General features: G+C 62.3%; 46 protein-coding genes and 8 pseudogenes (1 of these 54 running past the window's edge). 12 read left to right on the top strand and 42 right to left on the bottom strand.

Annotated features, from left to right (window positions below; all coding sequences use genetic code 11):
• The 11 genes from ACGLHR_RS19445 to ACGLHR_RS19395 all read right to left on the bottom strand — a co-directional run.
• A protein-coding gene (locus ACGLHR_RS19445) for a 3-hydroxyacyl-CoA dehydrogenase (protein WP_400095917.1) crosses the window boundary here: on the bottom strand, positions 1–1,134 show its 5' portion. 405 nt of this gene lie to the left of the window's left edge; only the first 1,134 of its 1,539 coding nucleotides appear in the window; its start codon is at positions 1,132–1,134; its stop codon lies beyond the left edge, outside the window.
• A gap of 110 nt (positions 1,135–1,244) precedes the next feature.
• Complete coding sequence (locus ACGLHR_RS19440) at positions 1,245–2,234, bottom strand: NADPH:quinone oxidoreductase family protein (protein WP_400095916.1); 990 nt, start codon at positions 2,232–2,234, stop codon at positions 1,245–1,247.
• A gap of 12 nt (positions 2,235–2,246) precedes the next feature.
• The gene (locus ACGLHR_RS19435; protein WP_400095915.1) at positions 2,247–3,359 is read right to left on the bottom strand and encodes a CaiB/BaiF CoA transferase family protein; all 1,113 of its coding nucleotides are present in this window, start codon (positions 3,357–3,359) and stop codon (positions 2,247–2,249) included.
• On the bottom strand, positions 3,356–4,021 hold the full coding sequence (locus ACGLHR_RS19430; protein ID WP_400095914.1) for a 3-hydroxyacyl-CoA dehydrogenase family protein: 666 nt from the start codon (positions 4,019–4,021) through the stop codon (positions 3,356–3,358). The genes ACGLHR_RS19435 and ACGLHR_RS19430 overlap by 4 nt, the downstream gene beginning before the upstream one ends.
• 1 nt (position 4,022) lies before the next feature.
• Positions 4,023–4,898, bottom strand: a complete 876-nt coding sequence (locus ACGLHR_RS19425) for a 3-hydroxyacyl-CoA dehydrogenase family protein (RefSeq protein WP_400095913.1) — start codon at positions 4,896–4,898, stop codon at positions 4,023–4,025.
• Positions 4,899–4,907: 9 nt separating this feature from the next.
• Positions 4,908–6,074, bottom strand: coding sequence for an acyl-CoA dehydrogenase family protein (locus ACGLHR_RS19420; protein ID WP_400095912.1), 1,167 nt, complete (start codon positions 6,072–6,074; stop codon positions 4,908–4,910).
• A gap of 42 nt (positions 6,075–6,116) precedes the next feature.
• Positions 6,117–6,872, bottom strand: a complete 756-nt coding sequence (locus ACGLHR_RS19415; protein WP_400095911.1) for an SDR family NAD(P)-dependent oxidoreductase — start codon at positions 6,870–6,872, stop codon at positions 6,117–6,119.
• Positions 6,865–7,635 (bottom strand): enoyl-CoA hydratase/isomerase family protein, encoded by a 771-nt coding sequence (locus ACGLHR_RS19410; protein WP_400095910.1) that lies wholly within the window; start codon positions 7,633–7,635, stop codon positions 6,865–6,867. The genes ACGLHR_RS19415 and ACGLHR_RS19410 overlap by 8 nt, the downstream gene beginning before the upstream one ends.
• A gap of 2 nt (positions 7,636–7,637) precedes the next feature.
• The gene (locus ACGLHR_RS19405; protein ID WP_400095909.1) at positions 7,638–9,320 is read right to left on the bottom strand and encodes a class I adenylate-forming enzyme family protein; all 1,683 of its coding nucleotides are present in this window, start codon (positions 9,318–9,320) and stop codon (positions 7,638–7,640) included.
• A 16-nt stretch (positions 9,321–9,336) separates the two neighbouring features.
• Positions 9,337–10,116 carry an enoyl-CoA hydratase-related protein gene (locus ACGLHR_RS19400; RefSeq protein WP_400095908.1) on the bottom strand — a complete coding sequence of 260 codons (780 nt, stop codon included), beginning with the start codon at positions 10,114–10,116 and terminating at the stop codon, positions 9,337–9,339.
• A 12-nt stretch (positions 10,117–10,128) separates the two neighbouring features.
• On the bottom strand, positions 10,129–11,358 hold the full coding sequence (locus ACGLHR_RS19395) for a CaiB/BaiF CoA transferase family protein (RefSeq protein ID WP_400095907.1): 1,230 nt from the start codon (positions 11,356–11,358) through the stop codon (positions 10,129–10,131).
• Positions 11,359–11,625: 267 nt separating this feature from the next.
• Between ACGLHR_RS19395 and ACGLHR_RS19390 the strand changes: the two genes are divergently transcribed.
• The gene (locus ACGLHR_RS19390) at positions 11,626–13,308 is read left to right on the top strand and encodes a sigma-54 interaction domain-containing protein (protein WP_400095906.1); all 1,683 of its coding nucleotides are present in this window, start codon (positions 11,626–11,628) and stop codon (positions 13,306–13,308) included.
• 38 nt (positions 13,309–13,346) lie between these two features.
• Here the strand turns inward: ACGLHR_RS19390 and ACGLHR_RS19385 are convergent, their stop codons facing one another.
• The 7 genes from ACGLHR_RS19385 to ACGLHR_RS19355 all read right to left on the bottom strand — a co-directional run bounded on the left by ACGLHR_RS19385 (position 13,347) and on the right by ACGLHR_RS19355 (position 19,381).
• A complete protein-coding gene (locus tag ACGLHR_RS19385) occupies positions 13,347–14,405 on the bottom strand; it encodes an SDR family oxidoreductase (RefSeq protein ID WP_400095905.1) in 1,059 nt (352 codons plus the stop codon).
• 15 nt (positions 14,406–14,420) lie between these two features.
• Positions 14,421–15,143 (bottom strand): SDR family NAD(P)-dependent oxidoreductase, encoded by a 723-nt coding sequence (locus tag ACGLHR_RS19380; protein ID WP_400095904.1) that lies wholly within the window; start codon positions 15,141–15,143, stop codon positions 14,421–14,423.
• The gene (locus ACGLHR_RS19375) at positions 15,136–15,579 is read right to left on the bottom strand and encodes a type II 3-dehydroquinate dehydratase (protein ID WP_400095903.1); all 444 of its coding nucleotides are present in this window, start codon (positions 15,577–15,579) and stop codon (positions 15,136–15,138) included. Before ACGLHR_RS19375 ends, ACGLHR_RS19380 begins: the two co-directional genes overlap by 8 nt.
• Positions 15,579–16,211, bottom strand: a complete 633-nt coding sequence (locus ACGLHR_RS19370) for a hypothetical protein (protein ID WP_400095902.1) — start codon at positions 16,209–16,211, stop codon at positions 15,579–15,581. The genes ACGLHR_RS19375 and ACGLHR_RS19370 overlap by 1 nt, the downstream gene beginning before the upstream one ends.
• On the bottom strand, positions 16,208–17,566 hold the full coding sequence (locus tag ACGLHR_RS19365; protein ID WP_400095901.1) for an MFS transporter: 1,359 nt from the start codon (positions 17,564–17,566) through the stop codon (positions 16,208–16,210). The genes ACGLHR_RS19370 and ACGLHR_RS19365 overlap by 4 nt, the downstream gene beginning before the upstream one ends.
• Before the next feature lie 237 nt (positions 17,567–17,803).
• Positions 17,804–18,403: a short chain dehydrogenase gene (locus tag ACGLHR_RS19360; protein ID WP_400095900.1), complete on the bottom strand. Its 600-nt coding sequence runs from the start codon at positions 18,401–18,403 to the stop codon at positions 17,804–17,806.
• A 30-nt stretch (positions 18,404–18,433) separates the two neighbouring features.
• Positions 18,434–19,381 (bottom strand): SMP-30/gluconolactonase/LRE family protein, encoded by a 948-nt coding sequence (locus ACGLHR_RS19355; protein WP_400095899.1) that lies wholly within the window; start codon positions 19,379–19,381, stop codon positions 18,434–18,436.
• Between the two features lie 110 nt (positions 19,382–19,491).
• Here ACGLHR_RS19355 and ACGLHR_RS19350 point away from each other — a divergent pair, with 110 nt between their 5' ends.
• The gene (locus ACGLHR_RS19350) at positions 19,492–20,430 is read left to right on the top strand and encodes a LysR family transcriptional regulator (protein WP_400095898.1); all 939 of its coding nucleotides are present in this window, start codon (positions 19,492–19,494) and stop codon (positions 20,428–20,430) included.
• Positions 20,431–20,750: 320 nt separating this feature from the next.
• Here the strand turns inward: ACGLHR_RS19350 and ACGLHR_RS19345 are convergent, their stop codons facing one another.
• The 4 genes from ACGLHR_RS19345 to ACGLHR_RS19330 form a co-directional block, all read right to left on the bottom strand.
• Complete coding sequence (locus tag ACGLHR_RS19345; RefSeq protein ID WP_400095928.1) at positions 20,751–20,942, bottom strand: DUF6429 family protein; 192 nt, start codon at positions 20,940–20,942, stop codon at positions 20,751–20,753.
• 72 nt (positions 20,943–21,014) lie between these two features.
• Entirely contained in the window at positions 21,015–21,332 is a 318-nt protein-coding gene (locus ACGLHR_RS19340; RefSeq protein ID WP_400095897.1) for a Tn3 family transposase, read from the bottom strand.
• Complete coding sequence (locus tag ACGLHR_RS19335) at positions 21,293–23,950, bottom strand: Tn3 family transposase (protein ID WP_400095896.1); 2,658 nt, start codon at positions 23,948–23,950, stop codon at positions 21,293–21,295. The genes ACGLHR_RS19340 and ACGLHR_RS19335 overlap by 40 nt, the downstream gene beginning before the upstream one ends.
• Before the next feature lie 615 nt (positions 23,951–24,565).
• Complete coding sequence (locus ACGLHR_RS19330; RefSeq protein ID WP_400095895.1) at positions 24,566–25,357, bottom strand: HNH endonuclease; 792 nt, start codon at positions 25,355–25,357, stop codon at positions 24,566–24,568.
• A 311-nt stretch (positions 25,358–25,668) separates the two neighbouring features.
• Between ACGLHR_RS19330 and ACGLHR_RS19325 the strand changes: the two genes are divergently transcribed.
• Entirely contained in the window at positions 25,669–25,875 is a 207-nt protein-coding gene (locus ACGLHR_RS19325) for a DUF3299 domain-containing protein (protein WP_400095927.1), read from the top strand.
• A 400-nt stretch (positions 25,876–26,275) separates the two neighbouring features.
• Here ACGLHR_RS19325 and ACGLHR_RS19320 read toward each other — a convergent pair whose 3' ends face one another.
• Positions 26,276–26,596, bottom strand: coding sequence for a hypothetical protein (locus tag ACGLHR_RS19320; protein ID WP_400095894.1), 321 nt, complete (start codon positions 26,594–26,596; stop codon positions 26,276–26,278).
• Positions 26,597–27,159: 563 nt separating this feature from the next.
• Positions 27,160–27,336, bottom strand: a pseudogene (locus tag ACGLHR_RS19315) (biopolymer transporter ExbD); the annotation flags it as partial.
• 233 nt (positions 27,337–27,569) lie between these two features.
• On the opposite strand from ACGLHR_RS19315, the pseudogene ACGLHR_RS19310 reads away from it, so the two are divergent.
• Positions 27,570–28,293, top strand: a pseudogene (locus ACGLHR_RS19310) (TonB-dependent siderophore receptor); the annotation flags it as partial.
• Between the two features lie 197 nt (positions 28,294–28,490).
• Here ACGLHR_RS19310 and zigA read toward each other — a convergent pair.
• The 6 genes from zigA to ACGLHR_RS19280 all read right to left on the bottom strand — a co-directional run bounded on the left by zigA (position 28,491) and on the right by ACGLHR_RS19280 (position 34,325).
• Positions 28,491–29,687, bottom strand: coding sequence for a zinc metallochaperone GTPase ZigA (zigA, locus tag ACGLHR_RS19305; protein WP_400095893.1), 1,197 nt, complete (start codon positions 29,685–29,687; stop codon positions 28,491–28,493).
• A 12-nt stretch (positions 29,688–29,699) separates the two neighbouring features.
• Positions 29,700–30,155 (bottom strand): DUF1826 domain-containing protein, encoded by a 456-nt coding sequence (locus ACGLHR_RS19300; RefSeq protein ID WP_400095892.1) that lies wholly within the window; start codon positions 30,153–30,155, stop codon positions 29,700–29,702.
• 20 nt (positions 30,156–30,175) lie between these two features.
• Positions 30,176–30,646 (bottom strand): transcriptional repressor, encoded by a 471-nt coding sequence (locus ACGLHR_RS19295; RefSeq protein WP_400095891.1) that lies wholly within the window; start codon positions 30,644–30,646, stop codon positions 30,176–30,178.
• Positions 30,647–30,794: 148 nt separating this feature from the next.
• Positions 30,795–31,541, bottom strand: coding sequence for a ZIP family metal transporter (locus tag ACGLHR_RS19290; protein ID WP_400095890.1), 747 nt, complete (start codon positions 31,539–31,541; stop codon positions 30,795–30,797).
• Positions 31,542–31,713: 172 nt separating this feature from the next.
• Positions 31,714–33,924: a TonB-dependent receptor gene (locus tag ACGLHR_RS19285; RefSeq protein WP_400095889.1), complete on the bottom strand. Its 2,211-nt coding sequence runs from the start codon at positions 33,922–33,924 to the stop codon at positions 31,714–31,716.
• Between the two features lie 59 nt (positions 33,925–33,983).
• Positions 33,984–34,325 (bottom strand): hypothetical protein, encoded by a 342-nt coding sequence (locus tag ACGLHR_RS19280; RefSeq protein WP_400095888.1) that lies wholly within the window; start codon positions 34,323–34,325, stop codon positions 33,984–33,986.
• Between the two features lie 113 nt (positions 34,326–34,438).
• Between ACGLHR_RS19280 and ACGLHR_RS19275 the strand changes: the two are divergent.
• Both ACGLHR_RS19275 and ACGLHR_RS19270 read left to right on the top strand, forming a co-directional pair.
• Positions 34,439–34,969: pseudogene (locus ACGLHR_RS19275) on the top strand (hypothetical protein); the annotation flags it as partial.
• Positions 34,970–35,209: 240 nt separating this feature from the next.
• A pseudogene (locus ACGLHR_RS19270) lies at positions 35,210–35,966 on the top strand (DUF2182 domain-containing protein).
• A gap of 650 nt (positions 35,967–36,616) precedes the next feature.
• Here the strand turns inward: ACGLHR_RS19270 and ACGLHR_RS19265 are convergent.
• On the bottom strand, positions 36,617–37,486 hold the full coding sequence (locus ACGLHR_RS19265; protein ID WP_400095887.1) for a CopD family protein: 870 nt from the start codon (positions 37,484–37,486) through the stop codon (positions 36,617–36,619).
• Positions 37,486–37,803 carry a copper homeostasis periplasmic binding protein CopC gene (copC, locus tag ACGLHR_RS19260; RefSeq protein ID WP_400095886.1) on the bottom strand — a complete coding sequence of 106 codons (318 nt, stop codon included), beginning with the start codon at positions 37,801–37,803 and terminating at the stop codon, positions 37,486–37,488. The genes ACGLHR_RS19265 and copC overlap by 1 nt, the downstream gene beginning before the upstream one ends.
• Positions 37,804–38,816: 1,013 nt before the next feature.
• Between copC and ACGLHR_RS19255 the strand changes: the two genes are divergently transcribed.
• The gene (locus ACGLHR_RS19255; RefSeq protein ID WP_400095885.1) at positions 38,817–39,095 is read left to right on the top strand and encodes a hypothetical protein; all 279 of its coding nucleotides are present in this window, start codon (positions 38,817–38,819) and stop codon (positions 39,093–39,095) included.
• Between the two features lie 690 nt (positions 39,096–39,785).
• Here the strand turns inward: ACGLHR_RS19255 and ACGLHR_RS19250 are convergent.
• The gene (locus tag ACGLHR_RS19250) at positions 39,786–40,007 is read right to left on the bottom strand and encodes a DUF2188 domain-containing protein (protein WP_400095884.1); all 222 of its coding nucleotides are present in this window, start codon (positions 40,005–40,007) and stop codon (positions 39,786–39,788) included.
• 981 nt (positions 40,008–40,988) lie between these two features.
• Here ACGLHR_RS19250 and ACGLHR_RS19245 point away from each other — a divergent pair.
• The 3 genes and pseudogenes from ACGLHR_RS19245 to ACGLHR_RS19235 form a co-directional block, all read left to right on the top strand.
• Positions 40,989–41,971: pseudogene (locus ACGLHR_RS19245) on the top strand (amino acid permease); the annotation flags it as partial.
• Between the two features lie 82 nt (positions 41,972–42,053).
• Positions 42,054–43,139, top strand: a complete 1,086-nt coding sequence (locus ACGLHR_RS19240) for an IS630 family transposase (RefSeq protein ID WP_400095883.1) — start codon at positions 42,054–42,056, stop codon at positions 43,137–43,139.
• Positions 43,136–44,096 (top strand): annotated as a pseudogene (locus ACGLHR_RS19235) (amino acid transporter); the annotation flags it as partial. The gene ACGLHR_RS19240 and the pseudogene ACGLHR_RS19235, both read left to right, overlap by 4 nt.
• Positions 44,097–44,151: 55 nt before the next feature.
• Here the strand turns inward: ACGLHR_RS19235 and ACGLHR_RS19230 are convergent.
• The 7 genes from ACGLHR_RS19230 to kdpF form a co-directional block, all read right to left on the bottom strand.
• Positions 44,152–45,384, bottom strand: coding sequence for a cation:proton antiporter (locus ACGLHR_RS19230; RefSeq protein ID WP_400095882.1), 1,233 nt, complete (start codon positions 45,382–45,384; stop codon positions 44,152–44,154).
• Between the two features lie 154 nt (positions 45,385–45,538).
• Positions 45,539–46,240 (bottom strand): response regulator, encoded by a 702-nt coding sequence (locus tag ACGLHR_RS19225; RefSeq protein ID WP_400095926.1) that lies wholly within the window; start codon positions 46,238–46,240, stop codon positions 45,539–45,541.
• 37 nt (positions 46,241–46,277) lie between these two features.
• Entirely contained in the window at positions 46,278–48,959 is a 2,682-nt protein-coding gene (locus ACGLHR_RS19220) for a DUF4118 domain-containing protein (RefSeq protein ID WP_400095881.1), read from the bottom strand.
• A 77-nt stretch (positions 48,960–49,036) separates the two neighbouring features.
• Positions 49,037–49,606 (bottom strand): potassium-transporting ATPase subunit KdpC, encoded by a 570-nt coding sequence (gene kdpC, locus ACGLHR_RS19215; protein ID WP_400095880.1) that lies wholly within the window; start codon positions 49,604–49,606, stop codon positions 49,037–49,039.
• A 56-nt stretch (positions 49,607–49,662) separates the two neighbouring features.
• Positions 49,663–51,780 carry a potassium-transporting ATPase subunit KdpB gene (kdpB, locus tag ACGLHR_RS19210; protein WP_400095879.1) on the bottom strand — a complete coding sequence of 706 codons (2,118 nt, stop codon included), beginning with the start codon at positions 51,778–51,780 and terminating at the stop codon, positions 49,663–49,665.
• A gap of 10 nt (positions 51,781–51,790) precedes the next feature.
• On the bottom strand, positions 51,791–53,578 hold the full coding sequence (kdpA, locus tag ACGLHR_RS19205) for a potassium-transporting ATPase subunit KdpA (RefSeq protein WP_400095878.1): 1,788 nt from the start codon (positions 53,576–53,578) through the stop codon (positions 51,791–51,793).
• A complete protein-coding gene (gene kdpF, locus ACGLHR_RS19200) occupies positions 53,575–53,673 on the bottom strand; it encodes a K(+)-transporting ATPase subunit F (protein ID WP_400095877.1) in 99 nt (32 codons plus the stop codon). The genes kdpA and kdpF overlap by 4 nt, the downstream gene beginning before the upstream one ends.
• A gap of 541 nt (positions 53,674–54,214) precedes the next feature.
• On the opposite strand from kdpF, the gene ACGLHR_RS19195 reads away from it, so the two are divergent.
• Complete coding sequence (locus ACGLHR_RS19195) at positions 54,215–54,739, top strand: universal stress protein (protein WP_400095876.1); 525 nt, start codon at positions 54,215–54,217, stop codon at positions 54,737–54,739.
• 422 nt (positions 54,740–55,161) lie between these two features.
• Here the strand turns inward: ACGLHR_RS19195 and ACGLHR_RS19190 are convergent.
• Positions 55,162–56,256: pseudogene (locus tag ACGLHR_RS19190) on the bottom strand (methyl-accepting chemotaxis protein); the annotation flags it as partial.
• A 61-nt stretch (positions 56,257–56,317) separates the two neighbouring features.
• Positions 56,318–57,440: pseudogene (locus tag ACGLHR_RS19185) on the bottom strand (nickel/cobalt efflux protein RcnA).
• Between ACGLHR_RS19185 and ACGLHR_RS19180 the strand changes: the two are divergent.
• On the top strand, positions 57,439–57,671 hold a 233-nt coding region (locus tag ACGLHR_RS19180), incomplete at its 3' end, for a hypothetical protein (protein WP_400095875.1). The pseudogene ACGLHR_RS19185 and the gene ACGLHR_RS19180 overlap by 2 nt on opposite strands.

Genomic DNA, 57,671 nt, shown 5'->3' with positions numbered 1-57,671 from the left:
CAGCAGCGTGTCGATGGCGACGGTGCGGGCCGGGTCCAGACCCTGTTGCAGCGCGGCGGTGGTGGCATCCAGGCCCAGCGGCGTGACGATAATCAGGGCTTCGGCTGACGGCCGGTTGCCGGCTTCAGGCGTGACACCCAGCGCGCCCAGCAGCTTGGTCACCATCGCGTGGCCGCGCTCGCTCGCGTGGCTCACCCACACGCTGGACGGGCGCGCGGCCGGTACTGCGGCAGCGGCAGGCACCTGCTTCTGGCCATCGGCGTAGCGATAGAAACCGGCCCCGGCTTTGCGGCCGATCAGGCCACCAACCGAGCGGACCGCCGTGATCGGCGACGGGCGGTAGCGCGGCTCCTGGTAGAACTGGTTGTAGATCGACTCCATCACCGGGTGCGACACGTCCAACCCGGTCAGGTCCATCAGCTCGAACGGGCCCATGCGGAAGCCAGCCTGCTCGCGCATGATGTTGTCGATATCGGCAAACTCGGCCACGCCTTCCTGCGCCACCTTGAGGCCTTCGATGTTCATGCCGCGGCCGGCATGGTTGACGATAAAGCCGGGCATGTCCTTGCAGCGCACCGGCGTATGGCCCATGCGGCGCGACAGCGCCATCAGCGCATCGCCCACGGCCGGGTTGCCCGACAGGCCGTCGATCACTTCCACGACCTTCATCAACGGGACCGGATTGAAGAAGTGATAGCCGGCGATTCGGCCCGGCTGCTTTGCGCCCACCGCGATCGCGGTGATCGACAGCGAGGACGTGTTCGAGGCGATGACGGCATCTTCACGCAGCACCGCTTCCAGCTTGGCGATCAGGTCGCGCTTGACCTCGAGCTTCTCGACGATGGCTTCCAGCACCATATCGCAGCCGGCCAGGTCTTCCAGCGCGCCACACGGCTTCACGCGGGCCAGCGTGGCCTCGGCGTCGGCCGCGCTGATCTTGCCCTTGTCGGCGAGCTTGGCCAGCGTGTCCTGCAGGTACTGGCGGGCTGCAGCCACGGCCTGGGGGTTGGTGTCATACAGGTTGACGGTCAGGCCGGCCTGGGCGGCGATCTGCGCGATGCCGCGGCCCATGGCGCCGGTGCCGACGACACCCAGCGTGTCGATGCTGGCAATTGAGGAAAAGGTTGTGTTCATGATGTTCCGGAGAGCGGGAAAGAGGGGGGCGTCGCAAATAGCACGACAGCCGTGGGACGTCCCACGGCTGCAGACGGGCATGGCATGCGCCCGGGGCCGGTCTGGCAAGCTCAGTGCAGTGTCAGCACATACTTGCCGGATACCTGTCCCGAGGCCAGCCGCGCCAGCGCTTCACCGGCACGCGCGAGGGGCAGGGCGCCGGCGATCTTTGGCTTGAGCGCACCTTGCTGATACAGGCGGAAGATTTCCTGCTGCACGGCCAGCACCTTTTCCGGCTGGCGAACGCGATAGTCGCTCCATTGCAGGCCGCTGACGGCGATGTTCTTGACCAGCAGATAGTTTGCCTTGATCTCGGGAATGCGGCCTGCCGCGAAGCCGATGACCACGGCGCGCCCGCACCAGGCGATCGCTCGCAGCGCGGCATCGAAGACATCGCCGCCGAGCGTGTCGAGCACCACATCGGCGCCGTGGCCCGCGGTGGCATTGCGCACCTGGTCGCGCAGCGATTCGCGCAGGTCGGGGGCGGACAGATCGATCACCGCATCGGCGCCCAGTTGCCGTGCCGCCTGCGCGTGTTCAGCGCCGCTGACGCCGGCGAGCGCGATGCCACCGAGACCCTTGACGATCTGGATGGCCGCCGAGCCGACGCCGCCGGCAGCGCCGGTGACAAGCACGGTTTCGCCGGCACGGAATCCGCCACGCTCCACCAGGGCAAAGTAGGCGGTCTGATAGACGAGGCCCATGGCGGCCGCGTCTTCGAACGGCATGGCATCCGGGATACGGAAGCAGGAATCGGCAGGCACGCTGACGAGCTCAGCGAACGCGCCGTATTCCAGTTGCGCCACTACGCGGTCGCCTGGCTGGACGTGGGTGACATTGGCACCGACCGCGCGTACCACGCCGGCGGCATCCTTGCCCGGTGCGAATGGGCGTTGCGGCAGGATCTGATACTTGCCCTGCACCACCAGGACGTCGGGGTAATTGACCGCGGCGGCGCGGACTTCGACCAGCACGTCGCTGTCACCAACCTGCGGGTCGGGAAGGTCGCCGACGGTCACGGCATCTGGTGCATTGAATTCCTGAATGACGATAGCTTTCATCTCGGCTGGACCTCAACGATTCAGAAGTTGGTTGTGCGCGCCCAGGGCCGGGGAGGCGGCCGAGCGATCCGGGCGGCGAAATGCGGCATCAACGGGCACCGGCAAGGCCGGCAGGGTCCCGCCCGCCGCGGTGGTGACGGAGCGGTCGAACAGGCCGCGCGCCTGGAAATGCGGCTCGTGCCGGGCTTCTTCCAGACTGACCACACGGCTTGTGCAGACATCCTGTCCGGCGAAGCGGTCTTCCCAATAGGCAACCGGATGCAGGGCAATGGCGGCCGCCACGGCCTCGATGGCCCGGTGTGGTGACATCTTCGCCAGCGCGTTGGCATCCTGCCCGACCAGCGCGACGAAGTTGTCCCAGAACTTGTCTTCCAGCGGCGCCGCGGCCAGGAAGGCCCCATCCGCGGTACGGTAGACCTGGTAGCGCGGCGTGCCACCCGTGACCAGCCCGGATGCCGGTGCGGGCCAGTCTCCCAGCGCGCCATTGCCGAGCCCCCAGTACTGGAACGTAAAGAGGTTGTCGGCCATGGCCACGTCCAGGTGAACACCCCTGCCGGTCTGGTCGCGTTGACGCAATGCGAGCAGGATATTGATCATCGCCGGATAGGTGCCGCCGGCGATGTCGGCGATGAGGGCAGGCGGCAGGACCGGCGCGCCATCGTTGCCCGCCGTCAGCGACAGCATGCCGGATGCCGCCACGTAGTTCAGGTCGTGCGCGGCTTCCGACGCGCGCGGACCGTGCTGGCCGAAGCCGGTGATCGAGCAGTAGACCAGTCGCGGGTTGACTTCAGCCAACGCGGCGTAGCCCAGGCCCAGGCGATCCATGACGCCGGGACGGAATTGCTCGATCAGGACATCGGCCTCCCGGATCAGGGGCAGCAGCTGGCTCAGCGCCTCCGGCGACTTCAGGTCGATGGCAACGGACAGCTTGCCGCGGTTGAGCAGCACGAAGTTCGCGCTGTCGTCATCGACCTTCGGCTCGTACGAGCGCATTTCGTCGCCCTGGCCAGGGCGTTCGAACTTGATGACTTCGGCGCCCGCCTCCGCCAGCAGTAGCGAGCACAGCGGTCCGGGCAGCAGGGTGCTGAAGTCCAGCACCTTCACACCGGTCAGCGGTTGACTCATGACAAGCCTCGCTTTGCCCGTTCTTCACGCTCGGCGGCGACGCGCGCGCGCCGTGCCGGCGCGTAAGGCTCCTGGCCGAGGGCTTCGTGCAGCGCCCGGGTGACGCGGAAATGGTGCGCCAGGCCGGTGCGTTCCAGCAGCGAGATCGGGCCCTCCGGGTAGCCGAGGCCCAGACACAAGGTCTTGTCCAGGTCATCGGCGCTGGCCAGCTTCTCATCCAGGCGGCGCAACGCCGCGTTGAAGTACGGGCGGATCAGCCTGTCGACGATGCGGCCGGGAAAGTCGTTGCATACCGCGACAACCAGCCCTGCCGCCTGGAACACCGCCCTGGCGGCTTCGATCGCCGCAGGGTGCGTGCCCGGTTGCCTGACGAGCTCTACCAGTGGGCTCGGGCCGGCGTCGCCCAGCCGGAAGCGGGCGAATCCAACCACATTGGAGCCTTCTTCCCCGCGGTGCTCGCCCGTATGGGAACCCAGGCAATCGGTATCCAGTTCAATGGCGACGAACGTGCGCGATTCGTGGCCTTCGCCATTGCCGAATGCGCTTCCGGCGCCCGTGCCCAGGTAGAACAGCCCTTCGCCATGTGGTGCGGCTTGTTCGAGGAACGGGTGGAAAGTGGGAAAGGAACGGCTCTCGCCGGTTTTTACGATTTCGTAGCGCATATCAGGCTCCAAACATCTTGGTGTCGCCGTAGGTGTGGAAGCCCTTGCCGGTCTTTTTGCCCAGGCGCTTCGCAGCGATCATGCGGCGCACCAGTGGCGGGCAGGCGGCGCGCGGCTCGTGGGTCAGGCCGTGCATCGCTTCGCACAGCAGCTTCTGGGTATCCATGCCGACCAGGTCCAGCAGCTCGAGCGGGCCCATCGGATAGCCGAGCGCGGTCTTGATGGCGGTGTCGATGTCGGCCGGCTCGGCGACGCCCTGTTCCACCAGCCGGATCGCATCGTTATTGAACGGGATCAGGAAGTAATTGAGGATGAATCCCGGCGTATCCTGCGTGGCCACCGGCTTTTGCCCCATCGCCACGGAAAAGGCCCACGCTGTCTTGAAGGTCTCCTCCGAGGTGGCCAGGCCTGGCGACATCTCGATCAGCTTCATCAGCTGCGCAGGCAGGCAGAAATGCATGCCAACGAAGCGGTCCGGCCGGCCGGAACCACCGGCGATCTCGGTGATCGAGATCGTGGACGTATTCGACGCGAAGATCGTTTCCGGCGGGCAGACCTCATGGAGCTGGCCGAACAGCTGATGCTTGACCGTCAGGTCCTCGAAGATGGCTTCGATGATGATGTCGCTGCTTGCCAGGTCGCTCAGTGCGGTGGTGCCTTCCCAGCGAGACATGGCCGCGGCAGCGGCGCCGGCGGGCAGTTTGCCGCGCTGCTCGGACTTCTTCAGGAACGCTTCGGTCTGGCCGCGGGCGCGGTCCAGCGCCTCCTGCCGGGCATCGAATACGATGGTCTTGAAGCCCGCGCGGGCTGCAACGATGGCGATGCCCGCGCCCATGGTGCCGGCGCCCGCGACGCCGACGGTTTTGATGGTTGTCACGTCCGTCTCCTATTTCTTCAGGAAGCTGCGCCCGATCAGCTGGCGGTGTACCTGGTTGGTTCCTTCCCAGATCTGGGTAATCTTGGCGTCGCGCATCAGCCGCTCGACGCGGTAGTCGTTGCAGTAGCCATATCCGCCAAACAGTTGCACGGCATCCGTGGTGATGCGCATGGCCGCATCGGTGGCGCGCTGCTTGAGCATCGAGGCTTCGATGCCGAAATCCTGGTCGCCGGCATCCACCATCCCGCCCACGCGCCAGAGCCACGATTCGCACAAGGCCAGCTCCGTGGCCAGGTCTGCCAGCATGAACTGGATGCCCTGGAATTCGAGGATCCGCTTGCCGGACTGGCGCCGCTCATTGATGTAGTCGACCGCGTCCTCGAACGCCGCGCGCGCGATGCCCAGGGCATGTGCCGCGACGCTGGGGCGTGAGCGGTTCAGCGAGCCAAACAGGATCTGCAGGCCCTCGCCGGGTGCGCCAATCAGATTGGCGCGCGGCACACGGCAGCCATCGAAGGCCAGGCTGGCGGTGCTGGACGCGCGGGTGCCCATCTTGTGCTCGGTGCCGAGGACGCGCAGGCCCTCAGTTCCCTTTTCCAGGATGAGCACGGAGATGGCTGCCTTGGGATCGCTGATCTCGGACCATTTGCCGAACACCAGGTACAGGTCGGCCACGTCGCCGTTGGTAATGAAGGTCTTGCCGCCGTTGATGACGATGTCGCCGCCGTCCGGGGTAAAGCTGGTGCGCATGCCGGTCGCATCTGATCCCGCCGAGGGCTCGGTGATGGCCAGCGACGCGAGGCCACCGTCGGCGATGCGTGGCAACAGCCGGCTCTTCTGTTCTTCGCTGCCGTACTCGATCAAAGGCTTGATGGCGTGGAAGTTCGTCGCCCAGACGATGCCGGTAGAGGCGCAAGCCTTGGAAATCTCCCGCACGCAAGCCAGGTAGCTGATAAAGGACAACTGCGCGCCGCCATAGATGTCGGGGATGAACATCGCGTTCAAGCCCAGCTCGTTGATGGCTTTCACGTTCTCCCACGGAAACGCACTGCTGCGGTCGTACTCGGCCGCGCGTGGCGCGATCTGGGTGTTGCAAAGCTCCTTGACGCTGTCGAGGAGCATGCGTTCCTCGGACGACAGCGGCAGCCGAGCGTCCATCCGGTCCAGCATGTTCATGTCTTCCTCCGTTGGTGGGGCTGTGTAGCGGCTGGGCGGTGGCTATAGCGCCATGCCCTGGCCGCCATCCACATAAAGCGTCTCACCCGTCAGGAAACGCCCGGGCAGCCGGAACAGCATGGCGGCAAGGTGTCCGATATCGTCTGACTGACCGGGGCCTCCGACCGGAATGCGCTTCTTGAGAAATGCCTGGAGTGCGCCCTCGTTCAGTTCGCCACGGTTGAGGTCGGTCTCGATATAGCCCGGCGCGATATTGACGACCTGAATGCCGTCGCGCGCCCATTCGACGGCCAGGCAGCGCGAGATCGCCCCCACGGCGGCCTTGGATGCGCAATACGCGGCATTGCCGCGCACGCCGAGCTTGTCGTAGAACGAGCCGATGTTGACGATCAGCGCCGCGCCGGCCTCGCGCAGGTAGGGGTAGGCCATCTGGCTGGCCAGCAGGACCGAGGAGGCGTTGGTCTGCATCACGCGCTCGAAGTCAGCGATCGGGAACGATGCGGACGGCCCCTGCAGGTGGATGCCCGCGTTGTTGACGAGGCCGACGATCGGCTTGCCGAACAGTGCGGGCACCTGGGCGAACGCCGTGGCGACGGAAGCGGCATCGGTGATATCGCAGCGTAGTGCCGCCAGCCGCTTTTGTGCGTCGACATCGAGCGAGCCGGCGTCAGGCAGTTCGCCCGAACGCGAAACGCAGGCCACGTGCAGGCCGATGCGTGCCAGTTCCACGGAAATGGAGGCACCAATACCCCGGCTGCCACCGGTCACGATGACGGCGCCTTGTGTGAATTCAGGCATCCTTGAACTCCGGTGTGCGTTTCTCGATAAAGGAGCGCATGCCCTCGACGGCGTCATTGGTCTGATAAGCCAGCGTGGACAGATCCGCTTCGATCTCGAGCCCGGCCCCGAGCGTGGTCGCCATGCCGCGAACCACCGCTTCGCGCGCAAACTGCGAGGCGCAACGGCTATAGCCGATGAACTCGGACATGAAAGCCTTGCCCACTTCGACGGGCTCCCCGTGGGCAACCACGCGATTGACCAGCCCGACGCGCTCGGCTTCGATCGCATCGACCGTGCGCCCGGACATCACCATCTCCAGTGCCCGGCCCTCGCCAACCAGGCGCGGCAAGCGCTGCGTGCCGCCGTAGCCCGGGATCAGGCCGAGCTTGATCTCCGGCAGGCCCATGCGGGCCTGGACCGTCGCAATACGGAAAGTACAGGCCATGGCGAGCTCAAGCCCCCCGCCAAAGGCATACCCGTGCAATACGGCGACCGACGGAATCGGGAGCTTGGCCAGTTTGTCGAAAGTACGTTGGCCGAGCTGGGCGCCCTGGCGCTGCTGCATCAGGTTGCGGTCCATCAGTTCCTTGATGTCGGCGCCGGCGCAGAACGCCTTCGGCCCTGCCCCGGTCACGATCAGCGCGCGGGCGTTGGAGGCCGCCACCTGATCAAGCGTGTAGGACAACGCTTCGATCATGGTGAACTGCAGGGCGTTGAGAGCTTCGGGCCGGTTGAGCGTGAGGATCGCGTACGGACCGTCAAATCTGATATCGATCGACATGGTCATGCTCCTGCCGTGGCGCGGGCGTTGTAGCGGACCGGCACCGGCTTCAGTTCGCCGCGCATGGTCATCTCGACCAGGTCGCGCTTCAGGATCTTGCCGCTTGGCGTCAGCGGGAACTGGTCCAGTCCAAGGAAGTACTCCGGCATGTCGTATTTGGACAGGCCGCAGCCGGCCAGGTGCGCCAGCATGTCGGCCGGCTCCAGCGTCTGGCCCGCGCGGACCACGACCGACAGGCAGACTTTCTCGCCGAGTCGTTCGTCCTGCACGGGATAGGCGGCTGCGCGCTCGACCAGGGGATGGCGCATGGCCAGTTCTTCGATATGTGCCGGATGAATGTTGTGGCCGCCGCGGATGATCAGGTCCTTCTTGCGCCCCACGATCACGATGCAGCCATTCTCGTCGATGATCCCGAGGTCGCCGCTCATGAACCAGCCATGGATGTTGAACGACGTTTCCGTGGCAACCTGATTGCTGAAGTAGCCCAGCATCAGCAAGCCACCGCGCCCGCCGATCTCGCCGATTTCGCCCACTTCAGCCTCGACGTCCCAGTTGTCCTGCTTCCACAGGCGGACTTCATACCCGCGGCACGCGCGGCCGCAGGTAGACACAATGGTGTCCGCGGTGTCGGACGGGATGGTGTAGTTGTGCGAACCGTTCTCGGTCATGCCGTAGACGTTCTGCGGCGTGACGCCGAGCGTCAGGAACTTCTGCGCCACATCACGCGGGATGGCCGCGCCCGCCATGTAGAACGTACGGACTTCGCCAAGCGAGGTCAGGTTGCGTTCGCGCACGGCCTGCAGGATGTCCATGGCGTGCGTCGGCACTCCCATTACATAGGTGGCACCTGTTTCCATGATCCAGTCCAGGGCGTGCTTGCCGGCACGCAGGTTGGTCATGACCAGCTCCGCGCCCGCCACCAGCACCTGTTCCAGGGCCACGGTGGCGATATGGTGGCTCATCGGGCTCAGCGTCAGCACCGTGGTATTGGCCGAATGTCCCCAGTCGTCGACTAGTGCGCGGCCATTGGCCAGCAGCGTGTTGTCGCTGTGCATCACGCCCTTGGGCAGGCCGGTGGTGCCGGACGTAAAGGCCAGGTAGACGATCTTGTCCGGGTTCAGGTCCGGTGTCGACAATGCCGCCGGCGGCAGGCGGTCGGGAAACGGATGAGCGTCGGGGGGCAGGGTCAGGTCGCCATTTGCCTGGCCGGGCATGGCAAACATGGCGGCGAGCGTCGGAATGTCGGCGGCACGCCCGAAGATCGAGTTGCGATCCGAATCGGCGCCGTAGCCAGGCATCGCGAACAGGGCGCGGCACTGAATGCGGTTAAGCAGCGTGCAGATCTCGTCGACAGTGTAGTTCTGGTGCAGCGAGGGGCAGCAGACATAGCCATTGCGTGAGCAGGCCAGGAACACGATGGTGGCCTGCACGATGTTAGGCAGCCATATGCCGATGCGGTCGCCCGGCTTCAGGCCTTGCCTGTGGAGCGCCTCCGCTACGCTGTCGACCCAGTCGACCACTTCGCGCCAGGTCAGCCGGACATCGGCGTCGCGCAGGGCGGCCGACGTGGGCCGTTCCCGCGAATGGCGCCGGGCCAGCGTGTAGAGCGTCTCCTGCTGCCAGATTCCCGACAGGTAATAGTCCCGCGCGTTTTGCGGATTGTGCAGCGTCAGGATGTTTTGCATGATCTTCACCCGGGCATCAATGACCAAATTTGGAAGCATCGGGCTTGCGGCGTTCGGCAAACGCCGCAGCCAGCTCGTCGTGTTCGCTGGTATCGAGATAGCCGCGCAGCAGCAGGTCATGCGCCATGCGGGACAGCCCGCTGACACCGCCATGGCGCGCGTTAAAGGCGCTCTTCAGCGAAGCGAGCGCAAACGCGCCGCGCTCGGCTACCTCCAGCGCATACTCGCGCGTGGCCTCGGCCAGCTGCTCATCCGGGACCACGCGATTGATCAGGCCGATGTCCAGCGCCTCGCGTGCCGTGATCTTGGGATTACGGTACCAGATATCCTTGGCGCGCTTCTTTCCCACCAGGTCTTCAAGGTACCAGGTGCCATAGCCTGCATCGAAGCTGCCGACCATCGGACCCACCTGGCGGAAGATGGCCGACTCCTTGGCAATGGTGAGGTCGCACACCACCTGCAGCACGTTGCCGCCGCCGACGGCAAAACCGTTCACCGAGGCGATGACGGGCTTTTGCAGACGGTCGATGCTCTCGTACAATTCCAGCGTCGGCAGCACGCCGGCGTATAGCGTGGTGTCCTGCATCCCGTCCTTGCGGCCGCCAGTACAGAAGAACTTGTCGCCCGCGCCGGTAATCACGATGACGCGGGTGCGGGTTTCGCGGCGGATCGCGTTGATGCAGTCGCGGATCTCATGGCACATGGTCTCGGTGAACATGTTGCCGTCATGGGGACGGTTCAGCGTGATCGTGCCGATGGGGCCGTCTTCCTTGTAGAGAATTTCGGTATAGGACATCGTGTCTCCTGTTTAGACGATTTCTGAGTCGATGAGGCCCGCGATGCACGTCGCGGACATGGAAAGTTCTTCCCTAAGAATGCGCTCCGTGTCCTCGCCCAGCGCCGGCGGCGGGTTGCGAAGCACGGCACTGGCGCCGTCGAAGCGAATTCCCAGGCCAACCTGCGGCACCAGGCCAGCAACGCCCTGGGTCGCGAAAAACATGCCGCTCTCGCGCAGCGGGACGTCGTCGGCCAGTCGGTCAATGCTGTTGATGGGTCCGGACGGGATGCGGTGCTTGGCAAACAGCGCAAGCCAGTGCTGGCGTGGTTGCGTCGCAAGGAGTTTGGCAATGGTCTGCACAATCGCCTGGCGCGCTTCGCGGCGGCGCGCGTTGGTCTCGAATCCCGGTTGCCGCGCGTAGTCCGGCTGCCCGACCGCCGTCCAGAAGCGCTGCCAGATGACGTCGTTGCCGAGTCCCAGCGTGATAGGGAAATCCGCGGTATCGAAGACCTGATAGATGGCGATCACGGAATCGGTCCCCCCCGAGCGGTTCGGTGCCTCGCCGGAGCCCAGATAGGGCACGATCCGCGGCGCCATGAACCGCGCCATGGTCGCCACCATCGACACATCGATCTGTTTACCGGCGCCCGTGCGTTCCCGTTCGAACAGCGCGGCCAGGGTGGCCATGGCGATATCTTGGCCGGACAGCAGGTCGGCGGCCGGGGTGCCAACCTTCTGGGGCGGGCCATCCGCCTCGCCGGTCAGGTGCATGACCCCGGAGTAGCCCTCAGCGATCAGGTCGTAGCATGGCAGGTCAGCGCGTTCGCCCTTGAGCCCGAACCCGGTCACGGAGACATGGATTAGCCTGCCATTGATGGCCTTGAGCGTCGCATAGTCGAGGCCGAGCTTTTCCTGCACATGCTGCGCGGTGTTGAGGACGACGACGTCGGTATTGCGCACCAGTTCATGCGCCACCCGCCGGCCCTCCGGGCGAGTCAGGTCGATGGTCATGCTCTGCTTGTTGCGGTTCATGCTCAGGAACCACAGTGACTCACCGTCCAGGAACGGCGGCCCCCAGCTGCGCGTGTCGTCGCCGCCATGGCGCTTTTCCACCTTGAGCACCTCCGCGCCAAGATCGGCAAGCAAAAGCGTGCCGTAAGGGCCGGCCACCGAGGTGGTGAAGTCGAGCACGCGGATACCCCGCAGGCAGGAAAGGCCTGCACCGGGCTTCTGGAACGGAAGTGTCTTCAGAGTGTCCATTTCGGGTCGGATCTAGGTAAGTGACCGACATACTGCAAAGGGTGTGCCAGCGCATGGCGCAAAATTTGCGTCAGAACGAGGAGTTGTCTGGAAACATAGGCGCTGCCTGCGTTTGCGGCCTTTGCAGGCGGATCGGATACCGGCGAACCAGGGAAAACTGCTTAGAATGAAACTGTCTTCCTAGTGTTCTTGCCTATCATCGAGAAGGCAATTGTGTAGTCGCCGAAGACACAACGTGCCATATAACAGACCAAGCGTGGTGGAGACATGAAACGTGAATCAGAGGGAGTCCTCGTACTCGATGCCGAGGGCAACACAACATTCGCCAGCGGACTCGGCAGGGATTCGCTGGTTGCTAGGTCGCTGGGCCGGCTCTGGCAGAACCGCGACCGCGTGCCGCTCAAACGGATGTCGGCCATGGCCGACCTGGAGCGCCCGCTGACGGTAGCGGCCATTCCGACGCGCGATTCGGTGTGCTTCCTGATCTTCGCCGTGCAGGAGGGCGACGAACTGAGCGAATTCCTGGCGAGCGTGGAGGCAGCACCGGACATCCTGAGGCATTTCATTACCGATCCCTACAAGGCCATGGTGGTGGTCGATACGTCGGCGCGCATCACGTACATGAGCCCGGTGCACGAGAAGTTCTTCGGCCTTAAGCATGGCGAGGCGATCGGTCGGCACGTGACATCGGTGATCGAGAACACGAAGCTGCAGGAGGTGGTGGCAACCGGCAAGGGGCAGGTGGCCCAGCTGCAGGAGATGCATGGCGTGACGCGTGTGGTGTCGCGCCTGCCGATCTTCGATCGCAACAAGCGCGTCGTGGCGGCCATTGGGCAAGTGATGTTCAAGGGGCCGGAGGCGATTCGCGAACTCACCGTGGAGCTTGCCAAGGTCAAGCAGGAACTCGATTTCTATCGCAGGGAATTGTCCGGCATTCGCAACCGAAGCTATGGCCTGGATCAGATCGTGGGTAGCAGCGATGCAGTGCGGCGGCTGAAAGAGAACATTCTGCGCGTGGCGCCATTGGATGTACCGGTGTTGCTGGCGGGCGAGAGCGGGACCGGCAAGGAAATGGTGGCGCACGCGATCCATATGCTGAGCCCACGCAGCGACAAGCCATTGGTGCTTGTGAACTCGGCGGCAATGCCGCCCAACCTGGTCGAGAGCGAACTGTTTGGCTATGAGCCGGGGGCCTTCACCGGCGCGGACCGCAAAGGCCGCAAGGGCAAGTTCGAGGCAGCCGATACCGGCACGCTGTTTCTCGACGAAATCGGCGACATGCCGATCGACATGCAGGTCAAGCTGCTGCGTGTGCTGCAGGATGGGCAGTTCGAGCGTGTCGGGGGCGATCGCGCCCGGCATTCGGATTTCCGCCTGATATCGGCGAGCAATCGGGACTTCAAGGCGATGATCGCCAACTCGAGCTTCCGGCTGGACCTGTTCTATCGCATCAGCGCGGTGACGCTGCGGCTGCCGGCATTGCGCGACCGCCTTGAGGACATCCCAGAACTGGCCGAAACGTTTCTGGAGGCCTTTGCGCTCCGGCACGGCGCGCCGAAGAAGTCGATTGCCGAATCCGCGATCCGCTTTCTCCAGTCGCGCGCCTGGCCGGGCAATATCCGGCAGTTGCAGCATGCAATCGAGCGCGCGGCAATCTTCTGCGACGGCCCGGTGTTGTCGGTCGCCGACTTCGGCAGCATGGAAGGCGCGGAGCAGGCGCTGGCGTGGCGCCAGAGCGGCGCCCCGGTAGCCGGCGCGGGGAAGCCTCGACAGCCCGACATCCGTGAAGCGAAGGAACGGCTGGAATCGGAGCTGATTGTAGAAGCGATGCGGCGTACCGGCGGTAACAAGAAGCGTGTCGCCGAAGAACTCGGGATCTCGCGCTCATACCTCTACAAGCGCCTGAGCATGCTCGAGGAAGCCAAAGGTGAGGAGCCGGCACCGCGCTAACCAGAGGCGCGAGCCGGCGGCGCAACCCGCAGCTGATCCTAGGGAATGATCCGGTTCGCGCGCAGTTCGTCGAACTGGCGCAGGAACATGCCCTCCGAGTCTATGACCTCGCTAAAGCCGTGCTGGCGGGCCTTGGTCGTGGACGAGATGACGTCGAACTCGGGGGTGAAGACGAAGTTTCCGTACTTCCAGCCCACCAGTTGCTCGTACGGGATCGGCCGGAGATTATGCTCCCTGACCAGCTGTTCCCACAGCGGCCCCTTGTCGGCCATCATCTGCACCAGATCGATTTTCTGGGCCGGAGCTGTCTCCATGTCGAAGTACCGCGCGATGGCGGGCCACAAGTTGCGCCAGCGGAAGATGTCGCCATTCGTAACGTTGAACGGCTCGTTGGCGGCTGCCGGATCGGTCGCCATCCACAAGCAGGCGCGTGCCAGCAACCCACTGTCGGTCACGTTGTACAGCGCGCGCGCGTTGCCCTCGGATCCCGGATGGCGCAACGGTAGCCCTAGTGCCTTGGAAAGGGTGGCATACACCGCCAGGACCATGACGAGATTCATCGGGTTGCCGATGGCGAAGCCGCAGATCCCGTGCGGACGTGCTGCGGACCATGTCCACCCCTTGCCTTGCTGGCGATGCGCGATAAACGCCTGCTGGTCATAGTAGAAGTTGGGTGGCATGTGACCCGGGTCTGTCTCCTTCGCGGGAGTCTTGAATGGTCCGAGATGGTTGCCGTACCACTTGGTGCCGTGCATCAGGTTGACGTGCTGCAGCCCAGTCGCCACCGGCTCGACGGCATCCATCAGGTTCGCGAGCAACGCCATGTTCGGCGCCACCATTTCGGCCCAGCCGGCCTTCTCGATGTAGGCCGAGAAGAAGATATGCGTAACCTCCGTCAAGCCTCCGAGCTTGGTCCTCGCATCGGCGGCGTCGAGCAGATCGGCCGGGATATGACGGTACTCGCCGGTGATATCCGGCTCGCGTCGCGACACGGCGATCACGTCCCATGCCGGGTCGTCGGCCAGCAGCCGCAGCAGGCTCCGTCCGACAACGCCGGTGGCGCCGGCAATCAATGCGGTCTTCCTTGGTTGCGTCATGGTCTCATGTTCCGGTTATCGAATGGCGCGGCCGCCGTCGACGCTCAGCGATGCGCCGGTGATGAAAGCGGCTTCCCCGCTGCACAGGAACGCAGCCGCAGCAGCCTGGTCTTCTGCCGTCGAAATCCGTTTCAGGGGATGCAACGCCAGCCGCTCTTGTGCCCGATCGGCGGTATTGCCGTGAATGCTACGGAACATCGGGGTATCGACGGTGCCGGGGCAGATTGCGTTGACGCGAATGCCATCGTTGGCTAGTTCCAGCGCCAGCGCCAGGGCGCGGGTCAGGGAATCCACGCCGCCCTTGCTGGCGGCGTAGGCGCTGTGACGCAGGCTGCCGCGCAGCGCGTCAATGGAGGCCACATTCAGGATGCACGGCGAATCGCCGCGCTTCAGCAGCGCCCGCATGCTCCGGCAACCAAGGAAGGCGCCGGTCAGGTTGACGCCGATGACTTCATCCCAGACCGCCAGGCTGGTGTCCTCCAACGGCGCCTCGCGCAGGATGCCGGCGTTGTTCACCAGCACGTCGAGCTGCCCGGCTTCGCTACCGATACGATCTGCCAGCCTTTTCCAGTCCGCTTCGGAGCGGACATCGCCGCGCACGGCCCGCGCGCTATCCTCCAGTGTGCGGTCAAAACGGTAGACGGTCCAGCCGTCCCTCTCGAAGCGTTCAGCAATGGCATGGCCAATGCCAACGGCCGCTCCGGTTACGAGCGCTGTCCTTGGTGTTGCTTCAAGCATGTTTGTTCCTCTTGTTGATGACTTTCTGGATGGCAATCAACGCCAGCCGGTAGGAATCGACACCAAGGCCTGTCACCATGCCGGCGCTTTCCGAAGCGGTGACAGAGTGCATGCCCCGGGCGTCGATATTGGTCATATGCACTTCGATGCAGGGCAGTGGCACTGCCTTCAGGCAATCACGCAGGGCAAGGCCCGCATAGAGAAATCCTGCCGGATTCATGACCAGGCCGTCGATTTGGTCGCGTGCGGCCCGATAGATGGCGCCGATGGCTTCGCCTTCGATGTTGGTGTAGAGAATGTCGAGTTGCATTCCGAGCGCTGCGGCGTCTGAGCGCAGCATCTCGTCCAGTTCGACCGCAGTAGTGGTGCCATAAAGTTCCGGCTGGCGAAAGCCGAGAGACTCCATGTTGGCGCCCTGGATCAGCAAAATCCGCATCACAAGTCCTCCTGGTTCAGTGAGCAAAGCAGCCGATAGGTGCCGATGACGGCCTCGGGGAACTGCTGGTGCAGCGCATCCGCAACGCGGTCGGCCACGTCGGGGCGAAGATATTCCAGCGCCAGGCAGCCGTTGATCTTCAGGTCACCGCCGCGCAGCGATTCTTCTGCCGAAATCTCAGCCGTAGCGGGCTGCGCGGCAATCCAGATCTCGGAGTGCGTATGTTCCGCCCCGGCTCCGAGCCTGTCCGCGGCGTTGCCCAACTGCGTGGACGCATCGGTTGTGTTCAGCGCAACGGTCAGCACCACACTGCCGCGAATCGCGCCGTGGACCTCGTGTCGCTCGCAGACCGTACGGGACACGTTGGCAAAGCCATCTCGCATCATCGCGATGGTGCGCGCGGTCGGATGCGCGAGTCGTTCGCAATAGGCGGCCGAACCCAGCACGTCAGGATCAGCCACCTCGTAGGTGGTCAGGAACTGACGCGAAGCGCGTATCGCCTCAAATCGACGGCCGGTCAAGAAGCCGGGGACCGCAAGCCGTTCCGGCAGGTGTTCTTCCCGATACCAGGTCTCGTAGGCTGCCAAATGCGCAGCAGTGCAGTCGTTCCAGATGGCCAGGATGCCGCTCATGCGCGTGCTCCGGTTCGCGCTTCGGCCGACCTGAGTTGTCTGGGAAGCCCCAACGCCAGGCACGCGGCGATGACGAATGTTCCCGCCAGGAACACCAGCCCAATTGTGTCAGTGTGGAAGGTCTGGCGAAACACGCCCAGGATGTACGGGCCGAAGAAGCCGCCGATATTGCCGACGGAGTTCACAAGCGCCAGTGCAACGGCCCCACGTGCGCCAGCAAAGTGCTGCGAGGGGAAGCTGTAGAACAGGGGAACGGCTGCCTGCATGCAGGCGGCCATGCATAGCCCGGCAAAGGCCAGGATGGCGTTCTGGGCGAACGCGGACATGGTCAATCCGATTGCTGCCAGCATCAGGATGGCGCTTAGCACGCTGGCCCGATTCTTCTCGCGGAGCGGAACCAGCGACAGCGTGATCAGCGCGATAGCGCAGAATACCCATGGCACGGCCGAGAGCAGACCGGCCTGGACCGCGCTGACAGAAAAGCGCAGCTTGATGATCTGGGGCAGCCAGTAGGTGACGGCGTAGAAGCCGATCAGCATGGACGTGTACTGGAAGCAGTAGTACCATGCCGCGCGCGTCTTCATGACCGAGGCGATGGCGCCGAAACCGTGGCTGTCTTCGGCTCCGCTCGCCCGGTCGCTCCGAATTGCCGTGACGAGCGTCTCCTTCTCGCGAGCGGTCAGCCATCTCGCTTTCTCGGGCGTATTAGCCATAGCGAAATAGGTGATGAAGCCCACTACCACAGCCATGCCACCTTCGATGATCAAGACCCACCGCCAGCCGGCAACGCCAAGAATCCCGTCCATGGTCAACAGTGCGGCGGTCAGGGCACTGCCGAGCGCCAGCGAAATGGGAACGCCGATCTGAAAGATTGCGAACGCTCTGGTTAGATACCGGATCGGAACGAACTGGCTGAGATAGAACAGAATCCCGGGGTAGAAGCCGGCCTCTCCGACGCCCAGCAACAGGCGGAAGATGTAGAGCGACGTGGCACCGGTAACCAGTGAAGTGCCCATGCAGATCAGGCCCCAGGTCACCATGATCCGGGCGATCCAAAGCTTGGCGCCGAATCGCTGCAACGCTATGTTCGACGGGATTTCGAATAAGACGTAACCGATAAAGAAGAGTCCCGAGGCCAGACCGAACATTGCAGGTGTCAGGCCGAGCGCGGCTTGCATATCAGGGCCAGCTACCGACAGATTAGTCCGGTCCACATACGACACGAAGATCCCGATCAATGCCAACGGCATGATCTTTCGAATGACTTTCGATACGATGCGCTGCTGTTCTTCGATACTTTCATCAACGGCATCGGGGCTGAGTGTCCCAGGAACCGACTGAAGCGACGTCGTCATGTCTCCTCCAATTTTTTTGGAATGGGTGGCGGATAGTTATGGCGAAGGAAATCGCTTCGAAATCCTTTCGCGGGTATCGCTTCGCAATATCGGTGCCATGACCAGATCCGTTGCGGCTGAGGGTGACGGGACCGCCGATCAGGTGACAAAGTGTTCTCACGACGACAATTGTGTCCGCGAACATGGCTCTCGCGAAGACAGGCAATCCGCTTCCTCCAATGAAGTAAACTCTTCAGTTCACACGACCTGGTAAGTCCGTCCGGTCTGCGCCCCTTCCACGCTCTTTGCGAATGCCAACGCTGCGTCGTCCACCGGCACCGGCTTGAAGCCGCTGAAGTACGGTCCATATACCGCCATCGACTCGACAAACACGGTCGGACTGACGCTGTTGATGCGGATACCGCGCGGCAGATCAATCGCGGCAGCGGCGACAAATGCATCCAGTGCCGCATTCACCATCGCCGCCGAACTTCCTCCGCGTATCGGATCCTGACTCAGGATGCCACTGATCAGCGTGAAGCTGCCGCCATCGGCAATCCGGTGCTGCCCTTCGGTGACCAGGTTCACCTGGCCCATCAGCTTGTCCTTCAGCCCGATGCTGAACTGCTCTGGGGTCATCTCGCCCAGCGTCCCGAAATGCACATTGCCGGCCGCGCAAACCACCGCGTCAAAGACGCCCACCTGCACGTACATGCGTCGCACGCTGGCTGGGTCCTTGATGTCGACCTGCACATCGGCCCCGGCGCGTCCGGCGGCCACAATCTGGTGACGCGGGCCGAGCTGCCGGCCGATGGCCTGGCCCAGCGTTCCGCTGGCGCCGATCAGAATGATTTTCATGGATGGCTCTCTATAGTGGGAGGATTGAATTCAACGGCCGGCCACGCGGCTGCGCAATGCCAGCACCTTGTCGCTGTAGGTGATCAGCAGGTCGCGGCCGTCCTTGCCGCCAAAGGCCAAGTTGCTGAGGTGGTGGCCAGGCATGTCCACCTTGCACAGCATCACGCCCTCGGCGCTGAAGACGCCCAGGCTCTCGGGGCCAGCCATCCACAGGTTGCCGTCGCGGTCCACTTTGAGGCCGTCGACCATCGGCTCCTGGCCGGGGGCTGGCTCAATTTTTGCGAACGCCAGTTTGCCCGTCAGTTGACCGTCCGATCCAACCTTGAACCGGTAGACGGTGCCGTCCGCGGTGTCACCCACGTACAGCAAGCGTTCGTCAGGCGAGAACGCAAGTCCGTTGGGCAGCGTGAGTTCGCCGGTCAGAAGCGTGGCGTGGCCGTCTTTGAAGCGGTACACGCCGCGCACCGGCTGTTCCTCGGCCGCCCTCTGCGGGCCATAGCCCTGAATCCCGTACGGCGGATCGGTGAACAGCACGCTGCCGTCGCCGGCCACCACCAGGTCATTCGGACTGTTCAGCTTCTTGCCGTCAACGAGTTCCAGCGCCACCGTGGTGCTGCCGCCGGCGTCGGTCTTGCCGATCTTGCGGTCATGCCGAGCGCTCCACAGATTGCCCGCCGCGTCGAACGCGTTGCCGTTGGCATAGCCCGACGGCTTGAGCACCGGCGCCACCTTGCCGTCCAGCGTCACGCCAAACACCGTGTTGGCCGGGATGTCGCTGAATACAAAGCGATTGTGGCGCGGGTCCCAGGCCGGTCCCTCGGTGTATTGAAAGCCGCTGGCAACAACCCGAGGCTGGGCGTCGACCAGCACCGTATTGCACTGGTCTGCCGCCTGGGCTTGTGCTTGGAAGGCAAGCGCCCAAAGCGCCAGAGCGATGCCGCTGATTTGCAGTGGCAAGGAATTTGTAGATTTCTTCACGGGAACTCCAATCGATCATGGTTGCGAAGCTATCTTTCGCCTTTCTGCGAGTCGATTGAAGACGGATAAACGAATATAATCTATCCAGAATTGGGATAAATCGTACAGCCATGAACGACCTGCTGGCAGGCTTCAAGACGTTTTGCCGTGTGGTGGATCGCGCCAGCGTGTCGCGCGCCGCGCTGGACCTCGATCTGGCGCAGGCCACCGCGAGCCGGCACTTGCAGGAGTTGGAAAGGCACTACGGCGCCGTGCTGATTGCCCGCACCACGCGCCGCCTGCAGATCACGCCGGCCGGCCAGCAGGTCTACGATTACGCGTCGTCGGTGCTGCGCTCCGAAGCCGAGCTGGCGCAGCGCCTGGTCGAAGCCGCCAGTTCGATGCAGGGCCGCATCACCATTGCCGGCCCGAGCGGTTTTGGCCATGTGGTGCTCAACCGCTTCCTAACCGGTTTCGGCCAGCGCCATCCCGGGCTGACGATCCGCCTGCTGCTGTCGGAGCGACAAGTCAACCTAGTCGAGGAAGGTGTCGACGTCGCGATCCGCATCGGTGCCCCGGCGGACTCCTCGCTGCTGGCCAAGCCGCTGGGCACTCTGAAGGAGGTGCTGGTCGCCGCGCCCCAACTGTTTCCCACCCCCTGGCGGCCCAAGCAACCCAGGGACCTGGCACCGCTGCCGCGCCTGGCGCTGAGTCGCACCCAAGCCGCCAGACTTGAGCTGCGACGCGGCAAGCAAATGGAGGTCATTGCCAGCCCGCCGATCTTCGAGGTCGACAGCTCACTGGCCCTGCTCGACGTGCTGGTCGCGGGCCGAGGCTATGCCCCCATTCACCACTACCTGGCCGCCGAGGCGCTGCGCGCGGGCCGCTTGGTCCAACTGCTGCCCGGCTGGTCGCTGCCCGCCTGGCCCTTGAACGCTCTGTTTACTTCACGAACCCGACCGCACCGGGTCGACCAGTTCACGCAAGAATTTGCAGTCTATCTGCGCGACGTGCTGGGCATGAGCGGCGTTTGTGATGTCGAATCTGTGAGATTTGATCAAGCACGATGAGGGAGGCCGGAGAGCTTCCCTCAGGGATCGTGCAAGCACTGCCCTGAGAGAAGTTGCATGGGCCTCCTTCTGGCGTTTTTTTGCCGCTCTCCTCCTTGGGGTAATCGTACTTTTCGTGCAAAATCTGGCGGTGAGCTAAGAATTACCCTTACAAATCAAAGCGTTAAAGAAACCATCAAGTTCACCAACTTGCATCCTTTCGATGCAAAATCTGGCGCCAGCCTTGCCAGCAAACGCAGCCCCTCAGAGCCAACGAACAATGCTGAAAGGCGCGCTGCATGCTTGTGTGCGAGAGATCACATGTGCCCGGTATCCACTTGCTAGTCGCCAGCGCGGACGAAGTATTTCGTGAACAATCGCTCGGCCTCGCCTAGTCCCTCGTCGGTTAGCCACACCGATTTCGCACGGTTCACGGGATCCCCGATGAGCCCCTTCTCGTGCAAGCGATTCAGCGCGTCCCAATCAAAGCTCCTCCAGGCACGATTCTCCCCGCAGAAATTCAGGTAGAGCAGCGCGAGGACAACCTCGTCGACCGCGTCGGTATTTGATGTCCATTTTTGCCTCCTCCTCCTCGAAGATGGCCCTCACGATCCTTCCGCACGCTGCCAGGGCGCCGCTTCGAGCAATATGTCCTGGTACTGCTCGAGGGGAAATCGCAACGTGCCCCGAAAGTTCACATGCGCCGAATGCGCCGGCCCCATTCGGCGCAGCCAATCGTCGTCGACTCGCTGCCCCTTGCCGCGCCAGGCGTCGACCGTCGCTTGCATGCGCTGCGTGTTCCATGCGATGACCAGGTTCGTCAGCAGAGTCAAGGAGCCAGAAATCGCGATGATTTCGTCACGACGACGGCCGCGCTCCGGCGTCACCTTGCCCGTGTAGATCGTACGCTGGAGTTCGTGCACCGACTCACCGCGATTGAGTAGCGCATGCAGTTCTCGGCGAAACTCGACGTTGCTGAAATAGTCGCACAGGTACAGGGTACGCAGCAGCTTGCCAAGCTGTTCCGCCGCCCGATAAATCGGATCCCCTTGGGCTGCGCTGCCGAATCGCTGCAACGCGACGACAGCGCTGACACGCCCTGACTTGATTGATGCAACGAGCCGCACAGCCCGTCCCAGCCGTCGCGAATGGGCTTCAATGAGATACCATGATCCACTATGGGAGCAAGATCTTTGGCCATCTCCATACCCCGTGGCAGATAGAGCTTGCGCTCCGACAAATCGCGTAGCCGCGGGCATAGATCGAAGCCGAGCAGCTTCGATACGGCCATCCCCACGTTCGTATACCCATGAGTATCAACGGCAAGCGCGAGCAGGCCGCCATCTTCGCGCGTGTCGCTGTGGCGCACTGCCCCTTCAATTGCGACGCCCGCCTGGCGCTCGTTAAGGACGATGGGCTGGTTGTACACGATGCCATGCTGGTCCAGGACGTGCGTGTAGATACCGACTGCATGGGTGCGCCTACGCGGATCGACACGAGCGTAGAACAGATGAGGTGAAGTATCCAGGCTCATTGAGTCGCTCGAGGCTCGCTGCCCAGTTCCCCACAACTCTGTGATGGGGTGCGTACGTTGAAACTCAACCACGCGCGCGTTGGCGCGCGACAGCCGGCCCGACATCTCGAGCACACGCATTGTGGTCGAAATCGCCGCAGCGTCGACTTGCTGAATCATGGCGGCAACGCCTTTCGCATCGATCTCGGTGCCGTGCGCCATCAGCGCACCATAGAGCGAGACAAGTTCGTTGGCATCGCGTGCCTTCCGCGCCAGCAGTACTTCGCTAAAGCCCGTGCGGACATCCACTTCCATCATCAGATCGGCAAACTGAGCTGTGCCGATCGCCTTGAACAGAAGGTCGCGTGTGCGCCTCGGTATCCCGTCCGTCGGTAGCGCTTCAAGTGCTGACAGGTGCAGGGCGCCATCCCTGCCGATTATCACGCGGCCGGGTTCGCGAGCCTCCTCCAGCGCCGAGAGGCCCGCCTTCAGGTTCTCAGTCAATCGCTCGAGAAAGGGATCCGCTGTAGCTGGTAGACCCAATAACGATAGATGCCGGCCTCGCTCGGACTCCCAATCTGACGGCGGAATCAGCATCTGGTCGCGCTCACGAAATGACAGACTGTGGTTGATCCACACCGACCCGCGTCGCAGATCTTTGCGCAAGCTCGTGATCGCGGCGGCTTCCAGAGCGCGCAGTGCACGCTTTCGATCGTCGCAGTCGACCAAAGCGCGCCAGTTGGCGCTAATCGGCACTCCGTGGTCAATGGGCAACTCCGTCGCGCCGTCATCGCGCAGCCTCGCGATAAGCTCGAGTTGCTGCAGGCTTGGTTCTGTGTCCCGACCCGAGAATTCCAGCTCAAAAAGGGGTGCAAGGAGACTACGGATGCGCCGGTAATCATCAGTCAGCGTTTCGCGCACGCTGGCCGCATGGCTGGCGGGAGGCTTGTCCGGTAGCTCCCCAAGCAGTGCTCCTATCTCTGCAAGTCTGGCTTCTGCCGGGCGCGTGTTGTCACGAACGAGCGCTTTGATCGCGACCAGTTGTTGTCGATATTCAACTGCAGAGCGAGCCTGTTTCGTTGTGGTCTTGTTGTAGGCGTGCCGAACCAGATCGGAAACGCGGCGCCCTATTTGATAGAGCAGCGAATCGGTCATCTCGAGCAGCGTCATGCGCAGGAAAAATACCAGCTCAAGAGTGCGCGTCGACCCCTTGAGCTCGCGGGTCTTCACCGGACGGCGCGCCTGAATCCGCTGTGCCCAGGCACGCTGCTTATCGATCGGCACGGTGTCCAGCGTCCATGTGTGTACCCCGATCTCCTTGAGAAACCGAATCTTCTCCAGCGTTTCCGTGAGCGTCGTCGGACTGTGCCGGGCCGGCGGCGTCTTGAGCCAGTCGAGAACGGTCATGTCTGCGGCGTCGTGTTGGCTCGATAGCGCTGCAGATAGCGCTGCATCGGCTCGCCTCAGTTGCGTCTCAGGGACGGTCGCCTCGATCAGGGCGAAAGTGTCACGCTCGATCTCAGCCCAGACCGATCGTCCGAGATCCCGCAACGTCCGGTCGGCGGGGATCAGAATCCTTCGTTCGTACAGCCAGCAGTTCGCGTGCTGGAGCAGTTCGTCGAGCGTGAGTGATTCCTTGGCATCCTGGCGCATCCATGCTTCGAGGTCTGCCCACTGGTCCGGGCCGATTGACTTCAAGCCCAAATACCCGCAGGCCCAGATCAGGTGGTCATAGAGCGTTTTGTACCGACGATATAGGGTCCGAAGCGATGCGATCGTCGGCGTGGGTAGGCCGAGCCGCTGGCCGATGTAGTGGAGCAACTGACGCGGCAGCGTACTTACCTGGCCGAGGCTATGCCCACTTGCGCGCAGAAATACCAGTTGGATGGCCGCCCCGGCGCGCCGATCGTGCCGAAAGCGCTTATTGATCGCCGCGACGTCGCTGTCGGTCAGTGCTAAATATCGCTCCACATCGAATTCCGACAGTCGCATCGGCAGCCGGTCACTTCCCACATAGCGAAATCCCAAGCCCGGCATCTCTTGCCCCCATCGAGATGGCGCGATCCGAATCGCGGGCGGATATGTTACGCCCTCCACTCATTCGCAGCGGCCAACAGGTGTGGGCCTGTCGGAAAGCCTTGTCGACAAAGGCTTTCGGGGAAACCGCCAGATTTTGCACGAAAAGTACGATTACCCCTTCCGCCGCGCGCCCGTCCGCTCGCGCAGCGCCACGCGCAATTTTGCCAGTAGCTGGCGCACCAGCGCCGCTTCGGCTCCGGCCCGCTCGGCCCGGCGCTGCGCCCGCTCGGCGGCCGCGAGCCGACCGGCCAATAGACAGGGCCCGCCATCGAGACGGCGACGGTGAAGTGCTTGAAATCGATAAATCCGGGTCGCGTTCCCGAAAGGAACTGACTGTAATTGATCCACACCGACCCGCGGCGCAGGCCTTTGCGCAAGCTTGTCATCGCGCCGGGTTTCCGAGCGCGCAATGCGCGCCCGCGATCGTCCCACTCGACCATGGCGCGCCAGTTGGCGCTGGCCGGTACCCCGCAGTCGCTGGGCCGCTGGCCGACATCGTGTAGCAACTAGGAAGCAGCTCCCAAATGGTTCGGACCACCCCGAAAATCGGCCGCGCTATTTGCCTCACCAGAGTTGTCGAGACTCCCAAAGCCCTTCTCGCTCCTTCAATGCTGCTCCAATTTTATGAAGTACACCCGCCGGCAAGGTCCGATTCCAGGACTCCTTAAGTTCTGCGTGATACCGAGAATCTTCGGACACATCGCGCAACTCGATTTCCCCGCTGGAAGAAATCCACAGCTTGCCGCTGTCAAACAATGTATGCAAATCTGCCCGGAGCAGCAACGCGTTGTTGCAAGATGCAATGCCACCATCGCCATGATCGATGACATGCGCAGCTTCAAGCACGGTGGGCTCCGCCTCGTCGGAGATGGCGCATCGCGGATACAGGTCGAAAAGCTGTTTGCGCAATTTCGCCTGTCCGGGGCGAAGTAAAACACTAACCTGCGACCGGGAGAGGCTCTCATACAATTCCGCTGGAAACGCATGGCACTCCCCTTGCACCTTGGCCGAGCTTCGCTCTGGACAGAACGACGCCGTTGCCAACCTCAAATCAGTCGAAATAGTCAATGTCGTCGTGCCCCAAGGAATGTCGGGATACAACGATGCAATTGATGGATTGTCACCTGTGCTGCAGTCGTACAAGAGTGAAACAACCCACCCCTTCGGATCTCGCAAACAACTTACACAATCCACGGTGTATGTCGTCGGCTCGGAACCGTCCCGCAACCAAGTCTCGACGGTTTCCAGTTGGTCACCGGCCTTCAGCTTCCCCAAATTCAACGAAAAATATTCTATAGTTTGGGGCCAACTTATGGCGAAATTTGTCAGTCCCGCCTGATCAATGTCATTTTTCATAAATGTGAGAAATAGATTGGGGATCCCGCCGTTAAGACACGTATCATGGTCTATCCGGTTTCAGTCTGGTTGAGTCCTCGTGCGCGGTCAAGACCAAGCTAACTGGCTTGCACGGTGAAATTTATGAGCCACGACCGAGCGGCTCCCGAAGGAGCGCGTGAAGGAAATCGAAGTGGTGGCCTCGACTCGCCACCCACTAGAGGGTTGGCCGGGATTCGCGGATATCTTAAGCTTCACATATTGACGAATCCCGGCCAGCCCTCAAATTGGGCCTTGAAGCCGAAGGCGAGACGATCCGCGAATTCTTGCTCGTGCCATATTTCGGCGCGTGCATCCATGTGCCGCCGCCGCCCGCCAACCAAGTCGTCCACGTCCGCACCCGCCAGCCTCTGCGGGGGATGCGCACCATGGACACCGTCTGGATCAGTGGAGTCTTGCGAGTGGAGCGAGCCGAAACGATGATGGGCGATGCCGGGTACGCCATTAGCGACGCGCGGGTCGAACACTATCAGCAGTAGGGCATTGGCACCGGTCGGATGGGCAGCTCGGCTGGCATGGCGGATGGTACGTCTGCAATAGCGCTTCGGCGCTGCGGTGCAAAATCGTAGGGAGCTGAACACGCACCGATGCTTCAAGGCTGGAAGCCTGCGCAGCACGATCGCCTTTGTGTTTCCGGCGACACCACGGGTGACGCGCAGGCGGGGCCCCTCGACGCACAATCGACCAGCCATCCAGGCCATGAGCTTGCGACAGTCGAGTTCGCCAGCGCCTATCTGCTTGCATGTGGAAAAAGCAGCTTCTAGGATGGCCTTATGGGAATGTCTCTCCGCGCATTTGCCAAGTGCCTTGCATGCCGCCGCGTATGCCTGGGTTCGAACAAGGAACTATATTGAGGAGCTGGTTGCCATGACTGAATGCTCACTGCCCCATCCGGCCAATCACCCCCACCAACACGGACCAAACTGTGGCCACGCTGCCGTGTTGCATGATGGCCATGTTGACTATCTGCATGACGGCCACCTTCACAACCTGCATGGTGATCACATTGATGAACATGTGATTGGGGTAAGCCAGACCAACCCTGACCGGTGCACGCCAAACCACAATTGCGGTGCCCATGGTTCCGATCACGTGCACGGACCCGGCTGTGGGCACGAGGCCGTACCGCATGGAGACCATATTGACTATCTCGTCGGAGGTCACCTGCACCATCCCCATGGCGATCATTGCGACGACCATGGCCCGTTGCCTGGCGCCTGAGCCCGCCGAATTCAGAACCACTTTGCAGGTGCAAAATGACGAGACTTGCTGCCCGCCTAAGGCTGGGATCAATGGGATGCGCTCTAACGGCCGCTACGCTACTGTTAGCGCCGGGGTCTCTCGTTAGCGCGAATGATGGGCAAGGCATCGTTCAGAGCTACCTTCAGCATTTGAACATCGCCGACCGGGTCGAGCGGCAAGTCCAGGAAATGGCGCCAAGCTTAGTTGCGCGGGCAGGTGGAAGGGCGAGAATCCGTCACCGTTCCCAGGACGGGGCAGCCGCTTCAGCAACGTCCGCAGCAGGTACTGAAGTCGCGTGCCTGGCCACTAGTATCAGTACTGCATAGACTGCGGCTCCTTGACGGCGAGTTTGTGGTAGCAAGCGGCGCAATCAACAATCCGTCGTTGTCCATCGTGTTCGGCACAGGCACACGTTCACTCTGCCAGCGCTCAGCGCCTGGTCCGGAAGGTCCAGAGCCCAGGATCGCCGACCAGGCGCCTTACTTCATTGCAAACAATCTGATAAGCCTCACCGGAAAGCGCTTGGTGTCATTGAGTTGATTGGTCGCCTGCGGCAGGTCGATCTTCACCGCGTGGTTGATGATGGGAATCACGATAATGAAGCTGATCAGCAGCGCCAGTATGACGTCGACCAGCGGCGTCTGGTTGATTTCGCTCATCCTCCCTTCATGGCCTCTGTCGAGCGTGGCGAACGCCATGATGCGTACCTTCTGGCGCTAACCGAGCGTCTTCAGTTCTTGACGGCCAGGTGCACCGAGTCGCCGTCACAGCCATAGCGGGCTAGCACAGCACCGCACGTAACTGTCAAGGTCGGCTCCATGCCTTGCCCTGCGGCCATCTGTCACTGCGCAGCCTGGCAGGTGCTGAATACAATCGATTCTGGGATGCCCCTCCCGCAGCGGTACGGCTAGGGCATCATCACCATCTCTCCATGTCTCCCCGTCTCTTTCGCCGGCACTATGTCGCGCTGGCCGCCGCCACAACGTGCCTGCCCGCCTATGCTCAGTCCACCGCTTCCGGCGTCCCCGAACTCGCGACGGTCACCGTCCAGGCCAGCCCACAGACCGCGTTGTCGGAAAACACTTCGACCGGCTCGAACCTCGGTCTGACGCCCATGCAGACCCCTGCCAGCGTCGACGTGATCCCGCGCGAGCAGATCGAGGAGCGCGGCGACGCCTCGCTGGTTGACGCCATCAGTCGGGCGCCGGGCCTGTCCAACCTCGGCCACCCGGGCAACGGCGGCGCGGCGCTATCGTCGCGCGGCTTCACGGGGTCGACATCGGTCATGCAGCTCTACGACGGCCTGCGCCAATACGGCGGCATCGGCGTGACGTTCCCGTTCGACACCTGGTTGGCGAAGCGAAGTCCTGCGCGGCCCCGCGTCGGTGATCTACGGCGAAGGCGCCATCGGCGGCGTGGTGAACGTGGTGCCGCGCAAGCCGACGCGCGGTCCCATCGAGAACGAGATCCGGGCGACCATCGGTACCGAGAACACGCAGCGGATGGCATTCGACAGCAGTGGCGCGATCAGCGACCAGTGGTCGTACCGGCTCGACGTCAGCGGCAACCGCTCCGACGGCTGGGTGGACTTCGGCAACTCGAAGAACCTGACGCTCTCGGGCGCGCTGCAGTGGGACCCTACCTCCGACCTCAGCCAGGTCGACCAGGCGCTGCAAGCTGAGCGGCACGTCAATGCCTTGCATGCCCACCCAGTCAAGCGGTGCCGGGATAATAGAGGTTTCGGTCAGTGCGACGTCGGGGAGTCGGGAACTCATGGTTTTGCTTGAACATGATAGACGGGGCATGACTCATCGTCAGGGTAAAGCCGTGCTGATGCGCACGGGCGCGGGCGTTAGCCCCAAGCTGGGAACGGATCGTTGTAAGTGAGCCAGGCATGGGGGCCTTGAGCCATCTCTGCATCGCTCAACAAACAGGCATCGAAGCGCTTTCTCAGATCGACTTCGACCATGTCGATGCCGATCAGCACCAATTCCTGCCGTGCGTCGCCGACGCCTTCTTCCCAGTTCTTTCGGATCATTGCCACGGCTTCGGGCTCCTCTGGCCAGCGTCCGGGGGGCACTGCGGCCCACCAAAGCCCGCCCAGCCCATGACGGCAGGCACCACCGGCTTGCGACCACGAACCCGCATAGGTCGGACGGCTCGCCAGCCAAAAGAAGCCCTTGGAACGAATGACACCGGGCCACTCGCTCTCGATCAGAGCGAAGAAGCGCGCGGGATGGAACGGGCGACGCGCGCGGTAGACGAAGTTCGTGATGCCGTATTCCACCGTCTCCGGCGTATGGTCACCGCGCAATTCCTTGAGCCAACCCGGGGCCTTGGACGCCGCATCAAAATCGAAGAGACCTGTGCCCAGAACCTTGTCGAGTGCAACCTTGCCGAACTCGGAGACCTCTACTTTTGCCCTGGGATTGAGACTGTGCAGGATCGCCATCAACTTAGCGCGTTGCGCGTCGGTGATGAGGTCGACCTTGTTAAGCAGGATGACATCACAGAACTCGATCTGCTCGATCAAGAGGTCCACCACCGTGCGCTGGTCTTCCTCGCCCAGCGACTCGCCGCGCGACTGCAGACTCTCATGCGAGCTATAGTCTTTCAGGAAATTGTAGGCGTCCACCACCGTGACCATCGTGTCCAGGCGAGCGACATCCGATAAGCTCTGCCCATCCTCGCCCGTGAAGGTAAAGGTTTCCGCCACGGGTAGTGGCTCGGAAATCCCCGTCGATTCAATCACCAACTGATCGAACTTTCCTTCCTTGGCCAGGCGATTCACTTCGAGCAACAGGTCTTCGCGCAACGTGCAGCAGATGCACCCATTGCTCATTTCGACCAGTTTTTCGTCGGTTCGAGACAGCTCCGCGCCACCATCGCGCACCAGCGCTGCGTCGATATTGACTTCCGACATGTCGTTGACGATGACGGCCACCCGGCGGCCTTCTCGGTTGTTCAAGATGTGGTTGAGCAGCGTTGTCTTGCCGGCGCCAAGAAAGCCGGACAGAACGGTGACGGGAAGAAGGGGTTGTTTATTCATGGGCTCTGTCTTTTAAACAATGGCGATGGCAGCGATGGCAACCAATACTCGGGGAACGGAAACAGGTGATAGAGGCGGCAACTGGTGAATGGCGCCACGCTCCGCGTTACTTGGCCAGCGCCGTCCTTTGAGGATGGCCGCTGGCAGGCGAGAAATCGAATGGATGCCCGCGCAATCGAGCATGAGACCCGGCTTCTCGTCGGCGTGACCGGCGGTGCCGGGACCTAGCGTGCTGCGATCCGCATAGCGCTCATTCAGCCATTGCGTACCCCCGCCACAGTAGGTGAAAAGCAGGCGCACTCCCACGTTGTCGACGCGAAAGCGCAGGCACTGCACGTGGCTCATCACATCGAAGCGCACGATAGCAAGCGATGCGTCCATCAGGTCGCGGAACATAGCGATAAGTTGCTCGATATCGCAGGCCAGGAACGATCGGCCAGGCAAGTTGGCATGCGGATCGGCCTGCATAGGCGTTCTCGGCGGGTAAGTCAGCGCTGAATGCATCGCGCACAGACTCCTCGCACCGCCACCTCGGCACAGACCGCTCGGTGGCCCTGGGCGCTCCAGGCCGCGAACACCAGCAGAAGCGCGTCGCAGACCTGCGACAGTTCGGGCATCCGGAACTGCCGACGGCAACACTGACATTCAAAACGCGGCGGCAAGCTCGGCGCAACGGCCGGGCAATCTTTCTGCGCGACCCAACCGTAGCGGGCGACTCGGTCCTGATCCACCACTCGCTCGATCATGCCTGCCGTGACGAACCTGTCCAAAAGGCGATACAGGGTCACCCTGTTGATGTCGAGCCGCTGCTCGTGCAACCGTTCATTGATCTGCGGGTGCGTCAGCAGTTCCTGGCCGGCCTGCTCGAACAGAAGCAATAGCTGCCGGGCTGCTGCCGTACAGCGCAGCCCCATGGATGCCAGTTTGGTATGTGCACCAGCCTCGGACTCAGTATTCACGACACCTCCCGCAACCAGCTTACGCAACTCAATTGCATCAAGATCATAAATGCAACTTAGTTGCATGACAAGTGAGAATGTTCGCCTCCACCTCCATGCGGGGCGTTGCTTCATCGATGCGCCTGCCCAATGAGCATCTGGGAGTTCGCTATCCCATCAGTCGCATGACCAGGTACATGAGGCCCGAGCCCAGTGCCGTCAGGCCAATGAGGCTGACGGCGGTCACTGAGCGCGCCCGGGAATGCGCCTCAGGGAGTACATCCGCTACTGCGATATAGAGGAGAAAGCCCGCGAAGAATCCCAGGTAGAGGTTCAGCATGGGCAAAGCCGCGCGCAAGGCAACTGTTGAAAGCACCCCGGCAACCGGTGCCATGGCATCCAAGATCAGCATCGCCAGTGAATGGGCATTGGAGTTGCGATGTACCAGCATCAAACTGACCGTGTTCAGGCCATCGCAGAAGTCGTGCATGATCACTGCCATTGCCACCGCAATTCCGACCGCCTCCGAAATCTGGAAGGCCAGGCCGATCCCGACACCATCCATAAAACTGTGGCCAATCAAGGCCAGGGCCGAGAGCATGCCCACCTGAGGATGATGATGCTCGGCATAGTCATCCTCATGCACGTGGTGGACGAGTACGAACTTTTCGATGCTGTGAAACAGCAGGAAGCCGACAACGAGCCCGACCATCGCATCGAGTCCGTCGGAGCCATGCTGATGTGCTCGCGCAAATATCTCGGGCAGGATGTTGAAAGCGACTACGCCCAGCAAGACACCGGCAGTGAAGCTGAGCACCAGGTGCAATCGGTCTCGGAACCTGAATGCACACGCGCCGCCGGCGAATGTCGAGAGCAGCGTGACGAGGGCCGCCGCGATTGCGTTCAATGAGAACATGGCAATTCCTCGCTTTCACTGCTGACGTTGGCCCGCCGGACCAGATTGACGTGGCAGTCGGCTACTTTTCACAGATGCATTCCGCCATTGCCTGCGCTGCACGTCCTGTAAATCCTGACGGCGACTCTTCCCGGCGGCGCAGCCAGCCAGGCAGTGCCGCCGCTTGCGACGCTCAGAAAGGTTTGGTCAGCGCCACGTAGTAGCTGCGCCGTGGCGCGTACTGCGGCGCGCCCACGCCAATACCGGTGCCATCGCGTAGCTGGTAGGAGCGATCGAACAGGTTGATCACCGTAAATCGCACCTTGAATTTACCGATGACAGGCGTATCGAATGTGTGCGCCACGCCAGCATTGACCTGGAAGTAGGCCGGCAGGTGAGTGGTATTGGCAAAGCCGTTGCGCAAGCCACTGCCGAACAGGGCATCGGCGGTGAACAACGTGCCGCGCCACATGTAAGAGGTGCCGAAGGAGCCGGCTACCGTCTGGTCATGATCAAGGTGTACCCAGTTACTGGCGATATAGGCCAGTTCATCCGGACCGAAGTTGAACTGGCCGGTCTCGATCCCCTTGGCCATGGCACGCGAGACACTCAGGTTGGCATAGGCGGCAAAACTCCCTTGCCGGTAGTTGGCCGTGCCTTCCAGCCCGTAGATCTTGCCGTCGTCGTAATTGAACGAAGAGAAGATCAGCGCATTGCCGAACTGCCCTTCGTCTTGCAGATGGCGCACCTTGCGGTAGTAGGCATCCAGGCCCAGCGTCAGGTTGCGCGTGGCCTGGTGGGAGACGCCGATGTCGAAATAGTCCGACCGCTCCGAGCGCACCGCGGTATTGGCATCGGACGGCAGGGCGTTGGTGGTGCCCTGGAACAGGGCTACCGACGTGGTATTGATCTTTTCCGTGGGCGGAGGCGTGAAATAGCGCGCGTAGCCGGCGTGCAGGCGGGTGACGTTGGTGAGATCGTAGGTCATGCCCAGGCGCGGGCTCAACTGCTGCTCGCTGACCACGGTATTCACATGGTCATAGCGCGCGCCGTAGTTGATCGTCAGCTTGTCGGTGGCCTTCCATTCGTCCTGCAGGTAGACGCCCATCGTGGTTCCCGTGTTGCTGGAGTTATCCACGATGGTGAATGGCACCCCGCTGGTCTGGTTGCCGTCGGCGTCGGCGGGAAGCACGCTGGAGGCATTGTCCACGCTGTAATGCTCACGCTGCACGAACAGGCCGGAGCGCAGTGTATGGCTCGCGTTGAGCACGTAGCTCCCATCGGCCTGTACGCCATAGGCTTCGTTCTTGCGGGTGATATTGGCGGCGACGCCGTTATAGGCCAGATCGCCGATCGGATCCGGCATGTAGTCGACGCGGCTGGTGCGGTGGAAGAGCGACACCTGGTAATCGAGCGCGGCCGACACCTTGTTCTGGTAAGACAGGATCTGGAAGTCGGTCTTCTCGCGCTGGTTGGCGTTGAGGCTGTCGGAGGGCGGCGTGACCACGCCGTCGATCGAGTAGGTCGGCGAGAGCCCCGGCCGGTTTGGAATCTGGAAGCGATTGTCCGCGCTGCCGAACATGAAGCTCACCCGGCTGTCCGGATTGATCAGGTAGGACAGCATGCCAAAGGCCTTGCCCTGGTCCGTGTGATCATGGATGGCGTTGCGGCTGGAGGTGGGGTTCTCGATGCCGAGGTTGCTCTCGTTGAAGGAGCCGCTCAGGAAATAGCTGAACGGGCCCTTGGCGCCCTGCAGATAACCATTGGCCTCGTGATCGGCATGGCTGCCGATCACCGTGCCGATCTCGCCGCCGATGGCCTTGGGCGTGCCTTCTTCATCGGTGGCCGCGCCCTTGGTCCGGATGTCCACGATGCCGGCCGTGCGGTAGCCGTACTGCGCCGGCAGCGCGCCGGTCAGCAGCTTGATTTCGTCTGCGAATCGCGTGTCCAGCATCTGACCGAAGCCGCTGATCGGCTCGGGAATGATGACGCCGTTGATACGGTATTGCAGATTGGCGTGATCGCCGCGCACGTGCAACTGCCCAAAGGAATCCTGCACCACGCCGGGTGCCTGGAGCAGAACCTGGTTCAGCGGGGTGTTCTCTCCCAGTGGCAGCGCGTTGATGTCCTCGCTGTCGAAGCGATACACCGAGCTGCCGGTTTCTGGCGACAAGGCATTGCGTGCCTCGTCGAGACGTTTGGCGGTGACGACGACCGCTTTCAGCGCTTTGTCATCGGCTGCCTGCGTACTCTGCGGTTGTGGTTGTTGTGCTGGTTGCACCTGCTGGGCTGCGACCGGCGGCGCTGAAGCCGACGGGTCGGGTGGCGACAACTGTGCGTGCGCGGATACGGCGAGCGCCGACGCGGCACCGGCCGCGATGGCTCGAAGCTGGAGAGCTGGCATGGGTATGGCCCTGATTGTGTGGAAGCGTCGCGCGGATCCTTCTGGCCCGCGCCAATGCACTACGGGAACGATGCGACGGTCAGGGGCGGACCGCGGCTACGCGGCCGGGGCGAGAATACTGGCGCGATATGCCGCTCGGCAAGCAGCGGGTAATGCCAGCGCCGCAAGCAGGCGTTCAGCAGCCAGAGGCTCAGGGATGGCATGGCCACCGCAGCGGCGGCGAAGGCCAGGCATTGCAGGCAGACGTCGTGGCCCGGCCCGCACTGCTCCGTGTCGGCAGGCGCCGCGCACGGGTTGCCATGCAGATGCTCGTGGATGTGCGAAAGCGCATGGACGGCACCCCACGCCTGCCCGAGGAGCAGGAACAGGCTTAGCAGGAGGGCAAGTGCACGCCGCGACATCGGATGGCTGCGGGAATAAGGGCTGGCGCTCCAGCGACGGGGGGCAGTTTATTTGTATTCACTTGTATTTGCAACAGTGTTGCAAGTTTGCCATCTAACAACGCTCCCCCGCAATGGCTGCTGACGCGCCTCGCACGCCCGTGACGCTAACGACACTAAACCAAGCAATCGCTCCAACCGCTAGGCGCAGCCAACCCGCGCAAGTTTGCACGACACCGCATCAACTGCGAGTCAACTGCAAGGAAGACAGGGTCGAACCACAAGCGCTCTTGCCTTCCCCTCGGGCAATGACCACGCGGCGCGCCTTGTCCAAAGCCGCTTGCAGCACGTGCCACCTCCGGCAGGCACTGGGGACAGCATCCACCATGAAATCCAGCAGAACCAGGAAGTCCAGGTGGCTCGCGCTGGTAGCAGCGCAAGGAGCCAGCGTCGTTCACAGGAGGGCCGCGAGAACCAGCGGAGAGGCTGGACTGCATCCGTCCAACGTGCACGATTGCGAGTACGCCATCGGCGCCATCAATTTCACCGGGGATTTCCCGGTCATCCTGACCAACGATGGCCCCAGCCTGGGCGGCTTCGTGTGTCCGGTCACGGTTGCCAGGGCCGAACTGTGGAAGGTCGGCCAGCTCAAACCGGGCGACCGCATCCGCTTCCGCGCGCTTAGCTTCGACGAGGGGCGTGCGCTCCAGGCCGCGCAGGAGCAATCCATCGCCGACCAGCGCGGCGCACTGCCCACCCCTCCTGGCGCGCGGCTGACCTTGCTGCCAACGGCCACCCGATTCGCGGCCATTTTGGCCGAACGGCCTGCAGATGGACATCATCCTGCCGTCGCCTATTATGGCGACAACGTACTCGACATCGGGCTGCGGCTGCGCGTGTACCTGATGATGGAAGCGCTCGCCGCCAGCCCGATTCAAGGCGTGCTGGAACTGTCGCCGGGGGTGCGTTCGCTACAAGTCCGCTACGACAGCAGTTGCATCCACCAGGACACGCTGGTGGCGAGCCTGCTGGCTATCGAAGCCCGCCTGCCCGACGTGGCCACGCTGCGTATCCCCACGCGTGGGGTTTACTTGCCGATGGCCTTCGAGGACAGTGCCACGCTGGCTGCCGTGGAGCGCTACCGCGAGACGGTCTGCGCGCAGGCGTCCCTGCTGTTCCTACTCGGCCTCGGCTACGTTGCAGCGTGGAGCGCATTCGGACTAGTGGCACACGGACTGCACGCGCTGCTCGTCGCCGGCATCGCCCGGGTGCCGGCGCTGGCATGGCATGGCATGGCATGGCTGGCTGATCGGGGCGGCCACGCTCGCCGGCGCCGGCGCGCTTCAGTTCAGCGAACTTAAATATCGGTGCCTCGACAAATGCCGCACGCCGCTGAGCTTTGTGATCAGCCGCTGGCGCGGCCGCGCTCCCGAGCGGCACGCATTCATGCTGGGCCTGCGCCATGGGTTGTTCTGCGTCGGTCGCTGTTGGACGCTGATGCTGCTGATGTTCGTCGTGGGTGCAGGCAGCCTCGGCTGGATGCTGGTGCTCGCCGCGGCCATGGCTATCGAGAAAAACGTAACCTGGGGACGGCAGCTCAGCGCACCGCTTGGCATGGCGCTGCTGGCATGGGCAGCGGTGCTGGCCGCAACGCATGTTTGAGGCGCCCGCAGCCCTCCGCGTGTGATTGCAGGCATGAATCAAGAAAAACAGTAGGGTCATCACATTCAAGGAGTGGCACGAGCCATCGGCAGCATTTATTTCACCAAACGTCAACAAGCCTTGCATGAATACGCGGCGTCGCGCAACTTGGCAAGCCCCACATCCAAATGCTCAATGGCGGGCTCCAGGAACGTTTTCGCATCCTGCGGCAGTTTGAGATGGCCATAGAAGTGATTGCGACGGGCCCGCCAATCCTCGTTGGCGTAGGCCGTATTAAAATTGTCACCGTTGCGACAGTAAAAGTGTCAACACGCCAGGCGATCTCAGTCGATTCTGCTCCAGCCCTTACTGGATAAGCGTTTGCGGGCCGCGAATTAAATTTGTCACCGGCAATGGAGCCGGAGGGACAGCGTGCTACCGGGCCCCGACCACGGGCAGAGATCGGCCACTTTCGGCCACTCGCTCCCTTCCCTTCGAACGGCTGGAATGGCCAACGAGCGAGCATCCGTCCTCAGCCCGCCGATTCTCCGGTGAGAGGCGACAAACGGTCATCCAAGCCGAGGTCTGCGATCGTTCCTGCTTCGGCCTGCTCGTAAGCCACGCGGCGGCACAGGACACGTTCGTCGGCTCCCGTGCGGGCATCTGATCGACTACCTGGATGGCATGGTCGAGCCGAGCCAAGCCGCAAGTAGAAGTACCAACACCAGCAGAACAGCCTCGGCGCGCAGGCTAAGCTCGAACGGTTTTCGGGCGGACGCGCCGCCCTGCAGCAGGCGGGGCAATGCAATCCAACGGTTCCACGCGCCCAGGGCCGCGGCTAGTCCCACGACGGTCAGTTTGAACGTCAATCGTTGCTCATAGGTGCCGAACGAGACTTGCGCCGCGTCCAGTATTCGCCATACGTTGAACAGGCCACTCACGACAACCAAGGTCAGAGCCAGCGCGGCGACCTGCGACAGCCGTTGCAGGAAGGCCGTCTGCCATAACACATCGGATTCAGGCCCGCTCCGTGGTATCGCCTGCGAGGCCATCACGCACCCTGCCCATGCGCAGCCAGCGGCAATGTGGACAACATGTATGAGTACCACCGCACTGAAGGTGCCAGCCTCGGCCGCATGACCCGTGGCAGCGCGCGCGCCCACGAACAGCAGTAGGCTGGCAGCCATAGCGCCACGCGGCCGACTCCTCGCCGGTCGCGCTGACTCGCCTGAAATGGCAATAGCGGCGACGATCAAGGCGACAGCGCCCAGCAACCACATTGCGCCGTTATGTGTATGCCACAGCACGAGCCAGACCGTGGGGAGGAGTTCACCGGCCGGCCCATCCGCCAGCGCCAGCGTGGAAGCCGGGAGGTAAGCCAGGAAAACGCAAGCTAATAGCAACAGGCAGCTTCGCATCCAATGCTGCGCCAATTGAGGAGGCAATGTTGGCAACAGCAACCAGACGCCGAGTGTGGCGGCAAGCACCACCGACACGCCACCGCCTAACCACCAACTCAACGTGGCTGCGAGGTCTCCCATTACTCCACCGTGAAGCGATAGCTCCCCTTGGTACGGTGTCCATCGATGGAGATCACGTTCCAATCGACCGTGTAGTTGCCGGGAGCCAGCCTTTCGAGCGGCACACGCAGGGTCCTTGGTGCAGTGGCGTCGACGGCGGCCTTGTTTGCCGTGACCTGCTTGCCGGCGCCATCCTTCACTTCGATCTTACTGAGGGCGGCTTCCAACGGCTCGGAAAAATCGAGCCGCACCTCCTGCGGTGCGGGCTGCGTCGAGTCGGCAGCGGGTGTCTGCTGCTGGAGATGCGCGTGCGACCATGCGGCAGCGGCATACAGCATGGCGATTGCGATCGCGGTGATTCGAATCGGGCGGCGAACGCGTAGACTTGACGTTAGGTACCTCGGAGTAAAAATATTCTGCGTTTTGATTCTATTGCAAGAAGTACAGCATGCGCCCCCACCGTCTGTGCGGAAGCATACCTAGTACTGGACCGCCGGAACTTTGCCCGGCAAACCGCCCAAACGCGGCGACGCAAAGAGTCGAAGGGAGCCTGGCGCGCAGCATTCGTAGCTCAGCGTCTGCGAAGCGAATAGCGAACGCCCGGGCCCAGGGGAATGCAGGGTGTGAGTCCCGTCGCACCAGACATACTCGTGGTAGCGGTTGGTGACGTTCTTTAGCTGAGCCTCGGCAGTCAGCGATTTGGTGCCCGATACCCAGGTTCGGCAGGGCATAGGCGCCATACTTGCCGGTTGAGTTGGTCGTTTCCGGGTAATAGCTGCTCTGGGCGTTGACCCACGTGGAAAACGTTACCCGCGACGGCAAGTGAACCAAGCAAGAACCAGGATCGATTTGTTCTTCTCATGCTGCAGGTGAGGACGACGGGCCGACTGCTGCCTGCTGGCAGGGCGAACCTTGGTGGAGATGGGAGGGAGACCAGAACTCGGGATGCGGATTGTTACCCAGCATGACAGCCGCGGAAAATGCGTCAATTGGTCGCTGGAATCCCGGCAGGCCGACTTGGCGGGAGTTACTTCTGGGTTGGCCCAACAGTTACGGATATGTGCGCTGCGTCGGGCGGGGTGTCGTCGGTCTGCAGACCTTGTTCAACCCGCGCGTTTGGCCGGCGTTGCGCCTACCACCGGGAGTTGACGATGGACGGGAGCCCGCTCGGCTTGTGTCATTGGGATGCTCATTGCGGATTGTGAAATTGACTTCACATTCACCTTGCGCGTCGTTGCGCGTCGCCTCTAAACTGGAACGGCGGGTGATATTCGGACTGCGCGTTAATTCCACGCCGATGCACAGCGCCTACACGTGTGTAACGTAGTTCAGTGAATTGGAGAGAGAGCTTATGAAGAAGACTCTGTTCCCGGTCATCGTGGCGATGTTGATAGCTATTCCGGCAACATCGGCTTTTGCCCATAAAGATACCCCGGGAATCCTGGGCGAACATGACACGACCGGAACCGTGAAACAGATTGATCACAAGAAAGGGACGTTTGCGCTCCAGACCAAGGGCGGACCCACTCTTCACTTGCACTTTCCAGCGGACGACGTGAAAGACGTCAAAAACGGCGATACCATAACTGTCCATCTCGGATTTACCAAGGGGGGCAGCACCGAGAAGTAGGTTTTCTTGAAAGCAACCCCCGCCCTGGGGAGCCTCCGAAATGCGCTCATGAAAGGCGCATTTCGGAAGGTTGATGCTAGCTTTCCTAGCACGCCCGCACCACGGCCCACCAGGCTCTCAGGCTGAGCCGGATTCGTTGGCAGTGGTAGCGGTAGTGGCGGGATCTTGGCGCGTGGTCGAATGGATGCTCTTCCATTCGGCTGCGGGGATCTGCGTTAACGCGGACAAACACCCGGCAATGAATCGCATGCACGCACCAGGGAAGGAAATGCGCATCGTCGTTGTGTTGCCGGCAGAGAACTGGGACGACGGGTACAGTGCCGCGAGGGCCGTCCTGAGCCTCCAGTCATTTCTTCATAGGCTCGCCGATATCAGCGCCGTTAGGACGTAAGCTAGACCCGGTACCAGCAGCCAGGCAGCGATCGCCAGGTAGTACCGCGTACCGTGGTGCGGCGGGTTGGAGTGAAAGTGGTGGATCAATGGTTTCATGGCGACCGCTGGCAAGTTTGCGAAATACCGAAGGCTTCTTCGGGAATAGGTTTCGGACGCAGGCTATTGCAGAGCAAGGCGAAGCCGCGCGCCCTCGCTGTCCGAATTGATCCCATCCGGCTCCCGGCGCGCCCAACAGCATGGATGCGTAGGAAGTTAAAAATTATGCGACATCCTTGCAACGCGGGCCTCTTCAGTGAATTAGCCTTGAATGCAAGTCGGATCGTGGCTGAAGCAATTGCGCCTACATATTTGGTCTCCGCGAGCGTGGATCACAAGTTCGACTTGTTCGCGCCTAGCTTGCGCGGCACCGGCGGCAATCGCTTTCTCCTGGGTCGCATGGTGCGATTCGGCATATCGTGCGCCTTCGCGAATGACATCCCAGCCGTCTCTGTATGGCTTGATGTGGAGATTGCTGTCCATTGCAGTTTCAAACGTCAAGTGAGTGAAGTTGTTGACCGGTGCTTGCTCGCGAGCTGGAAGTAGTCTCTATGCAACCGCTCTGCGCAGACGCTGCCACCTGATTGGATTGCGTCGGCGTCGTCATTAGCACCCTCATTCCCCAGAGCGTTGCATTACGCCGCGCCGCGCCGCGTCGGGCTCGGCAGGTAGGGCGTCGCTTCCCATGCGGGCATCTCCAGTCTGCCGCATGTTCATCCATCAACTCCTCGGCAGTGCCGAACCCGGCCGCTGGAAGGGTAGTCGCAATGATGTGCATTGCAGCGTCGTGCGCCCCAGGCTCCAACTCTATATGCACTGTGGCCTGACCGTGATGGCAGTCAATCTCGACAACATAGACGCGAGCTAAGTGACCGATGACACGATGCAGCCACTGACGTAGTGCAAGCACCTGGTTTGATGTCACAGCCAGGCGTAGCCGAATCCAACGGCTGGCAGTTTCGGGGGCATCCTTGTGTGGTGCCACTGGGCATCCACTAGCATGGCCAGTACGCCGTCGCGGGATGGAGGCAAAGGCAATTGCCAGGCTCGACTGTTGCATGGCGTTCGCGCCCACGGAGGGGCGGCTAGTCAGGTGATGGCTTAATGGTAGGGGGACCGATCTCAACTTGATGCAACAATGCCTGCCGCTTGCATCAAAATTCCATCAACAAGCCGAAGCCCGTGGCGGGTTTCGTGGACATGGCCATCGCACCTCCCGGTGGTGCGGCGGGATCGAATGTCCCAGAAGCTCTACAAGGCATTGTCACCGCAGTCCCGTTGTTTGATAAATTTCCGGGCGGTGCCAGCGTGGTAAAACGCTTGGGGTGGACACGCTTGCTATCTACATTAATCACGAAGGGCTTCCTCAGCATTTCACTGGCATTGTCGTCCCGACGCCGTCAGGCGTCGGCCTCGACGCGCCACTCGGTGTGCTGCGCTGCAATAACAATTTGGGTGGCACCCATGGCGATATTGACAAAGTGGTGGAAAGGCCTGACCGGCAGCCGCTCGATCCGCTCGCACCGGGGACCCGCCACGCGATTGCCGTGGTGCCGGTGCTGGCCTGGGTAGGACTGGGTGCCGACGGGCTTTCCTCGTCGTGCTACGGGCCCGAGGAGGCATTCCTGGCCCTTGGCACCCATACGCCGCTGGCACTCTTCCTAGCCCTCGCCACCGCCAGCACGGTCTTCATCATTGCGGTGGGCTACAACCAGGTCATCGAACTGTTCCCGACCGGCGGCGGCGGCTATCGCGTGGCCACCGCTTTACTGGGACCCCGCCCTGGACTCGTGTCGGGGGCGGCGTTGCTGGTCGATTACGTGCTGACCGTCGCGACGTCGCCGGCCAGCGGCGTCGACGCGTTCTTCAGCCTGCTGCCGGTGGAGGCACAATCCGTCAAGCTGGCGGCCGAGCTGCTGATCGTGATCATGATGACCGGCCTCAATTTCCGCGGCATGAAGGAATCGATCCTGGTGCTGATGCCCATCTTCCTGGCCTTCGTGGTCTTGCATCTCGGGCTGATCGTGTATGGCGATCATCTCGGCGCGGTCGTGCCCAGCGCCATCGGCGAGGCGTCCGGCATGTCGCAGGCAATGGGGCCGATCGTGGTGGCGGCGCTGCTGATGCGCGCGTTCTCTCTGGGTGGCGGTACCTACACCGGACTGGAGGCGGTATCGAACAATATGAACATGCTGGCCGAGCCGCGGGTGCCGAATGGCAAGTGGACGATGTTCTACATGGCGACCTCACTGGCCTTCACGGCGGGCGGGATCATCCTGCTGTATATGCTGTGGAACGCATCGCCGGTGGAGGGCAAGACGCTGAACGCCGTGGTCTTCGACCGCATCATCGACCATCTCGGCTTTGGCTCGGCATGGTCCCGGCACGCGCTGCTCGCGGTGGTACTGGCTTCCGAGGCCGGCCTGCTGCTGGTGGGGGCGCAGACTAGGCTTCCTAGTGTAGTGTTCTGTTCTTGGTGGAACTTATATGAGACTATTGCTCTACAGCGACAAAGCGTGGAGATAGCGAGTGCGAGTTGCCCCCGAGATCCTGTTGACCGACGAGGAGCAAACCAAGTTGACGCGGCTGGTTCAGTCGAAGCTCACGAGCGTGAGGCTGGCGCAGCGCGCGCGCATCGTGCTGCTGGCCGCCAACGGCATGCAGAACAAGGACATCGCCGAGCAGTTGGGAATCGGACGCGTGCAGGTTTCGCGTTGGCGCGAGCGGTATGCGCAATCGGGGCTGGCCGGTATTGAACGCGACTTGCCACGCGGTGCGCCGCCATTGAAGGTGGACACGGCGCGGCTGGTGGAGCTGACCACTCAAGCCAAGCCCGTGGCGGCCACGCACTGGAGCACGCGCAAGATGGCCGCCGAGTTGGGCGTGAGCGCCAGCACCGTCATGCGGCATTGGCACGCCCACGGGTTGAAGCCGCACATCGTGCGGGGCTTCAAGGTGTCGCGCGATCCGAAGTTCGTCGAGAAGCTTGAAGATATCGTTGGCCTGTACATGTCGCCACCCGAGCACGCGCTGGTGCTGTGCTGCGATGAGAAGAGCCAGGTGCAGGCGCTGGATCGCACACAGCCCGGGCTGCCGCTGAAGAAGGGGCGCGCGGCCACCATGACGCACGATTACAAGCGCAACGGCACGACCACGCTGTTTGCCGCGCTCAACGTGCTCGATGGCCAGGTCATCGCCCAGTGCCAGCAGCGCCACCGTCATAGCGAGTGGTTGAAATTCCTGCGCAAGATCGACCGCGAGACGCCCAAGGACAAAACGCTGCATCTGATCGCCGACAACTACGCCACGCACAAGCATCCTGCGGTGCAGGACTGGCTGGCCAAGCATCCGCGATTCAACATGCACTTCACGCCCACCTCGGCATCATGGCTGAACATGGTCGAGCGGTTCTTTCGCGACATCACAACCGAGCGACTTCGCCGGGGCGTATTCACCAGCGTGCCGGAACTGGTCGACGCCATCAATGAGTACATCGCTCACCACAACACCAACCCCAAGCCGTTCATCTGGACCAAGAGCGCTCGCGATATCCTGCAGAAGGTCATTCGCGCTAACCGCCGCTTAAGTTCCAAACAGAATGGAACACTGCACTAGATGGACCAGCGGTACTGTCTAACATGGCGGCGGACTATTGGGTGCCGCGGCATTTCCGCGATCTCTCTGCCCGGCTGGTGCGGCAGAACGGCGTCATCGTCATGGGACTGGCCAGCCTGCTGATCCTGCTCTGGACGCGCGGCCAGGTGGCGGTGCTGGTAGTGCTCTACAGCATCAATGTCTTCCTGACCTTCAGCCTCTCCCTGCTTGGCCTGTGCATCTATTGGTGGCGCCATCGCGGCGAGCGCCGCTGGATCGTTCGCTTCGGCCTGTCCTCGCTGGGCTTGGCGGTCACCTCCACGGTACTGGTGATCACGCTGGTGGAAAAGTTCACCGCCGGCGGCTGGCTGACCGTATTAGTCACGGGTGTGGTGATTGCCCTTTGCGTCTTCGTCAAGCGGCACTACACGGCAACCCGCGCCGAGCTAGCCAAGGCAGATTCCCTCTTCGCCGGCACCCCGCCGCTGGTCAATGCCGACAGTGTCCGGCCACTCGACCGCAGCTTGCCCACCGCGATCGTGCTGGTGGGAAAACACCGGGGCGTCAGCATGCATGCGCCGCTCTGTCGAGCGCCTATTCCCGGGACATTTCAAGAATATGATCTTCCTCGCCGTAGGAGAGGTCGATGCGCAGAGCTACGAGGGCCAGGAAACGCTGCACCGCCTTCAGCAGGCGATTGGCGAGTCACTGCATTATTACGTTGCAAATTGCCAGCGCCACGGCCTGGCGGCCGATTCCCGCGCGGCATTCGGTACGAATCCGGTGCGCGAGTTTATGAAGCTGGTCGACGCCGTGTCGGCCGAGTACCCGAACAGCGTCTGCTTTGCCAGCAAGCTGATCTTCCAGCACGTCAATTTTCTCACGGCCTGGCTGCATAACCAGACACCAGGCGAGTTACAGGCACGGCTACACCTGCAAGGCAAACAGATGGTACTGCTGCCGATGAACGTGCCGTGACGGTAAGATCAACTTGCTTCTTTTAGCAGCGCCACCGGCACGCGCGGCATTTGAATCATCGCAATTGGGTACGCCTGGCAAGCCATCCGATGCTTAGACCCTGAGTAAAGGTGGAGAAGATAACATTGCCGTAGGTCAACATAAGGACAATGTCGCGCTCGTGCCCGGGTGGCAAAGACAGAGCCAGCGCAATTGAGATGCCGCCGCGCAGGCCGGCCCAAACCAACAGTGGTGCGGTCCTTGCTGGCAGCCGAAAGGCTGCGCTCATCAGTGCGACGGGTACACCTACGGTCAGTAGGCGGGCAGCAAGCACGATCAGGACTGTGGCCGGTATGGCAATCCAGGCTCGCGTCCCGGCGTGTACGGAGACTGCCTCCAAACCGATTAGCGTGAACAATATCGCGTTGAGAGCAACGTCGATTAGTTCCCAGAACGTGTCGATGTTTCCCCGCGTGGTAGCCGACATGGCGTGTTCGCGCCCTTCGTTACCCAACAGAACACCGGCCACTACCATCGCGAGAGGCCCCGAGACGCCGATGTTCGCGGCGACAGCGTATCCACCGACGACGGCCGCGAGTGTCAGCAAGACTTCGACTTGATAGCGGTCAATGCGCCGCATCATCAAGAAGGTGACGCCACCAATCGCGCCACCAAGCAGCAGACCGCCGAACGCCTCACGAGAAAAATCGGCGACGACCGACCGAGCTGAAGGCATTTCAGGAGCGAGGGCAATCTGTGCAAAGATGGTGAAGAGCACGATGCCCACCCCGTCGTTGAACAGGGACTCTCCGGCAATAGCCGTCTCGACGTTCCCCGGCACCTTTGCCCCACGCAATGCCCCCAGGACCGCGACCGCGTCGGTGGGTGCGACAAGTGCTCCAAAAACAAGACAGTAGGCAAACGAAAGCTGGACACCAGCCGTTTGGAGCACCCAGTATGTTGCAACGCCGATCAGGAACGCGGAGGCCGCCGTTGCCACGACGGCCAGGAAGCCAATTTGCCATGCGTATTGCCGTAGCCTGCGCCCATCTACATGAAATGCGCCCGCGAAAAGCAGGAACGAGAGCATGCCCTGCAGCAGTAGCTGACTGAAGTCGAGCGCAGACAGCCACCGGGATACGGGATCGCGCAAGTCTGCAATCTGCAGACCGTCGCACACCATGAACACAAGGGAGCATGCGAGAGCCATCGCCGCGACGCCGATGGTCATTGGCAGGTGCGTGATCCGTTCATTGAGATAGGCGAATCCCGCCGCCGCCACGACGAGCAGAGCGATGGCGTCAATCATGACGCAAGTTGCCCTTCCGCATCGCAGCCGGCATCCTCTCCCTCCACAGAAGGCCTTGCAGCCCCAAAACCAATGGTCAGAATTTCGCGAATGTCATTGCTTGCCTAAATCACTTCGTGCGCAGGGTCTTGTGCATCCGCCATGGCAATCCTGCTCAACTCAGGCCAACGAGCCTATACCCCACACCCAGTTCGGTCATGAAGTGACGAGGATTTGCCGGGTCTACCTCCAGCTTTTGGCGCAGATTGCCCATGTAGATTCGCAAATAGTGAGCACGCTCCGAGCTATTTGGCCCCCATACCTCGAGCAGCAAATGGCGGTGCGTCAGCACGCGGCCATGCCCCCTGATCAAGGCTACCAGCAGGCGGTATTCTGTTGGCGTCAGTCGTACCAGATTACCTTGGCGCCTCACTTCCCGGCCCGCCAGATCCACCGCCACTTCATCGAAGCTCACCATCCCGGCGTGTTCACTGCCAGCGAGCACGGTGCTGCGCCGTAACTGCGCCCGAACTCGAGCCAGCAGTTCCGGCACACCAAAGGGCTTCATCAGGTAGTCGTCGGCCCCTGCGTCCAATGCCGCCACCTTATCCTCTTCACGGTCTCGGGCCGATAGCACAATCACGGGGGCAAGCGTCCACGCGCGCAGTTCCGAGATCAGTTCGCGGCCATCGCGGTCAGGCAGGCCGAGATCGACAACGAACAGCTCGGGCTGTCGACTGGCGGCCTCAACCAGCGCACGTGCCACAGTCTCCGCTTCAAACACGCTGTAGCCCTCGGCGGTCAGCGAATTGCAGACAAAGCGGCGGATCTGGGCATCGTCTTCAACGACCAGAATGCGGGCGGCGGTTTTCATGATACGTGTGCGGTTTAACGAAGCGAATAGACGGGCGTGTTCAAGACTCTGCCTCGGCAACGGCGGGTGGGGTGCCGAGCGGCAGCGTGAAGACGAAGCGGGCTCCGCCCTCGCTGCGGTTCTCGGCGTGCATGCGGCCACCGTGGGCTTCGATGATCGCGCGGCAAATGGTCAGGCCAAGGCCGACGCCAGGTTGGGCCGATTCGCTCTCGCCTCGCTCGAACTTGGCAAACAGCGTTTCCTCGCGCCCGGCTGGCAGCCCGGGGCCATTGTCGTCCACGGTCACGCGGAGCTTGCCGTCACCGACGGTGGCGGACACCACTATCTCGCTACCCGACGGAGTGTACTTGGCGGCATTCTCCAAGAGATTAACCAGTACCCTTTCAATCAACACCGGATCGAATTCGCACAGCGGCAGCTCGGCTGGCAGGCGGGCAGAGACCTTGTGCCTGGCCAGCAACGATTCGAGTTGGCGCCGGGCCGAGCCCAGCACTTCCTCCAGCGACTGCCAGTCGCGCTTGAGCTTGACTGCGCCAGCTTGCAAGCGCGCCATATCCAGCAGTTTGCCGACGAGTTCAGCGATTCCCTGAGCCTTCTGGCCTACGGCCAGGGTTAGCTCCTTTCGGGTTTCCAACGGCAAATCATCCTGGCTCAATGTATCGGCCAGACCGACCAGTGCCGTCAGCGGCGTGCGCAAGTCATGGGAAACGGCAGCCAGCAAACTGTTGCGCAGCCGCTCGCCTTCCATCTGGACCAGTGCGTCCTGTGCTACCTCGACAAAATGCACTCGCTCCAGTGCCAGCGCAATCTGCGCGGCACAGGTGTCGAGCAGGCGCATATCTTCCGGTGTATCGAACAGCGCCGTGTCGGCCGGCTGGATTGCCAGCACGCCCCGGGTTCGGATGGGCGCCTTCAGCGGCAGGTAGCGGGCAGATGCTGACGGCAGCGTGTTGGTGCCCTGGCCTGCCGCTTGCTGGTGGTCGTAAACCCACTGCGCCACACTATTGTCAGTCAGCGCCAGCGCAGCGGGGTCGGACCCCTCGTGAGGTTCGCGTATGCGGTCCTGGCTGTCAGGCAGTAGCACCGCAGATTTCGCGTGAAATATGGTGCCAATTCGGTCGATGGCAATGTCGACAATCTGCTCGATGATCAATGCCGCCGAGAGCTGCTGCGCCAGGCCGGCTAGCTCGGCCGCCCGCCGTTCGCGCACGCGCGCAATCTTGGCCTCGAAGCGCAATTGCGCGGCCAGTTGGCCAATCACTAGAGCCACCAGAAGCATCAGGGCAAACGTAAAGAAGTACTGGGTGTCATGGACCGTGAAGGAGAACTTGGGCGGTACGAAGAAGAAATCTAAACCCAACACCGACAACATCGCCGCCAGCGCGCCAGGGCCACGTCCGTAGCGGATGGAGACCCCCACGACCGCGAGCAGAAATACCATCACCACGTTGGCCAGTTCAAACACCGAAAGCAGGCCAGCCGTCACTACCGTTGTCGCCACGACAATGGCGGTGGCCGCACTGTAGCCGCGCCAATCCAGTTGGCCGATCTTGACGCGCCGCTCGTCGGCTGGCGGCGCCGTCTCATCAATGCCAACCAGAAGCAGGTCCAGGTCGGCCGCCCGTTCCGCCAGCCGGTCAGCTAGCCCGGGTAGTAGCTTGCGGCGCCAGCCGGGTATGAGCCGATGGCCAATCACCAGTTTGCCGGCGTTGCGGCTCTTGGCATAAGCTGCCAGCGTTGCCGCGGCATCGCTGCCGGCCAGCGTGGCGGTCTCGGCGCCCATCTCCTCGGCCAACTTGAGCACGCTCAGCGCCCGCGCGCGCGTAGCGGGCGGCAGTCGTTGCAGTGCGGGCGTCTCGACGTACACAGCGATCCAGTCGGCTTGTAGCTTGGCAGCCAGCCTGGCGGTAACGCGGACCAGCTTCTCGCCACTCTGGCCTGGCCCGATGCAGACGACCAGGCGCTCCTTGGCTTGCCAGACGCTGCCGATGGCCCGGTCGGCCCGATAGGCCTGCATCTGCGCATCGACCCGATCGGCGGTGCGGCGCAGCGCCAGTTCCCGCAGTGCAATCAGGTTGCCCTTGCGAAAAAAATTCCTGGTGGCCCGCTCGGCTGCGTCGGCCAGATAGACTTTGCCGACAGCAAGCCGGATCAGGAGCTCGTCGGGAGGCAGATCAACAAGCGTCACCTCGTCGGCGGCGTCGAACACGCGGTCGGGTACCGTCTCGCGCACGCGGATGCCAGTGATCGATCCGACGATGTCATTGAGGCTTTCGATATGCTGCACATTGAGCGTGGTGTAGACGTCGATACCCGCTGCCAGGAGTTCGTCCGCGTCCTGCCAGCGCTTCTGGTGACGGCTTCCCACAACGTTGGAGTGCGCCAGTTCGTCTATCACGATAAGTGCTGGCTTCAGCGACAGCGCGGCGTCCAGATCGAACTCGGTCAGTATCCGGTCCCGGTAGGCGATCTTGCGCAACGGCAACACGGGCATGGTCTCGAGCAGGACGGCGGTCTCGGCCCGGCCATGCGTTTCCACGGCGCCGATGACCAGATTCACGCCTTCGGCCTGCTTCTGCCGGCAGGCCTGCAGCATGGCGTAGGTCTTGCCGACACCGGCGCAGGCACCGAAGAATATCTTCAGCTTGCCGCGCGCGGCGGCTAATTCGTCCTCCCTGAGCGCTTCCAGCAGACGGTCTGGATCGGGGCGATCGGCGTCCATGGTCCACCTCTTCGTTCCGGAAACGGCGCCCCAATCAGGCATAGGGCCGAATTCCCCAGACCTTGCCGGTAAGCCAATCAGGCCTTGTCGAGAGCCAGATTCAATTTGAGCACGTTCACGGTGCTATCGCCAAAGATGCCCCAACTGGGGCCCTCCACATACTGGTCCACCAACTGCCTGACTGTGGCCGTCGCCAAGCCGCGGGCCTTGGCGACACGCTCGACCTGATAGTAGGCCGCCGCCGGCGAGATATGGGGGTCGAGCCCGGAAGCGGAGGCCGTCACCAGATCTAGCGGCACCGCGCCTGTCTGGGCCGGGTGCGCGGCACGGATTGCCTCGACGCGTGCTTTGACCGCATCCACCAGGGCCGGGTTGGTTGGACCGAGGTTTGAACCGCTGGAGCCCGTAGCATTGTTAGGCATCGGTGCGGTGGCCGATGGCCGGCTCCAGAAGTAGCGCATGCCACTGAACGATTGGCCGATCAGTTCGCTGCCGACCACCTCGTTGCCGTGCTTGATCAGGCTGCCGGCTGCCTGATAGGAGAACAGTAGCTTCGCCACGCCGGTGACCGCCGCCGGATAGAGCAGGCCCGTCACGGCACTCAACAGCAAGAACAGCGTCACGGCCGGCCGTATCAGGGATTTCATGATCAAGACTCCTTGCCGAATTCTCCGCCACTCAGTTGGGCCTGGCCTCACGGCGCCTACGCGACGCCGATGAGTCCAAGCACGAGATCGATCAGTTTGATGCCGACGAACGGCACGATCAGGCCGCCTACGCCGTATATCAACAGGTTCCGGCGCAATAGCGCATCGGCGCCCAGCGCCCGATATTTCACCCCCTTCAAGGCCAGCGGGATCAGGGCGATGATGACGACAGCGTTGAAAATCACCGCCGACAGGATGGCCGAGGCCGGGCTATAGAGGTGCATCACGTCCAGCACCTTCAGTGGCGGGTAGGTGACCGCGAAGGCAGCCGGGATGATGGCGAAGTACTTGGCCACATCATTGGCCACCGAGAAGGTCGTCAGTGCGCCGCGCGTCATCAGCATTTGCTTGCCTGTCTCGACGATCTCGATCAGCTTGGTGGGGTTGCTGTCGAGATCGACCATATTGCCGGCCTCCTTGGCTGCTTGCGTACCGCTGTTCATCGCTACCGCCACATCAGCCTGGGCCAATGCTGGGGCGTCATTGGTGCCGTCGCCGGTCATTGCCACCAGTCTGCCATCGGCCTGGTGGTCACGAATCAGCTTGAGCTTGTCTTCCGGCCTGGCCTCGGCGAGGAAGTCGTCGACGCCCGCTTCGGCGGCGATGGCGGCCGCGGTCAGACGATTATCGCCGGTGATCATCACTGTCTTGATGCCCATGACGCGCAATTCGGCAAAGCGCTCCTTGATGCCACCCTTGACGATATCTTTCAGTTCGACCACGCCCATTACGCGTGGGCCATCGGCGACCACCAGGGGCGTGCTGCCGCGGCGGCCGATCTGGTCGACCTGATCGGCGACGCCCTCTGGGTAGTGACCTCCCATGGCCACCACATGGGATCGCACCGCGTCGGCAGACCCCTTGCGAATATGGCGCTCGCCAATATTGACCCCGGACATGCGGGTCTGCGCGGTAAAGGGAAGAAAGTGGGCATCATGCAGTTCGCGCCCGCGCAGGCCAAACTCTTCTTTGGCGAGCACGATGATCGAGCGACCTTCCGGCGTTTCGTCCGACAGCGAGGCCAACTGCGCTACATCGGCCAGTTCCCGGTCCGACACACCCGGTGCCGGCAGGAAGGCGCTTGCCTGGCGGTTGCCGAGGGTGATGGTGCCGGTCTTGTCCAGTAGCAGGACATCGACGTCGCCGGCGGCTTCCACCGCGCGCCCTGAAGTGGCGATCACATTGGCCTGCAACATGCGGCTCATGCCGGCCACGCCGATGGCGGAGAGCAGACCGCCGATGGTAGTCGGAATCAAACAGACCAGTAGTGCCACTAGTACGGTAATACTGACCGGGCTGCCGTTGCCGGCAGCGTTCACGCCATATAGCGAAAACGGCAACAGGGTCACGGTGGCCATCAGGAAGACAAGCGTCAGTGCCACCAGGAGAATCGTCAGAGCGATCTCATTTGGCGTCTTTTTGCGCTTTGCGCCTTCCACCATGGCGATCATCCGGTCGAGGAAAGCCTCCCCCGGATTGGCGGTCACGCGAGCGATGAGCCAGTCGCTGAGCACGCGAGTGCCCCCGGTGATGGCGGAAAAGTCGCCGCCGGACTCACGGATGACTGGAGCCGATTCGCCGGTAATGGCCGATTCGTCCACTGAGGCGACGCCCTCTAGCACTTCGGCGTCCGCCGGCACGATTTCGCCGGCCTCAACCAGCACAATGTCACCGCGGCGCAGGCTGATGGAGTCCGTCACCGTGACCTGCGCATCGCGCCGGGCATGGTCCAGCTTCTTGCTCATCACGTTTCTGCGGCTGCCGCGCAAAGCCGCTGCCTGGGCTTTACCACGGCCTTCGGCCAACGCTTCGGCGAAGTTAGCAAACAACACGGTGAACCACAGCCAGGCGGAGACGGCAAAGATAAAGCCGGCGGGCGCCTCGCCGCGACCATAGACGGCTTGGATGCCGAGCAAGGTGGTCAGCACACTGCCCACCCAAACGACAAACATCACTGGGTTACGGAGCTGCGCGCGCGGCGACAGCTTCCGGAAAGACTCCGCGACAGCTGGCTTGACCAGCACCGGGTCAAATAGAGGCAGCGAGCGCAAAGTGCGGCCGTCGGTAGTATGGCCACCCTGCGACTGCAGTTCGGGCCTCGTCGTATCGTTCATGGCCGGCGTCCTAATGCGCAAACAGTTGCAGGTGTTCGACCACTGGACCCAGAGCCAGGGCCGGGATGTAGGTGAGCGCGCCAACCATGATCACGGTGCCGACCAGCAACAATACGAACAGCACGCCATGTGTGGGCATCGTGCCGCTCGAAACAGCCAGACGGGGTTTCCTGGCCAGGTTGCCGGCGATGGCGAGCACAGCGACAATTGGTACGAAGCGGCCGAACCACATCGCCGGCGCCAGCAGTAGATTGTAGTAAGGCGTGTTGGCACTCAGACCGGCAAAGGCCGAGCCGTTATTGTTGGCGGCCGAGGAAAAGGCATACAGGACTTCCGAGAAGCCGTGGGCACCCGGATTGAGGATGCCTGCCAGGCCGTCCTTGGCCAGCACGGAGACGGCTGTGCCACCCAGGACCAGAAACGGCGTAATCAGGATCGCGGCCGAGACCATTTTCATCTCGTAGGATTCGATCTTCTTGCCGAGGTATTCCGGCGTACGGCCGATCATCAGGCCGGCCAGAAACACCGCCAGAATGGCGAATACCAGCATGCCATAAAGGCCGGAGCCGATCCCTCCGAATACGACTTCGCCAAGCTGGATCTGCAGCATGGGCACAAGCCCGCCAAGGGGCAGCAGGCTGTCGTGCATTGTGTTCACCGCGCCACAGCTCGCCGCCGTGGTAATGGTAGCGAACAGGCTGGAGGCTGTGATGCCGAAGCGGGTCTCCTTGCCCTCCATGTTGCCGGCAGTGCCGTCGACGCCAAGCTGCGTCAGCAGCGGGTTGGCATGCATCTCCGACCACTGCACCACGGCAAACATGGCGACGAAGATCACCGTCATGGCGGCGACCACCGCCACGCCCTGCCGCATATCGCCGACCATGGCACCGAACATGAAGCACAGCGCGGCCGGGATCAGGAAAATCGATAGCATCTGGACGAAATTGGCCACCCCAGTCGGATTCTCGTAGGGATGTGCGGAATTGGCGTTGAAGAAGCCACCGCCATTGGTGCCTAGCATCTTGATCGCCTCCTGTGAGGCAACCGGACCCATGGCAATGGTCTGCTTATCTGTCTTCATGTCCTCCATCACCGGCTTGCCAGCGCTATCGACCATGGGCTTGCCGTTGGGGTCGTTCTTTTGCTGCTGGTAGGCGATCGGCTCGATCAGCTTCACATCCTGATAGGCATCGAAGTTCTGGATCGCACCTTGCCCGGCCAGAAACAGGGCAATCAGGAATGCCATGGGCAGCAACACATAGCCGGTGGCGCGGCCGAGATCAAGCCAGGCATTGCCGATACCGGCGGTCGAGCGGCGGGCAAAGCCGCGGACCAGTGCCACCACCACTGCGATCGCGGTGGCCGCCGAAAAAAAATTCTGCACCGTCAACGCCAGCATCTGCGTCAGGTAGCTCATGGTGCTTTCGCCGCTATAGCCCTGCCAGTTGGTGTTGGTGACAAAGGAGACGGCAGTATTGAAAGCCGATCCGGGTTCGACATTGGCCATGCCGGCCGGGTTGAGCGGCAGCCAAGCTTGCACGCGCTGTAGCGCGTAGACGGCGATTACCCCAAGGAAGTTGAAGAGCACGATTGCGGCGGCATAGCGCCACCACGGCATGTCTTCATCGGCGCTGGTGCCGATCAGCTTGCAGATGCCGCGTTCGAGGGCATTGAGCCAGCCATGGCGGGCGCTCAGGCGACCATCCATGACGGCGGTCAGGTAACGGCCCAGCGGCAAGGCTAGCGCGAACAACGCAACCAGGTAGAGTCCTAGCTGGATGAAGGGAGAGGAGTTCATGCCACATCCTCCGCATTGAACAGCGCGTAAAGGAGGTAGACGAACAGGCCAATGGTCACGCCGCCCGCCAGCCAGTAAAGCAGGTCAGCGTTCATGGGATCGACGCTCCAGACGGCGAAAGCCCGCGATCAGCGCCCACAGCGCGGCACCGAATAGCGGAATCAGCAGCACCACTATCGCTTCCACGATAACCTCCGTTTTGCGAAGGGAGACTGCCTCAATATAGGAAAGCCGCTACAAAGACTGTGTTGAAAACGCTGCAGTCCATGTAAAGAACGTATATAGATTTTGGTCGGAAAGTGATTTTCTGACCGCCTAGCTGCGATCTGCTTGGCGCTCACCTTTGCCATGAGCGGCATTTTCTGCCCTAGGCCGAGATGCTGACGACTCCACTTGACGTGGCGCTATTTCAGCCAAACCGGTGGCTCCCGCACAAATTCGATTAGTCACAACAGCCAACGAGACCCGATCCCGATAGCTCCCAGTTCCTCTTTACACTTTGGATACACGGACAGACGTCTCTTTATGCCATCTTTGCACGGCGGCTTCTATATGTATTACAGAGGCTCAACGCCGAGGACGCACCTCCGAGCCGGAATAGGCCCGACGACTTCGTGCAGATGCGAGGTATTCCAAATGCTGACAATCCTGGTCCCCGTGGACGGCACCGAATGCGCCTTATGCGCTGTTCGTCATGCTGCTTTCTTGTTCCGGGAACATAGCGTGGCCAAAGTGGTCCTGCTCAATGTCCAGGAGCCATTGGAAATGGGGCGCGCGGCCGCCTTTCATTCTCTGTCGGAACTGCGCAAGCTTGAGCGGCAGGAGGGCGAGGAAGCGCTGCAGCGGGCATGCGAGATACTGGACGACTCCGGCGTGACCTATGATGCGCAAATTGGTGTGGGATCCCGGGCTACAACCATCGTCCGAGCCGCCACGGCAAATCAGTGTGATGGCATCATCATGGGCACCACCGCGCGGTCGCACCTGGGCGCCTTGCTCGGCGGCGGGCTGGCCGGCAAGGTGGTACGCCGCGCCCGTGTGCCGGTGACCCTGGTCAAAACAAGCGGAGGGCCGACGCCGCCGCCGCCGCCGCAGGAATCAGGAAGGCCGCGCGCCCACCACGCGCACCCCTCCCTCGCCATTTACCTGTCCGCATTTTGAACCCCGGTTGAGGCATGTATGAAGTCGCCCATCCCCATCTTCCTAACGTGCAAGAAGTGTGGTCACATCCACTCGGAAACACTGCAGAATGCGGTTTCCGGTAGGCTGGCGCCGCCAGTGGCTTGCCCGCGCTGCCACAGCGAACTCGACATCGACTGGGACTGGATAATGCGCGAGGCAGAAATCACTGGCCTGAACCGCGGCGAGCGCTGACATCACGAAGGCTTGTGTAGTCTCGACGAGGGCGGCAGTTGGTCTTCTTCGAAAGCGGAACATTCCGACGAGCGCAGATTGCGCGCTTCCGGCCGGCGCCCTCTTAGCCGCCACGGCCGGGATTTTGCTCTCGCCTGCACCGCATATCGGTCAGCGCCGATGCGCTATAGCAGGAAGAGCTTCATGGTGGAGAGCCGGCGCCCGGGCGCTCAGATCTTGAAACGCGACACGCCGGTGCGCAGGTCGTTGGCGACCAGCGTCAGCTCGTCGATCGCCTGGCTGGACTGGCGCAGCGATTCCACGGTCTGCTGGGCGGCCTCGGACACCTGCATCAGCGCCTGGTTGATCTGTTCGGCGCCGCCGGCCTGGGCCTGCATGCTTCGTTGACCATTTGCACCCGCGGCGCCAGCGACTGCACCTGGCCGATGATCTGGGAGAACTGGTCGCCCACCTCGGTCACCTCCGACATGCCGCGCCGCACCTCCTCGGAGAACTTGTCCATGCCCATGACACCGACCGCCACCGCGGACTGGATCTCGCGCACCATCTGCTCGATGTCGTAGGTGGCGACCGCGGTCTGGTCGGCCAGGCGGCGGATCTCCGTGGCGACCACCGAGAAGCCGCGGCCGTACTCGCCAGCCTTCTCGGCTTCGATGGCGGCATTGAGCGACAGCAGGTTGGTCTGGTCCGCGACCTTGGCGATGGTGGTGACCACCTGGTTGATATTGCCCGCCTTCTCGTTCAGGGTGGCCAGCGTGGCATTGACCGAGCCGGCGGCTTCCATCACATGGTGCCTGGTGGCTTCCATGCGCGACAAGCTGGCCTGGCCGGTGCCGGCCAGGCCAGCGGTCTGCTCGGCGGCGCCGGAGACTTCGGTCATGGTCCGGACCAGGTCGCGCGAGGTGGCGGAGATCTCGCGCGAGGTGGCGCCGATCTCGGTGGTGGTGGCCGCGGTCTCGGTGGCGGTGGCCTGCTGCTGGCGCGCGGTGGCGGCGATCTCGTTGACCGAGGTGGTGACCTAGATAGCCGAGCGCTGGGCCTGACCCACCAGGGTGGTCAGTTCGCCGTTCATCTGGTTAAAGCCTTCCTCGACCATGCGGAACTCGTCCTTGCGGTTGAGCGCCAGGCGCTGCCGCAGGTCGCCGCCGCGCATGCCGGACAGCAACGCGACAATGGAACACATTGGCACGGTGATGGCGCGCAAGAGCAGATAGCCGCAGATTGCGGCCCGCCACCGCCACCAGCAACGACGCCTCGATGCTGGTCTTGGCCAGATCGACCGACCCGGCGATATTGGCGGCGGCCTTCTGCGCCGTGCTGTCGTTGTCGGCGACCACGGGGGCCGCCCAGGGCGGCTTCGACTATCTAGACCAAGGCGTATAAGCCTTGGTAGCCGACATAGAAGCCGACCAGCAGGATCATCGCGCCAGAGAAGTACGGTGCTTTGCGGGCGAACTCGCCGAAGCCGCTCCACCGCTTGGACACGTGTTTCACACTCATGGCAGCCAAGGCACCGGACATCACCATCGTGAGCGCCAAACCGATGCTAAAGGACAAGACCAACGTCGCACCGAGCGCGATCTTTTTCAGTTGCAGGCACAGCAGTAGTACGGTGATCGAGGCTGGGCACGGAATCAGCCCACCGGTCAGCCCGAACATGATGATTTGCCCGGTTGTCACTTCCCGATTGGCAAAGCGGCGGCGGATGTCGTTGGCGTGCGCCAGCTCGTGCGGATCCTGATAGCCAGGTGCCGACACGTCCAGCCCTTCATAGTCCTTGATGGCGTGATGATGGTGGTCGTGTTCGACAAACTCCACGTCATAGTCGTGGCTGTGGTGCTCATGACCCAAGCGCAGACGGGCGACGAACTCATGCGGCTCGGGTATTTCTTGCTCGGACTCCACGAAGCCGTCGCGCTGCACGAAGGTGAACAACTGACGGCTGCCATCCGTCCGCTCCGTCTCGATCCCCACCTGATCCGCCGTCCAGACATGGCCGTACTTGCTTTCGCGATGCAGGCGGAAGTGCGGCGGTACACCGTCCTCGAACACCTCAAGCCGCACGACGCCGTGGCCGGAGTCGATGCGCTTCACCTCGTTATGGTGGTGATCGTGGTCATTCCCGTGATCGTGAAAGCAAGCACGCTGCTGCCGCCGTCCGCCACATCATCCACAAGGCGACGCCGACCATCAATACGGCTGACGCGACTTGCAGGTAAGGCTCACTGGTTTCCGCGTTCCACTGCTGCCCGAAATACATCCCGCCCAGTGCGATGACCCACACCACGGCGGAATGGGAAATTGTCGCCGCCAGACCAAGAAGAATCGCTTGCGTCAGCGTGCCACGAATGGCAACGATGAAGGCAGCCATCATGGTCTTGGAGTGGCCGGGCTCGAGGCCATGCAGCCCGCCCAGCAAGATTGCACTGGGGATGAATAGCCAGGCATTGGATGCGCCCTGCTGTAGCAGGGTAGAAAACTCCGTCATGGGAAAGCGCCTTATAGGTGTCCCTTTGATTTCGGTGCATTTTACCGGGATAGCTGCCCCTAGCATTCATGCGGGTTTCCGGGCGATTTCGTGGAATTACCACGACAAATCAATAGGTTGCTGTCTGCTGTTGCTTGCTCTTTTTGAGATGCCTAAAACAGCACATTCGTGTTCTGGCATTGCGATCCCTTCTCATTGCCGCTACCCTCCGCAGTCCGTCTCACGCTTGGG

This window comes from Cupriavidus sp. CuC1, from assembly GCF_044627735.1.
GTDB classification, from domain to species: Bacteria; Pseudomonadota; Gammaproteobacteria; order Burkholderiales; family Burkholderiaceae; genus Cupriavidus; species Cupriavidus ulmosensis.
The sequence above is the reverse complement of the archived record's forward strand: the minus strand, read 5'-3'. Positions and strand labels throughout refer to the sequence as shown.

Bases quoted from the DNA above. Each gene is read 5' to 3' on its own strand.
- ACGLHR_RS19360 (WP_400095900.1), bottom strand. From the start codon at position 18,403: ATGAAAATCATTCTGATCGGCGCCAGCGGAACGCTGGGCCAGGCCATC.
- kdpC (WP_400095880.1), bottom strand. From the start codon at position 49,606: ATGAAATCCCTGATACGGCCGGCCGTGACGCTGTTCTTGCTGTTGAGT.
- ACGLHR_RS19300 (WP_400095892.1), bottom strand. From the start codon at position 30,155: ATGCAGGCCGATCCGCATGCCAACTTGCCTGGCCGATCGTTCCTGGCC.
- ACGLHR_RS19280 (WP_400095888.1), bottom strand. From the start codon at position 34,325: ATGTCGCGGCGTGCACTTGCCCTCCTGCTAAGCCTGTTCCTGCTCCTC.
- ACGLHR_RS19320 (WP_400095894.1), bottom strand. From the start codon at position 26,596: ATGGTCGTCGCAATGATCGCCATGGGGATGGTGCAGGTGACCTCCGAC.
- kdpF (WP_400095877.1), bottom strand. From the start codon at position 53,673: ATGAACGCTGACCTGCTTTACTGGCTGGCGGGCGGCGTGACCATTGGC.
- ACGLHR_RS19420 (WP_400095912.1), bottom strand. From the start codon at position 6,074: ATGAACATGCTGGACCGGATGGACGCTCGGCTGCCGCTGTCGTCCGAG.
- ACGLHR_RS19350 (WP_400095898.1), top strand. From the start codon at position 19,492: ATGAACGACCTGCTGGCAGGCTTCAAGACGTTTTGCCGTGTGGTGGAT.
- ACGLHR_RS19290 (WP_400095890.1), bottom strand. From the start codon at position 31,541: ATGTTCTCATTGAACGCAATCGCGGCGGCCCTCGTCACGCTGCTCTCG.
- ACGLHR_RS19195 (WP_400095876.1), top strand. From the start codon at position 54,215: ATGCTGACAATCCTGGTCCCCGTGGACGGCACCGAATGCGCCTTATGC.
- kdpA (WP_400095878.1), bottom strand. From the start codon at position 53,578: ATGAACTCCTCTCCCTTCATCCAGCTAGGACTCTACCTGGTTGCGTTG.
- copC (WP_400095886.1), bottom strand. From the start codon at position 37,803: ATGCTGTATGCCGCTGCCGCATGGTCGCACGCGCATCTCCAGCAGCAG.
- ACGLHR_RS19395 (WP_400095907.1), bottom strand. From the start codon at position 11,358: ATGGACACTCTGAAGACACTTCCGTTCCAGAAGCCCGGTGCAGGCCTT.
- kdpB (WP_400095879.1), bottom strand. From the start codon at position 51,780: ATGAACGATACGACGAGGCCCGAACTGCAGTCGCAGGGTGGCCATACT.
- zigA (WP_400095893.1), bottom strand. From the start codon at position 29,687: ATGAATAAACAACCCCTTCTTCCCGTCACCGTTCTGTCCGGCTTTCTT.
- ACGLHR_RS19370 (WP_400095902.1), bottom strand. From the start codon at position 16,211: ATGAGCGGCATCCTGGCCATCTGGAACGACTGCACTGCTGCGCATTTG.
- ACGLHR_RS19230 (WP_400095882.1), bottom strand. From the start codon at position 45,384: ATGATTGACGCCATCGCTCTGCTCGTCGTGGCGGCGGCGGGATTCGCC.
- ACGLHR_RS19415 (WP_400095911.1), bottom strand. From the start codon at position 6,872: ATGCCTGAATTCACACAAGGCGCCGTCATCGTGACCGGTGGCAGCCGG.
- ACGLHR_RS19410 (WP_400095910.1), bottom strand. From the start codon at position 7,635: ATGTCGATCGATATCAGATTTGACGGTCCGTACGCGATCCTCACGCTC.
- ACGLHR_RS19385 (WP_400095905.1), bottom strand. From the start codon at position 14,405: ATGACGCAACCAAGGAAGACCGCATTGATTGCCGGCGCCACCGGCGTT.
- ACGLHR_RS19390 (WP_400095906.1), top strand. From the start codon at position 11,626: ATGAAACGTGAATCAGAGGGAGTCCTCGTACTCGATGCCGAGGGCAAC.
- ACGLHR_RS19405 (WP_400095909.1), bottom strand. From the start codon at position 9,320: ATGCAAAACATCCTGACGCTGCACAATCCGCAAAACGCGCGGGACTAT.
- ACGLHR_RS19375 (WP_400095903.1), bottom strand. From the start codon at position 15,579: ATGCGGATTTTGCTGATCCAGGGCGCCAACATGGAGTCTCTCGGCTTT.
- ACGLHR_RS19250 (WP_400095884.1), bottom strand. From the start codon at position 40,007: ATGGACAGCAATCTCCACATCAAGCCATACAGAGACGGCTGGGATGTC.
- ACGLHR_RS19265 (WP_400095887.1), bottom strand. From the start codon at position 37,486: ATGGGAGACCTCGCAGCCACGTTGAGTTGGTGGTTAGGCGGTGGCGTG.
- ACGLHR_RS19430 (WP_400095914.1), bottom strand. From the start codon at position 4,021: ATGCGCTACGAAATCGTAAAAACCGGCGAGAGCCGTTCCTTTCCCACT.
- ACGLHR_RS19220 (WP_400095881.1), bottom strand. From the start codon at position 48,959: ATGGACGCCGATCGCCCCGATCCAGACCGTCTGCTGGAAGCGCTCAGG.
- ACGLHR_RS19440 (WP_400095916.1), bottom strand. From the start codon at position 2,234: ATGAAAGCTATCGTCATTCAGGAATTCAATGCACCAGATGCCGTGACC.
- ACGLHR_RS19400 (WP_400095908.1), bottom strand. From the start codon at position 10,116: ATGTCCTATACCGAAATTCTCTACAAGGAAGACGGCCCCATCGGCACG.
- ACGLHR_RS19435 (WP_400095915.1), bottom strand. From the start codon at position 3,359: ATGAGTCAACCGCTGACCGGTGTGAAGGTGCTGGACTTCAGCACCCTG.
- ACGLHR_RS19330 (WP_400095895.1), bottom strand. From the start codon at position 25,357: ATGAAAAATGACATTGATCAGGCGGGACTGACAAATTTCGCCATAAGT.
- ACGLHR_RS19255 (WP_400095885.1), top strand. From the start codon at position 38,817: ATGAAGAAGACTCTGTTCCCGGTCATCGTGGCGATGTTGATAGCTATT.
- ACGLHR_RS19285 (WP_400095889.1), bottom strand. From the start codon at position 33,924: ATGCCAGCTCTCCAGCTTCGAGCCATCGCGGCCGGTGCCGCGTCGGCG.
- ACGLHR_RS19380 (WP_400095904.1), bottom strand. From the start codon at position 15,143: ATGCTTGAAGCAACACCAAGGACAGCGCTCGTAACCGGAGCGGCCGTT.
- ACGLHR_RS19365 (WP_400095901.1), bottom strand. From the start codon at position 17,566: ATGACGACGTCGCTTCAGTCGGTTCCTGGGACACTCAGCCCCGATGCC.